The organism is Lientehia hominis (genome assembly GCF_021044755.1).
Taxonomy (GTDB): domain Bacteria; phylum Bacillota; class Clostridia; order Lachnospirales; family Lachnospiraceae; genus Lientehia; species Lientehia hominis.
In genome coordinates, this window is record NZ_JAJNOR010000007.1 from 57672 (window position 1) to 115342 (window position 57671).

Annotated in this window: 51 protein-coding genes (2 of these 51 cut by a window edge); 38 read left to right on the top strand and 13 right to left on the bottom strand. The window is 48.7% G+C overall.

The window, feature by feature from the left end:
• Together LQE92_RS11850 and bioB are read left to right on the top strand one after the other, a co-directional pair.
• Positions 1-1279, top strand: the final stretch of a protein-coding gene (locus LQE92_RS11850; protein ID WP_231063165.1) for a lectin like domain-containing protein. Its footprint begins 2744 nt before the window's first position; only the last 1279 of its 4023 coding nucleotides appear in the window; the start codon falls outside the window, past its left edge; it ends in the stop codon at positions 1277-1279.
• A 160-nt stretch (positions 1280-1439) separates the two neighbouring features.
• A complete protein-coding gene (gene bioB, locus LQE92_RS11855) occupies positions 1440-2408 on the top strand; it encodes a biotin synthase BioB (RefSeq protein ID WP_231063166.1) in 969 nt (322 codons plus the stop codon).
• 4 nt (positions 2409-2412) lie between these two features.
• Here the strand turns inward: bioB and LQE92_RS11860 are convergent, their stop codons facing one another.
• The 3 genes from LQE92_RS11860 to LQE92_RS11870 form a co-directional block, all read right to left on the bottom strand.
• Complete coding sequence (locus LQE92_RS11860; RefSeq protein WP_231063167.1) at positions 2413-3570, bottom strand: PTS transporter subunit EIIC; 1158 nt, start codon at positions 3568-3570, stop codon at positions 2413-2415.
• 134 nt (positions 3571-3704) lie between these two features.
• Complete coding sequence (locus tag LQE92_RS11865) at positions 3705-4079, bottom strand: hypothetical protein (RefSeq protein ID WP_231063168.1); 375 nt, start codon at positions 4077-4079, stop codon at positions 3705-3707.
• Between the two features lie 37 nt (positions 4080-4116).
• On the bottom strand, positions 4117-4500 hold the full coding sequence (locus tag LQE92_RS11870; RefSeq protein WP_231063169.1) for a helix-turn-helix domain-containing protein: 384 nt from the start codon (positions 4498-4500) through the stop codon (positions 4117-4119).
• Between the two features lie 238 nt (positions 4501-4738).
• On the opposite strand from LQE92_RS11870, the gene LQE92_RS11875 reads away from it, so the two are divergent.
• The 14 genes from LQE92_RS11875 (at position 4739) to LQE92_RS11940 (ending at position 18278) form a co-directional block, all read left to right on the top strand.
• Positions 4739-4903 (top strand): hypothetical protein, encoded by a 165-nt coding sequence (locus LQE92_RS11875; protein WP_231063170.1) that lies wholly within the window; start codon positions 4739-4741, stop codon positions 4901-4903.
• A 125-nt stretch (positions 4904-5028) separates the two neighbouring features.
• On the top strand, positions 5029-5367 hold the full coding sequence (locus LQE92_RS11880) for a phage tail protein (RefSeq protein ID WP_231063171.1): 339 nt from the start codon (positions 5029-5031) through the stop codon (positions 5365-5367).
• Positions 5367-5927, top strand: coding sequence for a major tail protein (locus tag LQE92_RS11885; RefSeq protein WP_231063172.1), 561 nt, complete (start codon positions 5367-5369; stop codon positions 5925-5927). Before LQE92_RS11880 ends, LQE92_RS11885 begins: the two co-directional genes overlap by 1 nt.
• 19 nt (positions 5928-5946) lie before the next feature.
• Positions 5947-6504, top strand: a complete 558-nt coding sequence (locus LQE92_RS11890; RefSeq protein WP_231063173.1) for a major tail protein — start codon at positions 5947-5949, stop codon at positions 6502-6504.
• Positions 6505-6559: 55 nt separating this feature from the next.
• Positions 6560-7012, top strand: coding sequence for a hypothetical protein (locus LQE92_RS11895; RefSeq protein WP_231063174.1), 453 nt, complete (start codon positions 6560-6562; stop codon positions 7010-7012).
• Between the two features lie 256 nt (positions 7013-7268).
• A complete protein-coding gene (locus tag LQE92_RS11900) occupies positions 7269-11216 on the top strand; it encodes a phage tail tape measure protein (RefSeq protein ID WP_231063175.1) in 3948 nt (1315 codons plus the stop codon).
• Positions 11209-12045, top strand: a complete 837-nt coding sequence (locus LQE92_RS11905) for a hypothetical protein (RefSeq protein WP_231063176.1) — start codon at positions 11209-11211, stop codon at positions 12043-12045. Before LQE92_RS11900 ends, LQE92_RS11905 begins: the two co-directional genes overlap by 8 nt.
• Complete coding sequence (locus tag LQE92_RS11910) at positions 12036-13019, top strand: siphovirus ReqiPepy6 Gp37-like family protein (protein WP_231063177.1); 984 nt, start codon at positions 12036-12038, stop codon at positions 13017-13019. Before LQE92_RS11905 ends, LQE92_RS11910 begins: the two co-directional genes overlap by 10 nt.
• A 103-nt stretch (positions 13020-13122) precedes the next feature.
• Positions 13123-14223 (top strand): hypothetical protein, encoded by a 1101-nt coding sequence (locus LQE92_RS11915; protein ID WP_231063178.1) that lies wholly within the window; start codon positions 13123-13125, stop codon positions 14221-14223.
• A 66-nt stretch (positions 14224-14289) separates the two neighbouring features.
• Positions 14290-14661, top strand: coding sequence for a hypothetical protein (locus LQE92_RS11920; protein ID WP_231063179.1), 372 nt, complete (start codon positions 14290-14292; stop codon positions 14659-14661).
• A gap of 149 nt (positions 14662-14810) precedes the next feature.
• Positions 14811-15119 carry a CTP synthase gene (locus LQE92_RS11925; RefSeq protein WP_231063180.1) on the top strand — a complete coding sequence of 103 codons (309 nt, stop codon included), beginning with the start codon at positions 14811-14813 and terminating at the stop codon, positions 15117-15119.
• A gap of 207 nt (positions 15120-15326) precedes the next feature.
• A complete protein-coding gene (locus tag LQE92_RS11930) occupies positions 15327-16871 on the top strand; it encodes a hypothetical protein (protein WP_231063181.1) in 1545 nt (514 codons plus the stop codon).
• A gap of 180 nt (positions 16872-17051) precedes the next feature.
• Positions 17052-17594 (top strand): TetR/AcrR family transcriptional regulator, encoded by a 543-nt coding sequence (locus LQE92_RS11935; RefSeq protein ID WP_231063182.1) that lies wholly within the window; start codon positions 17052-17054, stop codon positions 17592-17594.
• 18 nt (positions 17595-17612) lie between these two features.
• Entirely contained in the window at positions 17613-18278 is a 666-nt protein-coding gene (locus tag LQE92_RS11940) for a hypothetical protein (RefSeq protein WP_231063183.1), read from the top strand.
• A gap of 13 nt (positions 18279-18291) precedes the next feature.
• Here the strand turns inward: LQE92_RS11940 and LQE92_RS11945 are convergent, their stop codons facing one another.
• From LQE92_RS11945 to LQE92_RS11985, 9 genes are read right to left on the bottom strand one after another with little or no spacing between them, the layout of a single operon-like run.
• Positions 18292-18936 (bottom strand): V-type ATP synthase subunit D, encoded by a 645-nt coding sequence (locus tag LQE92_RS11945; protein ID WP_231063184.1) that lies wholly within the window; start codon positions 18934-18936, stop codon positions 18292-18294.
• A 4-nt stretch (positions 18937-18940) separates the two neighbouring features.
• Positions 18941-20329, bottom strand: a complete 1389-nt coding sequence (locus LQE92_RS11950; protein WP_231063185.1) for a V-type ATP synthase subunit B — start codon at positions 20327-20329, stop codon at positions 18941-18943.
• Between the two features lie 13 nt (positions 20330-20342).
• Positions 20343-22109 (bottom strand): V-type ATP synthase subunit A, encoded by a 1767-nt coding sequence (locus LQE92_RS11955; protein WP_231063186.1) that lies wholly within the window; start codon positions 22107-22109, stop codon positions 20343-20345.
• Positions 22102-22689 (bottom strand): V-type ATP synthase subunit E, encoded by a 588-nt coding sequence (locus LQE92_RS11960; RefSeq protein ID WP_231063187.1) that lies wholly within the window; start codon positions 22687-22689, stop codon positions 22102-22104. Before LQE92_RS11960 ends, LQE92_RS11955 begins: the two co-directional genes overlap by 8 nt.
• Positions 22690-22704: 15 nt before the next feature.
• Positions 22705-23013, bottom strand: a complete 309-nt coding sequence (locus LQE92_RS11965) for a V-type ATP synthase subunit F (protein ID WP_231063188.1) — start codon at positions 23011-23013, stop codon at positions 22705-22707.
• Complete coding sequence (locus LQE92_RS11970; RefSeq protein ID WP_231063189.1) at positions 23013-23459, bottom strand: ATP synthase subunit C; 447 nt, start codon at positions 23457-23459, stop codon at positions 23013-23015. The genes LQE92_RS11965 and LQE92_RS11970 overlap by 1 nt, the downstream gene beginning before the upstream one ends.
• Positions 23460-23473: 14 nt before the next feature.
• Positions 23474-25420 (bottom strand): V-type ATP synthase subunit I, encoded by a 1947-nt coding sequence (locus tag LQE92_RS11975; RefSeq protein ID WP_231063190.1) that lies wholly within the window; start codon positions 25418-25420, stop codon positions 23474-23476.
• A 16-nt stretch (positions 25421-25436) separates the two neighbouring features.
• Positions 25437-26483, bottom strand: coding sequence for a V0D/AC39 family V-type ATPase subunit (locus LQE92_RS11980; RefSeq protein WP_231063191.1), 1047 nt, complete (start codon positions 26481-26483; stop codon positions 25437-25439).
• 6 nt (positions 26484-26489) lie between these two features.
• Positions 26490-26801 carry a hypothetical protein gene (locus tag LQE92_RS11985; RefSeq protein WP_231063192.1) on the bottom strand — a complete coding sequence of 104 codons (312 nt, stop codon included), beginning with the start codon at positions 26799-26801 and terminating at the stop codon, positions 26490-26492.
• A gap of 226 nt (positions 26802-27027) precedes the next feature.
• Between LQE92_RS11985 and LQE92_RS11990 the strand changes: the two genes are divergently transcribed.
• The 10 genes from LQE92_RS11990 to LQE92_RS12035 all read left to right on the top strand — a co-directional run bounded on the left by LQE92_RS11990 (position 27028) and on the right by LQE92_RS12035 (position 42741).
• Positions 27028-27717, top strand: coding sequence for an HAD family hydrolase (locus tag LQE92_RS11990; RefSeq protein ID WP_231063193.1), 690 nt, complete (start codon positions 27028-27030; stop codon positions 27715-27717).
• A gap of 140 nt (positions 27718-27857) precedes the next feature.
• On the top strand, positions 27858-28559 hold the full coding sequence (locus tag LQE92_RS11995; protein ID WP_231063194.1) for a response regulator transcription factor: 702 nt from the start codon (positions 27858-27860) through the stop codon (positions 28557-28559).
• Between the two features lie 29 nt (positions 28560-28588).
• Entirely contained in the window at positions 28589-31498 is a 2910-nt protein-coding gene (locus LQE92_RS12000; RefSeq protein ID WP_231063195.1) for a sensor histidine kinase, read from the top strand.
• A 75-nt stretch (positions 31499-31573) separates the two neighbouring features.
• On the top strand, positions 31574-33865 hold the full coding sequence (locus tag LQE92_RS12005) for a hydratase (protein WP_231063196.1): 2292 nt from the start codon (positions 31574-31576) through the stop codon (positions 33863-33865).
• A gap of 114 nt (positions 33866-33979) precedes the next feature.
• Positions 33980-35035, top strand: a complete 1056-nt coding sequence (locus LQE92_RS12010) for an NAD(P)-dependent alcohol dehydrogenase (RefSeq protein ID WP_231063197.1) — start codon at positions 33980-33982, stop codon at positions 35033-35035.
• A gap of 197 nt (positions 35036-35232) precedes the next feature.
• Positions 35233-36165 (top strand): AAA family ATPase, encoded by a 933-nt coding sequence (locus tag LQE92_RS12015; protein ID WP_231063198.1) that lies wholly within the window; start codon positions 35233-35235, stop codon positions 36163-36165.
• Positions 36166-36179: 14 nt separating this feature from the next.
• Positions 36180-37427: a DUF58 domain-containing protein gene (locus tag LQE92_RS12020; RefSeq protein WP_231063199.1), complete on the top strand. Its 1248-nt coding sequence runs from the start codon at positions 36180-36182 to the stop codon at positions 37425-37427.
• Between the two features lie 18 nt (positions 37428-37445).
• Complete coding sequence (locus LQE92_RS14560; protein WP_231063200.1) at positions 37446-39932, top strand: transglutaminase-like domain-containing protein; 2487 nt, start codon at positions 37446-37448, stop codon at positions 39930-39932.
• Between the two features lie 89 nt (positions 39933-40021).
• On the top strand, positions 40022-42166 hold the full coding sequence (locus LQE92_RS12030) for a carbohydrate-binding domain-containing protein (protein WP_231063201.1): 2145 nt from the start codon (positions 40022-40024) through the stop codon (positions 42164-42166).
• Between the two features lie 14 nt (positions 42167-42180).
• Entirely contained in the window at positions 42181-42741 is a 561-nt protein-coding gene (locus LQE92_RS12035) for a M48 family metallopeptidase (RefSeq protein ID WP_231063202.1), read from the top strand.
• A gap of 64 nt (positions 42742-42805) precedes the next feature.
• Here the strand turns inward: LQE92_RS12035 and LQE92_RS12040 are convergent, their stop codons facing one another.
• Positions 42806-44641: a DUF885 domain-containing protein gene (locus LQE92_RS12040; RefSeq protein WP_231063203.1), complete on the bottom strand. Its 1836-nt coding sequence runs from the start codon at positions 44639-44641 to the stop codon at positions 42806-42808.
• Positions 44642-44820: 179 nt separating this feature from the next.
• Here LQE92_RS12040 and metG point away from each other — a divergent pair, with 179 nt between their 5' ends.
• From metG to LQE92_RS12100, 12 genes are all read left to right on the top strand, one after another.
• Positions 44821-46767 carry a methionine--tRNA ligase gene (gene metG, locus LQE92_RS12045; protein WP_231063204.1) on the top strand — a complete coding sequence of 649 codons (1947 nt, stop codon included), beginning with the start codon at positions 44821-44823 and terminating at the stop codon, positions 46765-46767.
• 207 nt (positions 46768-46974) lie between these two features.
• Entirely contained in the window at positions 46975-47589 is a 615-nt protein-coding gene (locus LQE92_RS12050) for a DUF4867 family protein (RefSeq protein WP_231063205.1), read from the top strand.
• A gap of 29 nt (positions 47590-47618) precedes the next feature.
• Complete coding sequence (locus LQE92_RS12055) at positions 47619-48392, top strand: TatD family hydrolase (RefSeq protein WP_231063206.1); 774 nt, start codon at positions 47619-47621, stop codon at positions 48390-48392.
• 16 nt (positions 48393-48408) lie between these two features.
• Positions 48409-49290 carry a 16S rRNA (adenine(1518)-N(6)/adenine(1519)-N(6))-dimethyltransferase RsmA gene (rsmA, locus tag LQE92_RS12060; RefSeq protein WP_231063227.1) on the top strand — a complete coding sequence of 294 codons (882 nt, stop codon included), beginning with the start codon at positions 48409-48411 and terminating at the stop codon, positions 49288-49290.
• A gap of 134 nt (positions 49291-49424) precedes the next feature.
• On the top strand, positions 49425-50744 hold the full coding sequence (locus LQE92_RS12065; protein WP_231063207.1) for a hypothetical protein: 1320 nt from the start codon (positions 49425-49427) through the stop codon (positions 50742-50744).
• A 111-nt stretch (positions 50745-50855) separates the two neighbouring features.
• Complete coding sequence (gene yyaC, locus LQE92_RS12070) at positions 50856-51455, top strand: spore protease YyaC (protein ID WP_231063208.1); 600 nt, start codon at positions 50856-50858, stop codon at positions 51453-51455.
• Between the two features lie 37 nt (positions 51456-51492).
• Entirely contained in the window at positions 51493-52701 is a 1209-nt protein-coding gene (locus LQE92_RS14565; RefSeq protein ID WP_231063209.1) for a LysM peptidoglycan-binding domain-containing protein, read from the top strand.
• A gap of 103 nt (positions 52702-52804) precedes the next feature.
• Positions 52805-54031: a DUF5711 family protein gene (locus LQE92_RS12080; protein WP_231063210.1), complete on the top strand. Its 1227-nt coding sequence runs from the start codon at positions 52805-52807 to the stop codon at positions 54029-54031.
• Positions 54032-54071: 40 nt separating this feature from the next.
• Positions 54072-54989 carry a nucleotidyltransferase family protein gene (locus tag LQE92_RS12085; protein WP_231063211.1) on the top strand — a complete coding sequence of 306 codons (918 nt, stop codon included), beginning with the start codon at positions 54072-54074 and terminating at the stop codon, positions 54987-54989.
• A 145-nt stretch (positions 54990-55134) separates the two neighbouring features.
• Positions 55135-56634, top strand: a complete 1500-nt coding sequence (locus LQE92_RS12090) for a sensor histidine kinase (RefSeq protein WP_231063212.1) — start codon at positions 55135-55137, stop codon at positions 56632-56634.
• Positions 56627-57316, top strand: a complete 690-nt coding sequence (locus LQE92_RS12095; protein WP_147597595.1) for a response regulator transcription factor — start codon at positions 56627-56629, stop codon at positions 57314-57316. Before LQE92_RS12090 ends, LQE92_RS12095 begins: the two co-directional genes overlap by 8 nt.
• Before the next feature lie 84 nt (positions 57317-57400).
• Positions 57401-57671: the beginning of an AI-2E family transporter gene (locus LQE92_RS12100; protein ID WP_231063213.1), read on the top strand. It continues 797 nt past the right edge of the window; the window shows 271 of its 1068 coding nt (coding positions 1-271); its start codon is at positions 57401-57403; its stop codon lies off the right edge, out of view.

Here is a 57671-nt window from a genome sequence, read left to right on the forward strand (position 1 = left end):
CCTCCGCCCTGAAGTAAAAGACAGCAATGCGACCGAATATGATATAATATTTACTCCTGGGATGGCGGAGAGTGAAAATTATAATACCGCGGAAGGCAGCCTGAAGGTAACGGAAGTTTTGAAAAAGCAAGTAACCGTGAACATCAAGGATACGGCGAAGGTATATGGCGATAAAAACCCGGCGTTTTCGCTGGAGATTCCAGACGGAGCTTTGGTGGGTGACGACACCGCGGCCGATCTGGCAGTAGAGTTTGACTGCCCGGCAGACAGGTTTACCCCGGCAGGAAGCAGCGTGGCTGTTACTGGAACGTCCAGCTCTGCAAATTACAATGTCAGTGTAGTGAACGGATGGCTGACCGTTAAGAAACGGGCAGTTGATATCAAAGCGAAGGATGTAACATTAAAATATGGAGAAGGGTTTCCGGCGCCATACGAAATTGAAGTATATAATCTTCCGGAAGGCGTGGAGCAGAGCGCCCTGGGTGTGACCGCAGATGTTGAACCACTGGATATGTCAAACGGCAATCTGGCTGGGACCTATACCTTAAAGGTAAAGACGGCGGCCATTGCAGATGGGAATTATGAGAAAGGCAGGCTTCTCAACGGAATACTTACCATTGAGGAAGGAACCGTAAAGAAAGTGGAGAACAGCTCCGGCATTCCGGACTCCGACGCCATAAATTTTGAAGCATCCGGTAATCTTAAAGGTACAGAAATTTTAAAGATTCTGGATCTTACGGATGAGGCTGTGCGAAAAGCTTTCCAGGATAAGCTGGAGAACGGCCAGCTTCTGGGATCGGTCTTTGACATTACTTTGGTAAATGAGGATCGTACGGAGACAGAAATAAAAGGAGCTTTGACAGTGACCATCCCAGTGAGCATGGAGTATAATGGAAAGCAGATTGCTGTCTTTCATTATGTGAAGGAAGGAAAGCGGAATAACGAAGATATCGTATCAGATAAAGATACGATTGATACGTATAAAAACCTGACAGTGGTGGACGGCAAAGTCCAGGTAAAGGTATATTCTTTATCTCCCTTTGCATTGGCTTTCCCAAGGGATGCAGATGCGTCGGAAGAAAATACCAGACCGTCCGGAACGACAGAGATACCTTCTGCGGATAACCACAAAAAACCTGAGCCGGCAAACCGCACTGTAAATAATGTTAAGACAGGAGATTCAGCTCCGGTGACCGCGCTGATAATTTCCGCTATAGCGGCGGCAGTCATCCTGCTTATACTGGCGGTCGTCATGGTCAGGAAACGAAAGAAACGGTAAAATCTTAATACGAGTATGGAAAAGAGAAGCTGTGCAGGAGAAATGTTGAACTGCACAGCTTCTTTATGGTAAACTAAAAAAATAATTGGTTGACAATCTGGGCGCCGAACTTTAGTATTAAGAAAGGAGATTATTTAGATGTGATGAAAGGAATATGGAAATGGATATACAGACGATTAAAAACCGGGTTCTAAAGAAGGAATGGATAGGCAAACCGGAGGCAGTCTGGCTTGCGGAACAGGAGCTGGAAGAACTTTGTGAAGCTGCGGATGAAATCAGGAGCTTTTTCTGCGGAGACAGTTTTGATATTTGTACCATAATAAACGGGAAAAGCGGGAGGTGCTCAGAGGACTGTAAATACTGTGCCCAGTCCGCTTTTTATCATACGAGGGCGGAGAAATATTCTCTTCTCAGCACGGAAGAAATCACGTCTCAGGCGGAATACAATGAACAAAAAGGAGTTTTGCGATATTCCATTGTGACTTCAGGAAGATGTTTGTCTGATACAGAAGTGGACAGGATGTGTGAAAGCATAAAAGAGATAAAGAAAAAGACAAGATTATCGGTCTGCATTTCCTTCGGACTTTTAAATGAAAGTCAGTACCGGAAGCTCAAAGAAGCGGGGACAGAAAGAGTGCACAATAATCTGGAGAGCTCCAGAGCCTATTTTCCGGAGGTCTGTACGACCCATACATACGATGACAAGATCGCCGCTGTCCGAGCGGCTCAGGAGGCGGGGCTGAGCGTGTGCAGCGGGGGCATAATGGGCCTGGGGGAGTCCATGGAAGACAGGATAGATATGGTACTGACGATCAGAGAGCTGGGAATCCGCTCCATACCTGTGAATATGCTGAATCCCATACCCGGCACGCCTTATGAAGGAAATCAGAGACTGACGGAAGAGAAGATGAGAAGAATCACGGCGGTCTTCCGCTTTTTGGTGCCGGACGCGTCAATCCGGCTGGCGGGAGGCAGGGGACTTTTGGAGGACAAAGGAAGAAGCTGCTTCCGGTCCGGAGCCAATGCGGCAATATCGGGGGATATGCTGACCACAGCAGGAATTACAATCAGCCAGGATCTTCAGATGATAAGAGAGCTGGGATATGTGCCCCGTCTGTGGAACAGATGATGCCTTAAATGGTTACGCTGCTGTGGAGAGGCTTGTCATCGAAACCAATGAGCCAGGTGAGTAAAAAGGTAGTAGCAAAGGTCACTGCGACCGTCAGAAGCGCGTATACAAAGGTGCCGCTCAAGAATATGGGCAGGGTGATCAAGCAGGGAGAAGCATAGGCTACAGATTTCACGTCGGTGATGCCTGCAAAAGCGCCTCCGACGGCGGCACCTATGATACTAGCTATGTACGGCCGTTTTAAGGGGAGAAGGACTCCGTAGATGGACGGTTCTGTTATTCCCATATAAGCGACTATCGAGGTCTGAAGGGAAAGACTCTTATTTTCACAGACTTTCGATTTTACAAATACCGCGAGAGCTGCGGAAGCCATGGCGACATTGGCTGCGAGAAAGGCCGGACGGCTGAACGGGTCAAAGCCGGTCGCTGTGATAGAAGAGAGGGCCAGCGGCAGGAAACAGAGTCCAAATCCGGCTGTGACCAGGAACGGTGTCATGGCTGCCAGCAGAGCTACTGCCGGCCAGCCTATTTTTTCATGAATTAAGTTCAGGCCATTGCTCAGGCCGTCCCCGATGAACATCCCGGCGGGGCCCAGAACGATCAGGATGAGCGGCGCCATGAGGAGCGTGGTCAGCAGCGGTACGGCGAAAAAAGCGATGATGCCGGGAACCCATCTGCGCAGAAGCTTTTCCACAGAAGCCACAGACCATCCGATCACAATAGCGGGGACTACGGTTGAACTGTAAGACATCATTGTAATGGGGAGTGAAAGAAAGGTAAGTGAACCGCCTTCCTTAAAAACGGATATAAAATCCGGATGCAGGAGGACCGCGGTCAGGAACAGCGCCAGATACGGATCGCCGCCGAACCGCTTAGCTGTGGAGTGAGCTAAGAGCAGAGGAAGAAAATAGAATCCGGCGCTGGATACAAAAGACAAGACATAATAAGTATTGCTCTCCGCGTTCAGAAGATTTAGAGCAGAAAGCAGCAGCATCAGCGCTTTCAGAATACCGGCGGCTGTGATGACCGGAAGCGTGGGGACAAAAATACCGGAGATTGTGTCCACCACCCGGTCCATCCTGGTTTTCTTTACGGTGCTTCCTGTCTCAGCTTTTCCATTGTCTGCGTTTTTCTTCATTACTGCCTGGTCTTGCTTTTCCATGACGGTGCCCCCTATTGTATCAGAATAGTCATAAATGAATAAAATCTAAAAGCGGCGCGGCAGGCTTGGCCTGCGGGCCGCTTTTATTATAAGTCCATAAGAGGGAAAAAGAAAGAGGATAAGAAGAGGTTCTTTCAAAAATCATTTCCCATGGTCATTGGGTTTTCCAAAATTTCATCATATCCGGGCAAGCAATCGGGATGGTGCGCGTTTAGCCATTTTCTCCGCCTTTCTACATCTTTCCAGCGGGTTTTATTTTTTTTTCGATTCCGGAACAATTTATTGATCTTATTTCCGTGCAGGGATTTAACAGAAGGTACGGCCAACACAGAAGAGGCCGCCCTGGGGATTTCATGTGCCGCCGCTTCTATAGTCTGAACATCTTCTTTTTGAAAGTCATTATCGGAGATGTGCTTCATAGCATGCTCATATGCTCTCAGACGGCCGGCGTCGGACAGGCGCGCATTGATCAGTATAGTATAACTGCCGTCTTCATTTTCTGAAACCATTTCGTTGCCTTTTGCGGGAAAATTAATTAAGACAACGTTAACATCCTTCGTCATTGTTATCACGTTCTTTCCTTTTCAGTGCCAATGCCATGTTATGTAACGCTTTTAAGTCTTCTGCATCTGCGTTGCGGCTCACATCAAACAGCATTTTCAGCTCTTTGTTTTCAAATATTTCTTGTGCGATCGAGGCAGTTTCCTCATTTAAATAATAGGTCTCGCCGCCTTCTTTTTCTTTGCCTGTAACGAGATATTCGAGTGATACTCCAAAATAATCTGCAATTTTCTGCATCTTATCATTTTTTGGTTTGCTGATCCCGCTTTTCCAAGAGCTGAAAACGGATTGGGCGATACCAGTTTCTTTTGATACCCGATAGGTACTTACTCCATATTTTTGTAGTAACTGCTCAAAAATCTCATACATTTTAGTTCACCTTTCACAAAATGGTAAATACTTCAAAAAACATAAGTACAAACTATTGACTTTTAAAAAACAAAAGGGTATAGTATAGCTATGCTTCAAAAAACATAAGTAATTAAAAATATAATTCATAAAAAAGATACTTCAAAAAACTTCACTATTGCTTCTGAAAAAAGTGTATCATGTTTTGAAAGTATATGCAATTAAAATCTAAAAAAATTTGTGCTGAAGGAGAACGGAAGTGGCAAAGACAATAAAAATAAAAGAAAGTATTCCGAAGATGCCGGCCGGAACGAAATGGAATATCCGGCAGACTGGATGGGAGAGGATACGGGCAGCGCCTGTACTGATATGGTGTGACAGTACTTTTCTGCGCGTATTCTCAAAAAAAACGCCAGAACGATAAGATCAGCGGTGAATTTGGGCCAGGGAGGTCAGGTTCTGAATGTAACGGCATTACCGGAGAGTATAAAAATTGCAGAACGAGAATTTCCAGGTGCAGAAAATTATTAGAAAGGGGGTGAGTGAATTGTGACGACATTTGAGAAGATCACTGCTGCCATAGAACCGTTTGGATATCCATATGTGCCGGACTTTTATACGGGATCAGCGGATTGTTGGTTTACATATAATTATGTTTCTGATCTCGGGATGAATTACGGCGACGATGGACCAGAAACAATAATTGTCAAAGTTCAGGTTCACTTGTATTTGCCGATTTCAGAAGATTTTGCAGCATTGAAAAATCAGGTGCGCAGTGCGCTTTTTCAGCAGGAATTCACATTTCCAAAAGTCACGGTCTCCATTGATGAAGGTGGAGAACACCGCCATATTGTGTTTGAGTGTGACACAGAGGAGGAGGTGACATAATGGCATTTATTGGTCTTACAAAACCAACAGTGGCCGTACTGGAAGAAGGGAAAGAAGGAGTAGCATACTCCAAGGGCTTTCGGTTTGGAAAAGCAATAGAAGTAGAGATTTCTCCCAAATATGCAGATACGTCGGTATATAAGGATGTCAATGATCTGGATTATGGACAGCAGCTGGAGTATGCGGATATCAGCCTGAATACTGCCACAATACCGGACCGGGCAGAAGAAATCATATTTGGACATGCTGTATCGGCAGCAGAAGGAAGTACGGTCATCCGGTATCGGACTGGTGACGAAGCAGGATATGTAGGATTCGGAATCAGCGCTGAGGAAAAGGTGGACGGCATGAAAAAATATGTTGCGATCTGGCTGTATAAAGTAAGATTTTATGAGGACAGTCAGTCCTATAAAACAAAGGAAGATTCCATTGACTATATCACACCATCAATTTCTGGAAGAATACTGCCGATCACAAGTGGTGAATGGAAAGAAAAAAGGATTTTTACAACTAAAGAACAGGCACTCGCCTGGCTGGATAAAATGGCCGGGCTGAATTAAAGAAAGAGAGGAAAAAATCATGGCTTATATTGGACTTAGAAAACCTATAATTGGAAAACTGGATGCAGAGACAGGAAAGTATTCTGCGCCGATCACATTTGGAAAGGCAATTGGACTGCAGGTGACACCGAGCTATGCAGAAGGCTCATTAAATGCAGACGATATGCAGGCGGAATATGACAAGGAATTCAACTATGCAGATGTAACTTTAAACACGAGCACAATTCCGCTTCAGGCTCATCAGGATATGTTCGGCCATACGGTAGTGACGGAATCCGAGAAATCAGTGGAATTCAATGCAAATGACCAGAATAATTATGTGGGCATGGGCTGGATCACAGTGGAGAAAGTGGACGGCGTGCGTGCTTTTACTGGAAATTTCTTATATAAAGTGAAATTCTCTGAGCCTGCAGAAGATTATGCAACAAAGGGGGATGCGATTGAGTACAAGACACCTTCTATTGCCGGAAGAGCAGTTGCTCTTGCAGACGGCAAATGGAAATCCGTAGGGGTATTCGATACAGAAGCGGCGGCTCTGGAGTGGATCAATGGAAAATTTGGAGTAGAAAAGGCATAAAAAAACAGGGGCGGTGACACGCCGCCCCTATATTGATCATGTATGGAGGTAAAATATGTTTGACAAATTAAATTACATAGAATTATCCGGAAACAAGTATCCTTTAAAATGCGATATGGTGGTTTTGGAACAAATACAGGAGGAGTTTGGAGATCTGGGGACATTTGAAAATAAATTGATTGGTTTTGTACCGGCAAAAGAGGAAGATGGAAGCTTAAAAAGAAACGATGCGGGAATGCTGGTGGGCCGGTATGAACAGCCTAATCTCAAAATGGTAAATCAGACCTTATTCTGGATGATAAGTGAAGGGCTGGCCATTGAAGCAGAGGAATGCGGAGAGGAAAAACGAAGAGTGGAGAGGGAACATCTTTTAAGAGAGATAGACATACCTCCTTCAGAGATCGGACAAAAGCTTCATGAGGAATTTCTCAGGTGTTTTGTGAGAAAAAACTCGGAGACCACGCAGGGGGAGAAGAATCAGAAAACAGAGAAGAGCCCGAACAAATAAACTTTGCGTGGATCATTTTTACCGGAATGCAATTCGGTTATAGAGAAAAAGAAGTTGCACATATGTACTTTGGAAAATGGTGTGACCTTTCTGAAGAGTATAAATAAATGCATAATTTCCGCACGAAGAAATATCTTTTTGAAGAAAAAAAAGTCACATCTCTCATGGATTTGTAAACTCAAATACGAAGAGGGAGAACTGCATGGCCGCCTGTTTTGCAGGCGGTATTTGTATAGGATCATTAGGAGAATAAATTATGGCAGATAATAATATAAAAACCACCATTACATTGGATGGAGACAAGGAATTTCAATCTGCAGTTCTGGCATGTAATAAGAGTCTGGCATCCCTGAGGGCAGAAATGAAATTAGTAGAGATCCAGGCAATGGGGCAGGCGAACAGTCTGGATACTTTAAAGAAAAAAAACGACGTACTGGCTAATACATTGGATGCCTTGAATAAAAAAGAAGAGGCGATTAATAATGGTCGGAAAGAATCGATAAAACAGTATGATGAGATCAGTAAGGCGCTGGATGAGAACAGAGCAAAATTGGAAAAGATGAGCGGAGGGCTTTCTGAAATGGCTCAGGCTTCCGCCGGCTCTGATGAAGCGGCGGCAAAAAATGCTGAAACGCTGAAAAATCTGACGGCCGAGATCAAACGGCAGGAAGAAGCGTGCCAGACGGCGGAAAATCAGATTCAGGAATGGAATGAACAGCTGTATTTGTCCCAGGAACAGACCATACAGGTCACAAAAGCGCTGGGTGAAAATGCGAAATATATGAAAGAAGCGGAAGCGTCAAATGAAGGCTGTGCAGATTCCATTGATAAGTTGGGACAGAAAACAAAATCCCTTTCAGAACGAATTGAGGAAACGTCAGGAAAGATCAAGTCAGGTTTGCTGGGCACAGCGGCAAAGGCAGTTGCAGGAATGGCCGGCGAGACCGTGACAGCTGCAATGAACATCCAGGACGCACAAAATCAATTACAGGCAAGTACAGGCGCCACTGCACAGGAGATGGAAAAATATGGATCAGTGATGAAGGACATCTATAACGATGATTACGGAAAGTCCATGAATGATGTGGCCAGTGCAATGGCTATGGTGAGACAGTATACCAATGAGACAGATCCGGATAAAATTAAAAGCCTGACAGAAAACGCTATGATATTGAGCGATACGTTTGGTATCAGCATGAGCGACGCACTCAACAGCGTTGACGCGCTGATGATCAACATGGGAGTGGACTCGCAAACTGCCTTTGATTATATCGCAAACGGCGCTCAGAACGGATTGAACAAGTCGGGAGAGTTGACGAATAATATTGAAAAATACAGTGAACTTTGGGGACGAGCAGGGTTCAGCGCAAATGAAATGTTCGGCATTATGCAGAACGGGCTGAATACCGGTACTTACAGCTTGAGCCAGGCTAATGCTTTTGTCCAGGATTTCAGTGATTCATTATCAGACGGAAGAATTGCTGCAAGCCTTGATTCCTTTTCAGGAGGAACACAGAATCTGTTTTTGGAGTGGAAAAACGGCAATGCGACTACAAGGGATGTTTTTGAATCTGTTATTGGTGATCTCTCCAGCATGGCAGACCGGCAGGGCGCTCTGACTCTTGCCAGTAAGACGTGGAGTTCTCTGGGCAAAGAGGATGCGATGAAGATCATTTCATCCATGAACGACGTGAACAGTTCCTATAACGATGCCAAAGGTACGATGGAGAGCCTGAAGGATGTCAAATATGACAGCCTTTCCAGCCAATATGAGGCCCTTGGAAGAACGTTCAAGACAGAAGTGGCGGCACCTATAATTGAACAGTTCCTTCCGATCGCGCAGAGCGGAATAAAGCTTCTGGCGGATAATATAGAAGTGATCGGTCCCATTGCGGCGGGTGTCGGCACTGCGCTTGGAACGATGTATGTGGCTAATAAGGCTGACGAATTCCTAACAAAGGTACATGAAACATCAGACCATATCAAGACACTGATTACAGATGTCGTAGCCCATACGGCGGCCACCACAGCGGAGGCAGGAGCGTTAGGCGCAGCGGCGGGCGCTCAGGAAGTTCTGAATACAGCCATGTCGGCCAATACGATTGGTCTTGTAGTCGCGGGAATATCTGCTCTCGTAGGTATTGTCGGAATATTCGCCGGTAATGTGGACAGCACAGCATTAAAGACAGATGAATTGTCAATTAAAGCAGATGAACTGAATACGAAGATGAAGGACGCGTCACAAAGTCTTTCTGAAGTGAGCGGAGAGTGGGATGGAAAGCTGTCTATTCAGGTTCAGGAGGGAGTAGTCAATGGATTAGTAGAGGAACTTTATTCATTGGAGGCTCAGTCTGGAAAATCCGAAGAAACATTGAAGAGAATGAACTCGATCACCGGAGAACTGAATCAGCTGTTTCCTGAACTGTCGCTGTCTGTCGATCAGAATACAGGGATGCTGTCTCAAAACAGAGAGCAGCTGGAACAGTCCATCGATGCATCCCTCAACTATGCCAAAGCGCAGGCCGCTCAGGAAAGAATGGTGGAGATCGCCAGGGAAATGACGGACGCCGATATGGCGAAGTTCGAAGCAGAACAGAATCTAAACGATATAGGAACGGAATTACTGGCGATAGAGGCAGAAAGAGAGAAAGTCAACGAAGCGTCGATGGAAGCTCTTAAAAATGGAAACGGCTCAATGATTGAATATAATGGTTCTCTTCAAGACACCACAGATGTATTGATGCAGTTGTCCGACAGAGAAGCGGAGCTGGCGGATGCAAAAGAAAAAGAGCAGGAAAATCTGGATAATCTGAACGAGGCGTATTCCGAAGCAAATGATAAATATCAGGAAGCATATAACTATGCATCAGAGCTAAATAAGACGACCGAAGAATCAACAGAAGCGATCGGCGCGAATACCGAGGCTGTCAATGAAAACCTTTCCGCTGTGGAAGCGCATCAGGCGGCCAGGGCGACCAGCATAGAGACGGCCGGACATGAACTGGAAGTATATAACAGCTTGTCAGAGGCACAGCAGCAAATGGCCGTAGATGTGACCAACGGCGTTTTGACCATGAAAGAAAATGTACAGGGCGCTTTGGAATCCCAGATGAATATGTTTGAACATTTCAACAGCGGAACTGAGATTTCAAAGGACACGCTGCTGGAAAATATGCAGAGTCAGGTAGAAGGGGTAGAGCAATGGGAACAAAGCCTTTCAGAAATGGCGACTGCGGTAAAAACGACAAAAGACGGAGTGGAAGTATCCATTGATAAGGGCATACTGCAAAAACTGGCAGCCATGGGCCCGGAGGGTGCCGGTTACGTAAAAGCATTTAGTGAAATGTCCGGAGACGAGCTTGCTGCTGCAAATGAGCTGTGGGGAAAAAGTGTTGACATTAAAAGCATGACCAATACATGGGGTGAAGAACTTCTAACATCCGGAGCTGTCAACATTGCCGGCGGAATGGGTGAATTAAGAGAATTAATGAGCAGCAGTGGGGCTGATACGGTGACAGGGTTTATCACGGGCATGCAGAACGCACAAGGTCAGGCACTGGCCGCGAGCCAGGATCTGGGTGTGAAAATCATAGATTCTATTGATTCCGGACTAGGGTGCGCTTCTCCCTCGAAAAAGACTATGCGTTCTGGACACAACATTGGAGACGGTTTAGTGCTGGGGATAAATGATAAAATGTTTTCGGTCACTTCCGCAGGTTCTCTGCTTGCAAGATTGGCAATAGAGTCGATAGAGAACAGTGCCAGTATTGTAAGGGTACAGTCTTTAGGCTTGAATATAGCGGCAGCCTTTGCCGATGGAATCCGCGCCGGACGTTCTGCAGTTGTAAATGCGATGACGGCAGTGTGCGAATCTGCCATTCAATCTGCCAGGCATAAGCTGCAGATAAATTCTCCGTCCCGTATATTCAGAGGATTTGGCGTCAATTCAATGGATGGCTATGCTCTGGGCATTAAAGACGAGACGTCATATGTCAATAAAACGGTATCTCAGGCTATGGATTTTTCCAGACAGCCATATACGGAACAACAGATATCGTCACAGCAGATACAGAGCGGACCGGACTACAGGACGCTGGTGCGGGCATTTACAGCCGCATTGGGAAATATGGATATGAGCATGAAGCTGAATGGCCGGGAGTTCGGCCGGGTATTGACTAATATGGGGGTGACGATGAATGGTTAAATATGTGAGCGGCAGTACCGGAGAGGAATTCAACCTATCTGGCAATGCCTCCAGGGTCCGTCTGAAAGAAGCAGGATTTTATGATTACAGTTGGGAACCGGATGTAGTTACAAGGCGTTCGGGAAACCAAGTTACAACATTCCGGAAAAAAGAAAAGGAATATAAGCTGGGTATCGACTTTTTTGGAGGGCGGTCAGACAGGGCAGAGACTCTCCGCCGCTTTTTTGAACTTACCGAGAAGGATATCTTGGCCAATGAGCCTGGCAGGCTGTATTTGAATGACCAATACATCGAATGTTTTATTACGGAAGGTGATGTGTCAGATCAGGCGGAGCAATATACATATGTACAAAAGGAAGTGACGGTATTTGCGCCAAATCCTTTTTGGACAGTAGAAAAAGACTTTTCTTATCTTAGAAAATGGTCCGAGACAAGCAGTGTTTATCTGGAATACAAATATGATTTTGATTATGACTATTCGCAGACACAAAAAGGAATCGATTATTTAAATAATGACCATTTTTCTGCCTGTGACTTCCGTATGCGGATATATGGTCCTGTTGTAAATCCTTCCATCATAATTAACGGACATTTGTATGCGGTTTATACAACAATAGAACAAAAAGAATATTTGACGATCAGCAGCCGGGACAACACGGTAATCCGTACAAAGGTTGACGGTACGTTGGTAGATGAATATAACAACAGAGAAAAGGAACAACGGATATTTGAAAAGATACCGTCTGGGAATCTGACTGTCAGCTGGTCCGGAAACTTTGGTTTTGACGTAACAGTATTGCAGGAAAGGAGCGAACCGGAATGGAATTGATTCTTGCTGACATAGATGGGACTGAATTAAAAACAGTGGATGAAAATATTGATATTGATCTGGGGAAGAATAATGATTTTGAAATGCCTGTGCAGTACGCACGATGGCAGGGAGAATACACCTATGGCAGACGGATCTACATCCCGGGGACGGAATATGGAGGTACGATCGGTGAGATAAGCAGCGTGACAGATGATGAGATGATATATGTCAGAGGTTATACTTGGCGGGGCCTGCTGGAGGGAAAAATAATTGAACCAGAGGCAGGAAAGGATTACCAAATTGTTTCCGGTGAACTGAATACCATATTGGGTACGCTGGCCGCAGGACGCTTTGACGGACTCTTCGCTGCAGACGATAAAGATACGGGAATCAAGATAAACGGTTACCGGTTTGAACCTTATTGTAGTCTGCTGGATGGCATCAGAACAATGCTTGGATCAGTTGGATACAGACTGAAAATTTCCTATATACAGACTAAAGAGGCTGGTTATGTAAAATTGGAAGCCGTGCCCATCAAAGATTACAGTAATAAAATAGAGATCAGCCAGGACAGCCGTCTGAATTTTGTATGTACAGACAGCCGCATGGGCATAAATCATTTAATCTGCCTGGGGAAAGGCGAATTAAAGGACCGGACAGTCGTACATCTGTACGCACAAGCAGACAGTACTGTTGGACTCAAGCCATATTATACGGGAATGGATGAGAGAGCGGCAGTCTTTGAAAGCGATAATTCTGAGCGGGAAGACCTGACGGAAAAGGGCACAGAAAAACTTCTTGATCTGATGAATTATGTCGAATTCAGCACAGATACCTCTGATACCGACGATATAAACATGGAAATCGGAGATACCATATCTGGCCGCGACTATATAACCGGTATTTACGTGAAAAAACCAATAATCGGAAAAGTCCTAAAGATTAAAGAACAGGATATTAAAGTAGAATATAAGATAGAAGGAGATAATTAATATGGAGATCGTAACAGGATATCAGGGAAAAACTCATATAACAGCAAATGACACCGGAAGTTTTAATCAGGGTATATTCACCACGGAAAATGGGGTCCTGTCGGTGGGTGAGAAATTTGCCGCCAAACTTGTCAGCAATAACAGACTGGATATTTATGATGGTGAAGGTGTGATGCAGGGGGTACATTTTCGGATTTTACCTGGTACATATGAGAGCCTCACTTTGGAAAACGGTACCCAGGGGAACAAGAGAAAAGACTTGATAATCGTAAAATATGAAAAAGATCCTGAGACAAGTATAGAGAGTGTGAATCTGGAGGTGAGGAAAGGAACAGAAACGACAGGAACGCCGGAGATTCCCCAGATTGTCACCAGCAACATCAGAAATGGCGGCACGGTAAATGAAATGGTTCTTTATATCGTGGAATATAATGGAATCACCGTGACGTCTGTGACAAAACAATTTACAGAGATGCAAAATATAGTAGGATTAGAATCGGAAATTAGAGAACTAAATGATAATTTAGCTATGCACCGGATGCAGTCCTTTTCCGATCCGACTCAGCTTAAATTAGTTAAAAATACCTGCACTTTAATTGACTTATACAATGCGCTGCCGGCATATGGGACGATTGCATATTGGATCACATCCACTTCGTCTAAAATCCAGTCAGAGATTGCAGCGCAGATTGGAACAACGGCAGACCATGTATACGGCATCTTATCGCTTTCAAAATATCTAGGTCCTGTAGGCGTATACACTTTCTATCGGTATGACACGTTTCCCGAATTTACATATATTGCGTCTTATGACGGAATCAATGGAGCAAACCATTGGAAAAACTTTGTAAAACTGTCTACAGCCACGGACATTGCATCCGTAAATACTAGCATAAGCAATACAAATTCTCGCTTAAACAGTGTGAAAAAAATGCACGCTGGAACTCTCGTTGCAACTTGGTCTGGATCATCCACGTCTGTGCGGATGTTTGGTATTGACACGGTAAATAGCTGGTTTAACCAAAAATATAGCTGGGAAGAGGGTAAGGCGCATTACATAATATTTGCTATGAATGGTGATGCAAACACACATTCAGTACATATAACAGGAGTAAATTATATGAGTGGCACTTATTATGCCATTACAGAGAATGCGGCTGCCGCAGGCATGAGCAGAATAAACTATCTGGCAATACATTATTGAAGGTTATATGCCCATTTAGCTAATTACTGTTAAGTGGTAAAATCTTCTTTGAAAGGAGGTTTTACCATGCAGGAAAAAGTAATAAAAGAAGTGCTGCAGCGTATGGGAGCGGAACTGAGCCAGGAACAGATGCAGTCCTTGGAATCCGTTCTGGCCCTTACGCTGCATCAATATCACTTGGAAGAGATGGATCATGAGCTGATTGTGTCCGAAAACGGATGGGAAAGAATTCTCAGAACATCTCTTGCAGCAAAGAGGTTGGAAAACTGTGCACAGGGTACTTTAGAACAGTATAATCGTGCAATCAGAATTATGATGGGGACGATTCAAAAACGGCTGCAGGATTATGTTGGGCATTCAGACCCAAAGACAGCGACTATGTATCGAAATAAAAGAGAGGCGTCTATAAGAGCAAAATTTGACAGACGGATTGCATAATGGTTAGTTGTTATTTATAAAAATTTTGGCCCGCAGAAATGGGGGCCTAAAAGTGTTCAGGAGAGGTAGAAAGAGACAGAGAATTAAAATGAATAAATAATACTCTGGTTTATCAGTAATGAAAGTATATAGAAAGGAGAAATGTTAATTTGAATGGTGAAAATTTATCGATTACTATAAAAACAATTTTGACTGTTATGGGAATCATTACAGCTGCAGGCGGTGCCATAGGCGTGATTATTAAAGTTTTATCTCCTTACAACAGGTTAAAAAAGAGAGTGTCAAAACATGATGATCTGTTGGAGAATGACAATAATCGATTAAAAGAAATTGAAGAGAGCAATAAACATATTTGTAAATCTATGCTTGTACTGTTAGACCACGAAATAACGGGGAACAGTATAGAAAAACTTAAGAATGCTAAATCTGAAATGCAGGAATACCTTATAAATAAATGACGCTTTTGTATATGGACATCAGATATAATAGACTGCCCTCTGCATCATATACAGCAGCCAGAAAATAATAGGCGAAGATGAAATGATATAAAGATAAAATTACATCATCTCAGGATTAAGAAATTTTTAAGTTTACAAACCATATGGAATGTGTTATAAATCAGGCTATACAGCATATGTTATCAGTGAGATTACCAGGAGACGGATATGGAATTAACCTTTGGTGAACAGATTAAGATCATACTGAAAAGAAAAAATATGACTATTCGGCAGCTGGCGGAGACGATCGAAGAGCAGACCGGCCGGCCCATGTCCAGACAGAACCTGACACAGAAGCTGAACAGAGACAATTTCCAAGAGCAGGATATGAGAGAAATCGCTCAGGCCCTGGGATGCGTGATTCAGATTTCCGTGATAGATCCGATGGAGGCAACAGTTGCGTCGCTGCAGTCCATGATGCAGCCGGTCAACGCGCGGGACATGCTTCAAGGTGGAAGCGGTGCAGCAGAAGCATTGCCTCAAAATCCCATATTGTTGGAGGCAGAAGGTGACGGTGAGGCTGCCGAAGCGGAAAGTGGATCTGCCGCGGGAGAGAATGCAGAAAAAGAGGCAGTTGATTCCGATGTGCTAAGAGAGATTGAAAGGGCATTGATGGAGTCCATTCAAAAAGAGCTTTATCCGGTAAAAGATGAAGTGACCACCAGGGTAAATCAGGAATGGCAGGAGCAGGCCAATTCTCATTGGAGCAGAAAACAAAAGGAGCTGGAGGAACAGATTTCCCTGGATATGGAGGAAACCGAAGAGACGGAACAGATAAGGAATGTTCCAGAAGAGACGGCTGTCCCGGAAAATGAAGCGGATGAGGAAGATGCTCTGGCATGGGCGCAGAAAAAGCCTGCGAAATGGCCCAGGCTGATCGTGCCGGGAGAGTCAGAGGAGGAGCAGCAGCCGGAAATCTCTGTTTATGCGGAGGACGAACCGGAATTTGTGGAAACAGAGGATGATCTGGACGGGCTGGAATTCATTGAGATGGAAGAGTTGGAGGGCGGGGATATCTCGGCAGTCTCCGGTCCTTATACCTTGAAAAGAGAGCAGGGAGAGCAGGAGCCTGGGGATGAAGCCCGGCGAGACGGAGCGGCCCAGGAGGAATTGCTGACGGAGGGAACGGCATATACGCCGCTGGCAGATACACCAGGAAAGGATGGGTCTTATGTTTCTGCACCTTACGTTATACCGAGAGCGCCGGAATCAGAAATATCTGCCGCGGACAATGGAGACGGTGAAGCCGGCATGTATTTTGAGATTCCCTTGGAGGAGATACCGGAACCGTCTATTGATGACAGAGAGGAGACAGTACAAGAATACGGAGGCCAGCCGGAGGAACCAGATCTGGAGGAAAAGATCGCGTCCTGGGATGCTGCCGTGAAGCGGAGACTGGAGAGGCCAATACTCATGTCGGCGGAAGAACGGCGGGCAAGGAAAGCGGCAAAAGAGGCGAAATCAGCCAGGCCCGAGGTCACAGCTGCGGAAGGGGCTTCGAAGCTGAGAGTTCCCGATATCAATCCGGCTACCGGAAAAGAATATGAAACGAACACGGTAAGACATCATCCAACCAAACCGGATATGCTTCTGGTGTATGATCAGGATGAACATATGTGGATAGAGCAGGCAGAGCATGCGTTTACTAACTTCCAGATCAGAAAGCGCGCGATGCTGGGACGAGATTATGAACCGCCGCTTTATCTGGACTAACGGAATGAATAGCTGGCTTATAGAGTGAATTTTGGAGCTGCTGCACCAATTTATTGGTGCAGCAGCTTTTTCGCCCACTCAATGGAATGTCAAGAGATATTTATGATTGACAAACTGAATATTTACCCATACAATATAAATGAACATGTTCATTTAAAGAAAAGGAGAAGAACGCAGCCAATGAGAAGAAAAGACGATACCTTACGTGATACGCTTCTTTATTGTGCCCGTGAAACAGCGGATCGGGAAGGCATTGACGCGGTCAGCATCCGTTCCATCGCACAGAAAGCAGGAGTAGCGGCCGGCACAGTTTATAACTATTTTTCCAATAAGGATGAAATTCTGCTCGAACTGACGGAAGAATATTGGAGACAGGCGCTGCACGATATGAGGACTGCGGCCGGCTCTTTCTGTGGGCAATTGGAAGAAATCTTTGCTTTTCTCAAAGAAAGGATAGATTCCTCAGCCGGTAAACTCATGGGAAGTCTTGGAAATGTGGAAACAGCCGGCCAAGAACGTATGGCGTCAATGCAGGCGTCTTTTGAGAAGAATCTCTTGGAACGTATGGCCAAGGATACACAGATTCGCGATGATGTGTGGGATGAAGTGTTTACCAGAGAGCAATTTGCCCGTTTTATTGTGATGAACATGACAATGCTGCTGAAAACGAGAGCATCGGATATCCGATTTTTGACTGTGGTCATAGAACGGACCATTTATTAAAGGAGAGGAAAGACAATTATGGCACAAGCTATAGCTGAAACGGTTTTTGATGTTTTGTATCTTTGTTTTGTGATATTCGCGGGACTTACCATGATGCTGAGGGGACGTGATCCCCTCATAAAAAAAGCAGGGCTGATGGCCGCGCTGCTGGGCGCAGGCGATTCCTTCCATTTGGTCCCGCGTGCTTATGCGTTGTGGACGACCGGATTGGAAGCCAACGCGCCGGCATTGGGGGCCGGAAAGTTTGTCACTTCCATCACGATGACCGTCTTTTATTTGATATTGTATTATATCTGGCGTGATCGTTATCAGATCAGGGACAGGAAAGTCCTTACGGGAACCATGTGGCTGCTTTCCGGCGTGCGCGCTGTGCTTTGTTTGTTCCCCCAAAACCAGTGGCTTGTATACCGTCAGCCGCTTCTGTTCGGAATTTTACGGAATATACCTTTTGCGGTCATGGGTATCATCATTATCGTCATTTTCGCAAAGGAGGCAAAAAAGGCAAATGACAATGTTTTCCGGTTCATGCCTTTAGCTGTTGCTCTCTCCTTTGGCTTTTATCTGCCGGTCGTTTTATTCAGCGGCACGGCTCCGGTCGTCGGTGTATTGATGATCCCGAAGACCTTGGCTTATGTGTGGATCGTCCTGATGGGATGGCGGCTGTATAAACAATCACAAAAATAATCATTTTAATAAGTTAAGCGCCGCTTGATGCGGAGCTTTTCTTTTTATCCGCCTGCCGCTTGATCACCTTCAGACGGGTGAACTCCTCACGCTCCTTTTCCTCCAGAGCATTCTGGATGCTGTGGACCAGAGCCTCATATTTGGGTATGGTGATATTTTTCAGGGCATTTGCCCGTTTCTGAGTCTTTTTAATGTTAAAGGAAAGCCGGTACGCGGAGTTCTCCACAGTGGTCAGGCGAAGGGTCAGCTCCTTTACTTTTTCAAACTGCATCCTGGCGTCGTCCAGGAACTGGTTTGTGCTGTGAAAGGAATAAGCGAGGGAAGGGGACCGTTTATCAAATTCCACAAGAGGGATCTCCGTACCCATGATGCTCCTGGTCTTCACCCGGACAGAGTCCTCCAGGGGAATCGCGGCACTGGCTTCCCGGACCCGGTTCATGCCCATTTCCAGGATAGCGCGCTGAAGAGAAGCATAAGCCTCCGTAAAGGTCTTATCAATCTCACTTTGAATGGAACTCGCCTTTTCAATGAGCTGCATCAGTTCACGGATCAAAATATTCCGTTTTTTGTCCATCAGCTCATAGCCCTGCTTGGACAGGGCCAGAGAATTTTTTATGATGATCAGGTTGCCTTTTGTTGCACATGTATTCAAATCCATAAAATCACCTGCCGTCTTGATGGAGATCGTAATACTTATCCAGGAGCTTTGTATCTACACGGTCCAGCTCCGTTTTCGGTAAGATGCGGAGAAGCTTCCAGCCCAGATCCAAGGTTTCCTCAATGGTCCGGTTCTCTTCTTCCCCCTGTCCTACAAACTGCCCTTCGAACTGGCGCCCGAATTCCAGATACTTTTTATCAATGGGTGATAATTCATCCTCGCCGATCACAGATGCCAGAGCTCTGGCGTCAGACACCTTGGCGTAAGCAGAGAAAAGCTGGTTGGCAAGATCCTGGTGGTCCTCACGGGTGTAGCCCGCGCCGATTCCGTCCTTCATCAGACGGGACAGGGACGGGAGCACACTGATGGGAGGGTAGACCGACTGTCCGTGGAGATAACGGTCCAATACAATCTGTCCTTCGGTGATGTATCCGGTCAAGTCGGGAATCGGATGAGTGATATCGTCGTTTGGCATGGTAAGAATGGGAATCTGGGTGACGGAGCCGTCCACGCCGGCCACGATTCCGGCTCTTTCATAAATGGATGCCAGATCGCTGTACAGATATCCGGGAAATCCTTTTCTGGAAGGGATCTCTCCCTTGGATGAGGAGACCTCCCGGAGCGCTTCCGCATAGGAAGTCATATCCGTCAGAATGACCAGGATGTGCATATTCAGTTCAAACGCCAGGTATTCAGCCGTGGTCAGAGCCACTTTAGGAGTGATGAGACGCTCCACTACAGGATCGTTCGCCAGGTTCAGGAACGTTACCACATGGTCTGAAACGCCGCTCTCTTCAAAGGTCCTGGTGAAGAATTGGGATACGTCATGGGTGACGCCCATGGCGGCGAAGACAATGGCAAAGTTTTCGCCGGAGCCTTCACCCAGGGAAGCCTGCCTTACGATCTGGGCAGCCAGCCTGTCATGGGGGAGGCCGTTTCCGGAGAATATGGGCAGCTTCTGGCCGCGAATCAGAGTGGTCAGACAGTCTATGGCCGAAATACCAGTGCGGATATAGTTTCTGGGGTATTCACGGGTGACGGGATTCAAAGGAAGGCCGTTCACATTTCTTCTCAGGTCGCTGTGAATCTCCTCCAGTCCGTCCACGGGTTTTCCTATTCCATTAAAGGTACGCCCGAGCATCTTAGGAGAAAGTCCGATCTCCATAGGATGACCGGTCAGAACCGTGTGTGTATTGTCCAGGGATACGTTTTCCATGCCTTCAAAAACCTGGATGATGGCCTTGTCTCCGTAAAGCTCGATGATACGTCCGATCTTCTTATCTCTTCCGTTTACAGTAATCTCTACGATCTCTTCAAAAGAAGCGTCTTCGACGCCCTCCAGAACGACCAGGGGGCCATTGATCTCACTTAAACCTAAATATTCAATTGACATATCCTCTGCCTCCTTATGCGTTCTTTTCCATGATGCGGTCATAGAACTGGTCGATGGCTTTCTTGTAATCGTCGAACAGCTCAAGCTTGTCGTTGGGCACATCATATTTAATTGCAATTATTTTTTCAAAAATGTCTTCTGTCTTCAGAATGGATACCGGCATGTTCATGGAAATCAGGGATTTACACCGGGAATACAGGTACAAAATGGTTTCCATCATTTTAAACTGCTTTTGCAGAGGGACACAGGTATCCTCCTGGTGGAATGCGTTCTGCTGGAGAAATCCAAGACGGATGACCCGCGAGATTTCCATGACCAGCTTCTGATCGTCGGGGAGAACGTCGCTGCCGATGAGCTTTACGATTTCCATAAGGCTGCTTTCCTGGTTTAAAAGGGAAACGATCTGGTTCCGGTAATTGATAAAATTTTTATCCACGTTCTTAGTGTACCAGGCGCTCAGATCGGACATATACTCACTGTAGCTGGTCAGCCAGTGAATGGCAGGAAAATGTCTCGCATAAGCAAGTGATTTATCCAGACCCCAGAAGCAGCGTACAAACCGTTTGGTATTCTGCGTGACAGGTTCGGAGAAATCGCCCCCCTGGGGAGAAACGGCGCCGATGATGGAGACAGAACCCTCATTTCCATTCAGAGTCTGCATGATGCCGGCCCGCTCATAAAAGGCGGACAGCCGGGAAGCCAGGTAAGCCGGAAAGCCTTCCTCGGCGGGCATTTCTTCCAGACGGCCGGACAGCTCTCGGAGAGCCTCTGCCCATCGGGAAGTGGAATCGGCCATGATGGCCACATGATATCCCATATCCCGGTAGTATTCTGCCAGTGTCACACCAGTATAGATGCTTGCTTCACGGGCGGCGACAGGCATGTTGGAAGTGTTGGCGATCAAAGCGGTCCTGGCCATCAGGGGCTGGCCCGTCTTAGGATCTGTCAGCTTTGAAAAGTCTTCCAGGACCTGGGTCATTTCGTTTCCACGCTCTCCGCATCCGATATAAATAATGATATTGGCGTCAGACCATTTCGCGATCTGGTGCTGGGTCATGGTCTTTCCGGTGCCGAAGCCCCCGGGTATTGCCGCCGTGCCGCCCTTGGCAATGGGAAACAGAGTATCCAGGATCCTCTGGCCTGTTACAAGCGGCATGGTGCAGGGATAGCGCTTTGCCGTAGGGCGGGGAACCCGGATGGGCCATTTCTGGGTCATGGTCAGATCCCTCTGAGTACCGTCAGGGCAGTTGAGAGTGACCAGGACATCATTGATCGTGTAACTTCCGTCCGGCACCACGGAGATGACCTGGCCGGAAACATCCGGAGGCACCATGACCTTGTGGACGATGGAGGGGGTCTCCGGCACTTCAGCGATTATGGTGCCGCCGTATACCTGTTCTCCTTCCTTTACGGTAATGTGAGCGTCCCAGCGCTTTTCTGTGTCCAGGGCGTCCACATTGACGCCGCGGCCGATATAAGCGCCGGAGCGTTCGGCAATCTGGCCGAGAGGCCGTTCGATGCCGTCAAAGATGTTGTTCAGGATGCCGGGCGCCAGAGTGACGGACAGAGAAGCACCGGAGCCTTCCACCAGCTCGCCTGGGCGGAGGCCGGTGGTCTCTTCAAATACCTGGATGGTCGTGGTGTCGGAGGTGAGGCGGATGACTTCGCCCACCAGACGTTCCTTCCCCACGTATACCATCTCAGACATGGCAAATCCGGGGTTTCCCTTCAGATAAATAACTGGGCCGTTGATTCCATGGATGGTGCCGGTCTTATTCATAGGATATCCCTCCTTCAAATGAGAAATTCTCCTTTTCTTTTTCCAATAAGGTCTTGAAGGAGTAATCAAGCAGTATGCGGCGGTCCGGCAGGACTGCGCGGATCCCGCCTCCAAAGAGTTCCTGGCTCATGGTCAGATGCACGCCGGTGGCGGCTTCCAGGGCACGGCTCCTATGGGAATCGGCAGGATCGATATAGACGATCAGGTTTTGGTCACCCGCGTATTTTTTAGCACGGATGATCTTCCGAATCAGAAAATCTTCATATTCCGGAGTATCCATAAATCGTTCCAGCGCGCCGGAAACCTCCGAAAAGAGCTGAGCTCTCAGGTCAGCCTCCACCTGGCTCAGTTCCCGTTTGATATCCATCTGTGCCTGGAACAATTCTTTGTTGGCTTCCCGCTTCAGCTGTTCCGTCTCCGTCCGGATCTGGGCTTCCGTCTGGGCGTTGACGTCAGCAACGTGCTCTTCATATATTTTATCTAAAGCGTCCGCATAATCATGGAAAATGGCGTTCCCTCGGGCCCGGGCATCCTCCATGGAGCGGTTTCTGAACTGTTGTAGCTTTTCTTCCGTCGTCAAGTCGTTCACCCCTCTTTATAGCTTTAATCCGATGGCTTCGTTTACATAGGAAGTGATAAAATCAGGGCTTCGCCCGGTGCCGTGGCGGTCGGGGATTTCCTCGAAGAGAGGAATCTTAGCCGACAGCTTCAGATCATCCACGATCTCCGGGAACCTTCTGCCGAAGTATTCGGTCAGCAGGACAATCCCTATGTCCTTGTCGGACCTGACTTTATCAAGGGCATTCTTAAACTCCTGCTTTTCATGGACAACGACGCCCTCGATTCCGGCCAGCCTCATGCCGGTCAGAGTGTCAATGTTGTCACTGATCAAAAACAGTTTCATCAGCCTAATTTGCCAAGGATCATGATGGATACGATCAGGCCGTACAGAGCAACACCTTCTGCCAGGGCGACGAAGATGAGGGATTTGCCGAGGACGGAGGAATCTTCGCTGATAGCTCCAAGAGCCGCGCTGGCAGCGGATGCCACGGCGATACCGGCGCCGATACAGGAAAGACCGGTGGAGAGTGCGGCGGCTACGTAGCCGAGGCCCGCGGCGGAGCTGGAAGCGGCAGCAGCTGTTTCGGAAGCGGCGCCGGCTGCCTCAGCACTGCCGCTGAACAGCATGATATCAGCGATCACCAGGGTACCGAAAAAGAAAAAAACGTTGACAGCCAAAGATTTTTTGAAGCGTCCCTTCCTTCTTTCTCCCATGAGATATACGCCGAAGGGAAGAATGATGCTGAGCACAAGTGCTGCGATCAAAAGAAATTTTGTAACCATAGTCATGACAAAAGTCCTCCTTATTTGTTGGTAATCGTCTTAAAAGGTTTAAATTCCCGGCCGGAGCCTGAGAAATATCTGCTGAACATTTCATAATACTCCAGACGGAGTACGTGGATGCCGACAATCAGGCCTTCCATGCCGGCCACGAAGATATTGCCGATGATGACCACAGGCCAGTTGGGGCTTCCCCCGTTTTCCGCACCCGCCAGCATCAGCACGACCTGCATCATCCCCGCGTGGCTCAGGGCAAACGCTCCGATACGTACAAAGGAAATGGTGTTGGTGAGATAGCTTAGTACTACTTCAAACAGTTCAAATATGGACTGCACCAGGTACATGACCGGGCCTCCGGGAAGAGTTTCCTTTTTCCGCTCCAGAAGATTAATGATGGGTTCCTTGAACAAAAGAAGGATAAGCGGAACAATGAAGGCGATCATCAGGATGATGGTCGCGGGCAGCGCATGGCCGCTCATGTACAGGACAATGGTCGCCACGGCGGAACCGTAGAAAATGATGCCCAGAACCCCGTTGGTATCAAATACAATTTTTCCAATGTCTCGGGATTTGATGCCGTTATAGATGTTGAACAGCATGGAGACCAGGATGAGGCCCATGCCCAGAGCGACACTGACTACCAGGACTACATTCAGGTTTCCCACCACAGGGAGAGTCATGGTAGCTTTCATGGGTGTCAGCCAAAGAGGCTCTATGACGTTTTCAAATCCAAAGAAGCTGCCGTACAAGACGCCGAATATGGCGGAGAAAATGCCGGCCATTGAGATGACGGCGGCCAGGTTGGATTTTTTAAAGCGGTAGATCAGGAATCCGCCGACGATCAGGCAGAGGCCCTGTCCAGCGTCTCCGAACATGGCTCCGAATATGAACGCGTAAGTCAGCGCCACAAAAATAGTGGGATCAAATTCATTGTAAGCAGGCATGCCGTACATCCGGATGAACATCTCAAACGGACGGAACAGCTTTGGATTCTTAAGCTTCGTAGGCGGCGTTCGGAAATGCTCGCTTTCCTTAGGCTGTTCGTCTTCCAGGACACAGTAGAGATCCGGGTCATGCTCACGGACTTCCTTCAGAAAGGCAAGAGCGTCCCTGTTCGTCATCCATCCGCAGAGGATGAAGAACATATTGTGGCCGGCCCGGGTACACGCCGCCATTTTCCGGATATCAAAGGTGGAGATCAGGGAATCCATTTTTTCCTTTGCGGAGATCAGCTCCTGGTAATGAGAATCCAGAAGAGAGGCCAATTCCTTTTTGCAGGCGGCGGCCGCCTCTTCATTTTCTTTTATCAGACGTTCATAGTCCGAACAGATCTCCTGAGGAGTCCCGGTGTATTTCTCGGACAAGAAGGTGCTTTCAAAATGAAGAGAAGAATAAATGGTGTCAATCTTGTCAAATTCTGACTGGGGCACAAAGAAAATACCCCATACATACGCGCTGTCGCTGTAGCAGGGATAGAAAATCGTATCCAGGTCATCGTAGACGAACTGCTTGAACGTACGGTAATCGGCCATCGCAAACCGGCCGAAGCGGAACTTGGTAAAGCTGAACTTTAAGATATCCTCGATATTGAAATCCAATCCGCGGAAAGGCAGGACCGTCTCGTATTGGGTCTTTAGATCCTTTCCCTCCTTTTCCAGCTGGATCTTCCGGTCCCGGATGGAAGAAGCTTCCGCATCCAGATTCTCAATGATGCAGACGGCCTTTTCCCTGGACAGGGAGACTGGAGCGGCGGATCCTTTTTCCGGAATCTCCAGGAGCAGGGCGTGCGCCTTGTCGCGCAGGCTCTTGTAGGGATTGGGTTCAATGAAAGGAGTCAGCTCTTTTACCGTTTTCAGCTCCGAGAGGGCGTTTTCCAGGTGCATTTCATATTTTGACAGATATTGTTCTGTCACCCGGTCAATCTGCTCTTTCGGGCCGGTGATACTCAGAAATTTCATTTTTTCTATCATTTCTGTGTGCCCCTCCTTAAAGTTGATTGATTTGCTGTAGTATGATATCAGGATCCAGATGATACCTGATGCCTTCAATGGCGGTGGTTATGTTTTCCACTTCCTGTTCCTTATTGTAGAGATAAGCGTTTAATGTGGCGATGGAATAAGGATCCTTCTGGCTCTGGCGTTTGTAGATTTTGTCCAGGATCAAACGGAAGCTGTCTTCCAATGATATGTTGTCACGGGTCCAGTATTCCTCCATGGTCTTATATCTCGTTTCCCGGAGCGCCGAAAAGAACAAATCCAGACTCTCTGCGTCCACCAGCGCTTTCAGCTGTTCTGTCTTCAGCTTGTAGGTAATAGGAATCAAAAGCCCATAGACCTCTGCGCTGCTCAAGCTGTAATATTTCTTGGAACGGTATATCCACTGGATATTCAGCATATCCAGGCGGCTGCCGAAAGAGAGCAGCACTTCCTTCTGCTCATCGGATTTCAGATATTTCTTCAGGTTGCTCCAGGACTTGCGGAAATAGTATAAATCCAGATGGTTCTCATAGTCGAACAGAGCTGCGCTCCCCGTGCGTTCCACTTCCGAAAACACCTTGTAATATTCGGAATCCTTCAGGCAGGAAAGAAAATCAGCCATGGAATTGGCGTGGGCGGCCGCTTCAATGTCGAACTTGGAATGTTTGTCAAAGAAGGGCTTGAACAGAGATACGTCGTAGAATAAATGTGTATCGGAGAATACGGACCGGAGGCAGGTCTTCAGCACGGAGATTTCATAGTTCAGGAAGTACAGGTCCAGGAACTTCCTCTGCCTCAGGTTGGAGAAGCCATAGAGCTTTCCATAATCTTCATACAGAGAATAATGTAGGAGCCCTTCCAGCTCTGTCCGGTGCAGGTCCTCGGTACCCACGCTGATGAACAGCTTCTCGTAGGTGGGGCACCGGCGCAGATAGGCATCGGCCTCATAGACGCTCCGGAGGCTGCATAGATTCTGATAGTCTTCCTTTTTCAGAAGTCTGCTTTGCATGGCCCGTATCTTGGTGGTAATGCCACTGTAGGCAAATAGGTTTCCCATGCAGAATCACTCCTTGGTCATATTGATGATGATTTGTTTTACATAAGCTGCATGATGCTCCCGGTAGGATTCACGGAGGTCCGCAATATGTTTTTTTGTCTGCGCTTCCAGGGCCTTTACGTCAGCCTCTGTCTGGGCATTGAATTCCGCCCGCTTTTTCTCCAGGATATCTTTGGTACGGATGTCTGTATTCCGGTCAAATTTATCGGCCTTTTGCTTCATCGCCCCCGCGTAAGCCGCTTTTTTCTGAGCGGCCTCTTCCAGTATGGCGGAGGCTGTCGCTTCGATATCCGCGATCTTAGTTAATATTGGATTCATAGTTTCCCTCCTTTGCTGCATGGAGAATTAGTTTGCATCTATTATGGCACCGGGCACTGAAAAATACCATAGTAATATCGGCGAAAAATGTATTGCTGGCGGGACGCAATTTTGTATAATCACACAAGAGCCCTGAAGAAATCCCGGTAGTGAAAGAAAACAGAATATGCTATAATATTCTGGAAGACGGAGACATGCTGAACAGGAAAGGCATAAGGTGGAAGAAATGGGACAAAATGGGAGATACTATAAAGGGGTCATTTTTGATCTGGACGGGACCCTTATCAATACGCTGGATGATCTGGCAGACAGTGTCAATGAGGCGCTGGCCGGGATGGGATATCCTGTCTGGCCTGCAGAAGCTTACCGCCTGAAAGTGGGAAGGGGTTTTAGGAATCTTATGGAGAACAGTGTACCGGAAGAGGTGAAGGCAGAGGATGCCGTCATCGATGAGATGCTGAGGAGATTCCTGGAAGCGTATGACAGAAGGTATCTGGAAAAAAGCAGGCCTTACGAAGGAATTGACGGGCTTCTTGATCGTCTGGTATCGGAGGGTGTTCAGGTAGCGGTCAATTCCAATAAACGTACCGATTATACGGAAAAGCTCATACAAAAGTTTTTTCCGCGGATTCCTTTTGCCGGAGTTTTTGGAGAACGGAAGGGGGTACCGAAGAAGCCGGACCCGGCTTCGGCCCTGGAACTCTGCGGGATCATGGGACTGGCTCCCGGAGACGTACTCTATATAGGAGACTCGAAAACGGATATCCAGACGGGAAAGAATGCGTCCATGGATACCGTCGGAGTGACCTGGGGATTCCGTGGATACGAAGAACTTCATGAGAACGGAGCCGTTTATATTGCCTGGACAGCAGAGGATATCCATAAAGCCGTACAGGGATTATTTAGGAAAAATTAAGAAAATCTCCTGCGGATATTTGGATTATCCTGCTATGATGATTAAGATATGGAGTTTTATGGCGCGGAGGGTTTTGCGGATATCCGGCGGATACAGACAGATAAGGAAAAAGACAGATAAAAAAACAGGAGGAGTATGAAATGGATGAAACGACAGTGTTGGTGTGTGATGACGACAGGGAAATAGTGGAAGCAATAGATATTTATCTGAGGCAGGAAGGGTACCGGGTGCTGAAAGCCTATGACGGTGAGGAAGCCATACGCCTGTTGTCGGAAAACAAAGTCGAGCTGCTTTTGATCGACGTGATGATGCCGAAGCTGGACGGCATCCGGGCGACGCTTAAGGTCCGGGAGACAAGCAGCGTGCCGATCATCATCCTGTCGGCGAAATCGGAGGATGTGGATAAGATTCTGGGCCTTAATATCGGCGCAGACGATTATATCACCAAGCCGTTCAATCCCCTGGAGCTGGTGGCCAGGGTGAAGTCCCATATCCGGCGTTATACGAAGCTGGGGACTATGGCCATGGAGGCTGGGGATACCATTCATAAGACCGGCGGGCTCTGCATCAACGATGATACAAAGGAAGTGACATTGGACGGAGAACTGGTGAAGCTCACCCCGATGGAATATAATATCCTTCGTTTTTTGGTGATGAATGCCGGAAAGGTGTTCTCCATAGAGCAGATTTATGAGAATATCTGGAATGAAGAGGCCATCGGAGTGGACAATACTGTGGCTGTGCATATCAGGCATATCAGGGAGAAAATAGAGATCAATCCGAAAAACCCTACCTATTTAAAGGTAGTATGGGGAGTAGGATATAAAGTAGAAAAGCTATAACAACCGGGAAATTCAGGAGGAGGTCCGCCGTGAAGATCAGGAAATATACGCGGAAAAAGAAAGTATGGGCATTGTTTTTGTTTATTTTATTCATAAGCATTACGCTGGCGGGCGGCCTGGGCCTTTACTATGTGAATAATTTCGGGAATTTCCTGTACAGCAAAACGGAGCTTTTGAAAAACGGAAGATTCGAAGACACGGAAACTCTGGAGCGGAAGATTCTGGACGATACGGAAGCCATTTTTCAATATGTGGTGCTGGCGCGCCTGTTTGGAGATGAGGATGAACTCAACCGGACGACGCCTCTTTACGTGGTCAGCATCAATGGTACCCAATATAACCTGTGCCTGGAAGATTTGGACACGATCAACCAGGTTCTGGAGGGGGGCGGTACCGGCGCTGCTGAATCGGTGAAGATACGGTCCTATTCCGTGGGAGAGGAAAATTCGGAGACAGCAGACGCATATCAGAATCTGGAAGAGGGCTCCTGGTCTGATACGGAGCGGGCCGGTTATCTGAACCAGTTTGCGGAGCTTTATGGGATAACCTATGAAACCGATCCGGGAGACTGGTATGATATTTCCGATGAAGGAAAAGAAGCCATTATCAAAGAAAACAACTGGGAAGATGAATATAAGCAAAGTACGTGGCCGGTGCGGGTAGAGCTGGTGAGTTCGGCGGAGATCCTGATCTATGAGGGGCAGAGATGTGAGCTGGTTCATGACTACATGCAGCAGAAAGAGGTAAATGAAACCGTGGATCTGCAGTCCTTGTATGACGGGGGCGAGCAGCTTCTGGGCAATTATTATGATCTGAAAAACCGGCTGGATGGAGAAGAGACTAACCTCCGCTATATCGTATATGAGACGAGCTCCGGCCTTATGGAGACCAACGATTCCTCCATGAGGGAAGAGACCATCCGGGGACTTGAAAAGTATATTTCCTATGATAACAGCACTCACAGGATCCGGAGTAATTTTACCAAAACGGATATTAAATACTGGAATCTGGACGACATGGCGTCGGCTCTGGTTGGAGTGGATTCCGGCGCGTCCTTTACCGTAGGGCTGGACACCCGTTATCTGGTACAGGATGAATACAAGCAGATATCGGATGGATTCCGCCAGTGCCGTCCTATCCTGATGGCGTCTTTGCCGGCGATTATCGCAGGCATGCTGGGGAGCATACTGGCCTTTATTTACCTGTTGGCGTCGGTGGGGCACAGAGAGGACTATGATGAGATCTGGCTGGATAAGTTTGACAGGTGGGCCACGGAACCGGCGGCGGTCACGATCTTAGGCGGAATTCTCGTCTTTATTGTCCTGTGTGCGTTCCTGGCGGACTTTTTTGCTAAGAATTTTTTTACCTCCAGTTTGATATATACGGTCATGCAGGTGATTTCTGTCATCGTCTCAGCTATCATAGCTCTGATAGGCTTTTTCAGTCTGGTGAAACGACTGAAAGCGGGGGTGCTGTGGAAAAACAGTCTGCTCCGGAAACTGTTCGTGAAACTGGGAATCTGGATCATGGCCATGGTGAGGGGCTGGCCGGCCAGCGGGAAAGCGGCGGCAGTCATATTTATATACTGGGTCGTAACGATTCCGCTGTGCATGTTTATTACGATCAATCGGTTCTGGGGGTCTCTGTTTTTGTATATGCTGGGAATCATTGTGTTTGTGGGGGTGCAGCTGACGGCAGCCGGCATTATTCTCTGGGCGGTGATAAAGAGGAAGAAGATTCTGGAAGGCGTGGAGATGATCTCCGCTGGAGATCTGGAATACGCCATTGACGATGAGGGAATGTTCGCAGACGACAAGAAGCTGGTGAACTGCATCAACCATATCGGAGCGGGACTTCAGGACGCGGTGAGCACTGCGGTACAAAGCGAGCGCATGAAGGCGGATCTGATCACGAATGTGTCCCATGATATCAAGACACCTCTGACCTCCATCATTAATTATGTGGATTTGATGAAACGGGAGAACATCGAGAATGAGACGGTGAAACGGTACCTGGAGGTGCTGGAGCAGAAATCTCAGAGACTTAAGAACCTCACGGAGGATCTGGTGGAAGCGTCCAGGGCCAGTTCCGGGAACATTAATCTGCAGATGGAGAGGATTAACTTTGTGGAGCTGGTAAAACAGGCCTGCGGAGAGTTTTCCGAGAAGTTTGAAGAGAGGGAGCTGATTCCTGTTGTCATGCTTCCGGAGCATTCTGTTCACGTGATCGCCGACGGGCGGAGACTATGGCGGATTTTAGAGAATCTGTTTCAGAATACGAAGAAGTATGCGATGCCCCATACCAGAGTATATGTGAGCGTAGAGGAGCAGGATGGCTTTGCCTGCTTTACGATAAAGAATATTTCGGAGTCGCCTCTGAACATCACCGCGGAGGAGCTGACGGAACGCTTTACAAGAGGGGATACGTCCCGTACTACGGAAGGCAGCGGCCTGGGTCTTTCCATTGCCAAAAGCCTCACGGAGGTCCAGGGGGGCATTTTTGACATCTACCTGAACGGGGATCTGTTCCAGGCGACGGTACAGTTTGAGATCTCGGAAGAAGAACCGGAGGAAGATGTCTTGGCTGAAGAAAACGAGGGAAATGATCAGCTTCCGGAAGCGGGAGAGGAACGCGGGGAGGACGGAGCTGCCGCCAAAGGGGCCCGCCAGGAAGAAAAAACGAGAAAGCTCCGGCTTAAAAGAAAGATTCGGGGGAAGGGCCGGAAACGGGCAGAGAACCTTCCAGAAGAAAATACAGAGGAAAATGTCCGGATGCAGGATACGCCGGCCCAGGAGACGGGGACGGCTGAAATGCCGGAGGAAATAACAGGAAAAAGTTCGGAAGCTGAAAAGGAGACAGAAGAGGCGCTGGTAAAGGAAGCTCTGGAGGAACTGCGAAAGAGCGGCCTTTTAAAAGAAGAAGAATTCACCAGGCACTGAAGACGATTACACTTGACTTGAAGTGAAAATTCCACGATAATGGGGGAGAAAGACAGCGAGTAAGGAGGATGAACCATGGTTACTTTATGGAAACACGGCGCCTACCTCATTGATGGTACGGAGCTGATCGAAGATGATATAGACTGTGCGGCACGGCTGAGCGCCCGCCTGGGGGCATGCCCAGACAAAAAAGAGGCGGTCCGGAATACAATGGCATATGGGATTCTGGAAGCGCATAATACCTCTGGCAGCATGGAGAAATTGAAGATAAAATTTGATAAGCTGACATCCCATGACATTACATTTGTAGGGATTATCCAGACGGCACGGGCCAGCGGGCTGGAAAAATTTCCGGTGCCGTATGTACTTACCAACTGCCATAACAGCCTGTGTGCTGTAGGCGGAACTATCAATGAAGACGATCACATGTTTGGTCTCACCTGTGCGAAAAAATATGGTGGAGTATATGTGCCGCCCCATCAGGCGGTCATCCATCAGTTTGCAAGAGAGATGCTTGCGGGCTGCGGCAGGATGATTTTGGGCTCCGACAGCCATACCCGCTATGGGGCGCTGGGAACCATGGCCATGGGCGAGGGCGGACCGGAGCTGGTGAAGCAGCTTCTGGATAAAACGTATGATATCAATATGCCCGGTGTGGTCGGCATCTATCTGGAAGGAAAACCGGAAAAGGGAGTGGGCCCTCAGGATGTGGCATTGGCCATCATCGGGGCGGTATTCGCCAACGGATATGTGAACAATAAAGTGATGGAATTCGTAGGCCCCGGAGTAGCAGGGCTGAGTGCTGATTTCCGGATTGGCGTGGATGTCATGACCACTGAGACTACATGCCTTTCTTCCATCTGGACAACGGATGATAAGATCAGGGAATTTTATGAGATTCACGGACGTTCTGAGGAATATAAGGAACTTGCGCCGGGGAAGGTGGCTTATTACGATGGGATCGTCAAGGTGGACCTCAGTTCAGTGAAGCCGATGATAGCCATGCCGTTCCATCCCAGCAATACTTATACCATTGAAGAAGTAAACGCTGATCTGACTGATGTTCTGGCGGATGTGGAAGAGCGGGCCAGGGTGAGTCTGGGAGGCGCCGTGGACTTTACGCTTAAGGACAAGGTAAAGGACGGGAAGTTCTATGTGGACCAGGGAATCATCGCCGGATGTGCCGGCGGCGGATTTGAGAATATCTGTGATGCAGCGGACATTTTGGACGGTGCGAGCATTGGAAATGACGCGTTTACGCTGAGCGTATATCCGGCCAGTATGCCAATCTATATGGAACTGATCAAGAACGGTGCGGCAGCCAGACTCCTTCAGACAGGTGCTGTGATGAAGACAGCATTCTGCGGGCCCTGCTTCGGAGCAGGTGATACTCCGGCCAATCAAGCTTTCAGTATCCGTCACTCCACCAGAAATTTCCCTAACCGCGAGGGCTCTAAGCTTCAGAGCGGACAGATTGCGTCGGTGGCACTAATGGACGCACGTTCCATAGCGGCAACGGCCGTCAACAAGGGCCGTTTGACGCCTGCGACTGATATCGATGTAAACTATACAAAGCCCAAATACTTTTTTGATAAAGAAATCTATGAAAACCGGGTATTTGACAGCAAAGGAATCGCGGACCCTTCTGCAGAGATCCAATTTGGGCCGAATATCAAAGACTGGCCCGCCATGGCGGCGCTGACGGATAATCTTTTGCTGAAGCTAGTGTCAGAGATCCATGATCCTGTCACAACGACCGATGAATTGATTCCTTCCGGAGAAACATCTTCCTATCGTTCCAATCCTTTGGGACTGGCGGAGTTCACATTATCCAGGAAAGATCCAGAGTATGTGGGCAGGGCCAAAGCGGTTCAGGCGGCGGAAAAGGCCAGGATGAACGGTGAGGATCCCTGCGAAGCTTCGGCAGAGGTTAAAGAGGCCATGAAAGCAGTCCGGTCCGAATTTAAGGACGCGGACCGGAACAATACGGGAATCGGCAGCACGATCTTTGCGGTAAAACCGGGCGACGGATCCGCCAGAGAGCAGGCAGCGTCCTGTCAGAAGGTGCTGGGGGGCTGGGCGAATATCGCCAACGGTTATGCGACTAAGCGGTATCGCTCCAATCTGATCAACTGGGGAATGCTCCCGTTCTTGATAGAAGGAGAAGGACTGCCGTTCCAAAACGGAGACTGGATCTTTGTGCCGGGCATTCGGGAAGCGGTGCTCCAGAAGAAAGACCACGTCAAGGCTTATGTAACAGGCAGAGGCATGAAGGAGTTTGAGCTGAAGCTGGGTGAGATGACCGATGACGAACGCCAGATTATTCTGGACGGGTGTCTGATCAACTATTACAGAGCGTCAAAATAGAGGATAATATTAGGGAGGATACGGGCAAAACCCGTATCCTTTTTTTGTATGATTTGTTCTTTTCCGGTCAAACTATTTAAGAGTAATAAACAGAATCTGGAAAGGAGCATGTAAATGAAAGGTTATGCAATGCTGGGAATAGGAATGACGGGATGGATAACAAAGAATGTGCCGGAATGCGGGCCGCTGGATGCCATCGTAAAGCCTATCGCCCTTTCTCCATGTACTTCCGATATACACACAGTCTGGGAAGGCGCGATCGGGGAGCGGACAGATATGATACTCGGCCATGAAGCCGTGGGAGAGGTCGTGGAAACCGGCGGAATGGTAAAAGACTTTAAAGCGGGCGATAAGGTGATAGTACCGGCCATTACTCCGGATTGGGGCTCTTTGGAAGCTCAGGCCGGATTTTCCATGCACTCCGGAGGAATGCTGGCAGGCTGGAAGTTTTCAAATTTTAAGGACGGTGTCTTTGCGGAGTACTTTCATGTGAACGAAGCAGATGCTAATTTGGCGCGCCTTCCGGAGGGCGTAAAGGCGGAGGATGCAGTAATGCTCTGTGATATGGTGCCCACCGGATTCCACGGCGTGGAGCTGGCGGATGTTCAGTATGGGGACACTGTCTGCGTGATCGGCATTGGGCCTGTGGGCCTTATGGCGGTAGCTGGCGCTTCCTTGAGAGGAGCATCTCATCTCTACGCGGTGGGGTCCAGACAGAACTGCGTTCAGGCGGCAAAGGAATACGGAGCGACGGATATCATCAATTACAGAGAAGGCGATATCGTAAAACAGATCATGGAAAAGACACACGGAAAAGGGGTGGATAAGGTCGTGATCGCCGGAGGGGATGTGGACACCTTTGCCCAGGCGGTCGCCATCCTGAAACCGGGCGGACGGATTGGGAATGTCAACTATCTGGGAGACGGGGCATATGTGAAAATTCCGAGGGTAGAATGGGGAGTGGGAATGGGCCATAAGACCATTGCCGGCGGATTGATGCCGGGAGGCCGCCTCAGAATGGAGAAACTGGCGTCTCTTCTGGAAACAGGGCGCCTGGATACCAGCCGGCTCCTCACCCATCATTTCCAGGGTTTTGAACATTTGGAGGAAGCCCTGCTTCTGATGAAGGATAAACCGGCAGATTTGATCAAACCGGTGGTATTAATATAAAATGAGAGGAACCGCTTTTTTATATGGCGGTTCCTTTTTTTGGATAAACAGACGGGACATATCTGCTCTTTCCGGGAACTTCAGAAAGGATTAAGAATTTTTGGAGTCATATCCCTTGACTGGAGCCGGCTCCAGTACGATATAATGGAAACCATAAACAGATATTACGGGCATATACGGTGTGAGGAGAATAGATTATGTATCAGAAAGCGGCGGCGATCATAAATGAGGTAAAGAAAGCGGTCATCGGCAAGGATGTGGTAATAGGAAAGGTATTGATGGCAGTCCTGTCGGGAGGCCATATTCTGCTGGAGGACAGGCCAGGAGTCGGCAAAACGACCATGGCCCTGGCTTTTTCCAGAGCTATGGATCTGGAGTATAAAAGGATTCAGTTTACGCCGGAGGTGATGCCTGCGGACGTAGTGGGTTTTACAATCTATAACCAGGCGGCGGGCCGGCTGGAATATCAGCCGGGACCGGCACTTTGCAATTTGTTTCTGGCGGATGAGATAAACCGCACCAGCTCCAAGACACAGAGCGCTCTTCTTGAGGCAATGGAGGAAGGAAAGGTCACGGTAGACGGCGTGACCCATGAAATACCGAAGCCATTCACAGTGATTGCCACACAGAACCCGGCTGGCTCGGCGGGGACTCAGCTTCTTCCGGAATCCCAGCTGGACCGGTTTATAGTAAGGCTGTCCATGGGATATCCGACGCTGGAAGAGGAGATTGCTATTTTAAAGACTAAACAGGGGAGAAATCCGCTGGAGGAGGTCTGTCAGGCTGTGACTGGTACAGAGATCCTTCGGATGCAGGCGCAGGCGGAGAGTGTTTATATTGCAGATGAGATTTACCTATATATTGCCAGGCTGACTGGGGCGACCAGGAGCCACGCCATGATCCGGACAGGCATCAGCCCCAGAGGGACCATCGCTCTGGCTAAAATGAGCCGCGCAGCGGCGTGGATATCCGGACGTGATTACGTGGTGCCGGCGGATGTCCGGTCTGTATTCTTCGACGTGCTGGAGCACCGCCTTGTCACGGGACCACAGGCCAGACTGAACAACGCTACAGCCCATGGAATCCTGGGACAGGTCCTGAAGACAGTGCCTGTTCCGAGACTGATTTAGGATTAGGAGGACCTATGGCCGTTAAGCGTTTGGAATATGGTTTGATTTTGGCTGGCTTGCTGGTCTTTCATATTTTCTTTGTGGATTATCTCTCCTTCTATCTTCTTTTGTTTTTTTGCTTTCTTCCCATCTTATCCCTTGTGCTGACCCTCCTTTCCGGAACCAGGTTGCAAGTGAGACTACAGGCAGGGGCGGACGGAGGAAGTGAAAACTATACGGTGAAAAAGAGGGAGCCCTTTGCTGTCCGGATGTATTTCACCGGAAATTCACGGCTGGGAGGAAAACGGATCCGTGTCTGGATGTCGGTGAAAAATGAGCTGCTGCGGACGGAGGAAACAAAAACATTGGCTCTTGTGATGGGAAAAAAGGAACAGCTCGTTTCTTTTCCGGTCTCTTCGGAATACTGCGGAAATCTGACCTGCAGGATCCGGCAGGTAAAGCTATACGATTATCTCTGGTTGTTTGCGTTTCCAATAAAGGAAGCCGCGGGAAGATGCGCGGCGGTCTCGGTGAAGCCCGATATCCGGCCCTATCAGATGGATCTGCGGGAGCAGTCGGTCCGGGACTGGGAGAGCGGCGAATATTCAGCGGAAAAGCCGGGGGACGATCCGGCTGAGCTTTTCGATATCCGGGAATATCGGGAAGGAGACCGAATCTCCAGAATTCACTGGAAGCTTTCCAGCAAACGAAATGAGCTGATGATGAAGGAAGGGAGCCTGCCGGTGAGCAGCCGGATACTGCTGGTGCTCGATATGGTGGGGACGGCAGATAGGGGAGGCCTGGCGGACAGCCTGATGGAAACGGCCGCTTCGGTATCCTGGTTCCTGACGGAAAAGGGAATCTGCCACAGAGTGGGATGGTGGCAGGAAGCAGATATGGGAGGACAATTCCTGGTGCGTAAAATAGAGGATGAGGAAGCGTTTCACCAGATGCTGCATGAAATCCTCTCATCAGGGAGATGTACTGACAGCACAAATGTGATAGCCGGTTGTCTGGAAGAGGAACATATATCCAGGATTCTTTATTTCTGCACAGGACTCACGGAAAAAGAGGCCGCTGTTTTATGCGGGGAGAAGGAAGCTGCTTCCGTCAGTATCTTTCAGATGAAGAAAGCGGAGGCTTCAGACAGAAGATCTGGCGGAGAGAAAAATGGCCCTGAGCCGAGAGGAGCAGGCAGAGCCGCGGCGGAGAGCCTGGGGGCGGAATGGAGAGTCCTGAAAGAAGGACGGCAGGCAGAAGGAATGAAGGGTTTTGAGATCTGATCTACAGGAGGACCGCTTGTGAGGAACAGGAAAAAGAAACAGAAGGCCGCGGGTCTTACCATAGGAGAGGCCAGAATCGCTTCGGGAAAACGGACGCAGATCGTCCGTTATTTTTCCTGTTTATTTTTAGTGATGCTGGGAAGCCTGGGAGCTTTCGGGAGCTTTTATTCTGGATTTTCCTTTTCCTTTCCGCTGGCGTATGCAGCAGGCACCGTGACGGCAGTGTCTGTGATTTTCACCTTTTTCTTTTTTGCCAGAAAGAACCGGCTGGCCTGCCTGGCCGCTGTGCTGGCTGTATTTGTGTGGACAGGGTATCTGCTGAAGGACAGCTTGCGGCAGGGGATTCTCTTTATTGTCAACGATATCATACAGGTATATGTGGATAATTCCAACTTTGACATGCTGCCGGTCATGACTGGCTTGGCTTCAGAAGCAGATACTGCCCGGATGTGCGCTATAGCGGCGTCCTATGTCATGGCGGTGCTCGTCTTCCTTCTGGTGCTCTTCCTCACTGCCAGAAGGAAACGTTACCTTCTCTGCATCACTGCGACGATTCCTTTTTTTGGAGCATCTCTGGTGGTCGGCAAAATACCGGATTATAGGTGGATGGCTCTGCTTTTCATCTTCTGGGCGCTTCTGGTCTGTGACGGAGTATCTCTCAGAGGGGCCGCGCCTGCTGTGCTGACGGCGGTGTTTGCCGCGGCGCTTTTATGTATCGGCCTTTTATTCCCCGAGAAAAACTATGAGCGATTTGGGATGGTCGAAAATCTGAGACTGGGGATATTGGACGGAGCTGATATCTCAGCCATATTCAGAGGCGGGGGAATCGCCGGGATGACAAGCAGGGTGAATCTGCAGTCGTCGGGAGATCTGAGCTTTACGGGAAAGACCATGCTTAAGGTGAAAACGGCGAAGAAAGACATTGATTATCTGAAAGGATTTGTCGGCAGTGTCTATACCGGTCAGACATGGGAGGAGCTTCCCGCTGAAAAATACGAGGAGCTGGCGGAAATACTGGGGGATAAAAAGGTTCAGAATTTCCCATATTGGTTCAGCCGGTTATTGGACTGCGGGGAAGACTACGAGGTATATGCGTACGACCTTACAGTCCATAACGTAGGAACGAATCCCCGGTGTATCTATGTTCCATATGGACTCATCAATCTGCCGGACGAGCTTCCCTCGATGGAGTTTATCGGAGACACGGGACTGCGCTCGGGAAATTCTCTTTTCGGCACACAGTATTACAGGATGCAGGCCCATACCTTCAGCGGACAGCATTTATATATGAGCCTGTATAACAGAATTTTGAGCCGGTATCTTCAGAGTGAAATGAGAAACGGGGTGGAATTTAACGAGCTGGGTCTTGGAATCATGCAGGAGAGCCTGGAAGGGAGCCCGGAGGAGGAGGGCGAGAACTGGCCTTTGGAAAAATGGGATGTCACAGAGCCAATCCTTTCCATAATGACGCCGGAACAGCAGGGATTCGTATGGTCCGCCCAGAAATACAGGGATTTTGTCTATGACACTTATACAGAGGTGCCGGAGGAACTGGAAGCTTTCCTGGATGAATATCGGGAAGTCAATGGCCTGACGGCTGAAAATTATCCTTATCCAAGAGCTTTTGCAGATGCGGTAGTATATCAGGTGCAGAGCGTGAACACGTATACGCTGACCCCAGGACTCACCCCGGAAGGAAAAGACTTTGTGCAGTATTTCCTGACAGAGAACCATCAGGGCTACTGCAGACATTTCGCCTCTGCTGCGGCTCTTCTTCTGCGTTCGGCGGGAGTGCCGGCCAGATATGTGGAGGGTTATGCGGTATCGCCGGAGGCGGAAACAGATGAAGACGGATGGGTTCGGCTTCCCGATTCCAGCGCCCACGCCTGGGTGGAAATCTATGTGAGCGGTATGGGCTGGATACCGGTGGAGACTACCGGGGCGGTGAGAGAAGACATCCGGTTTCTCACAGGAATCGGGGAAGCAGCGGAGGAGACAGAACCAGAGACGGAGGCGCCGGAAGAGACTGAGACATCGGAAGAGACCACATCTGCTCAGGCCGTCCGGGACCAGCAGACAGAGAATGAAAAAGACAAGGATGATCCGATTGGAGGCGGAGGAGCCAGGCTGGCAGTTATGGGTGCAGCAGGGACAGTCTTGGCGGTAATAGTGGCGGCTGCAGGTCTGGTGCTGAACCGGAGACTGCGGTTCAGCATGCGGGCGAAGCGTTTCCGTCAGAAAAACCGTAATAAGGCAGCGCTGTCCGTGTATGCTTATATCATTGGACTGGCTTCGCTGGGCAGCGGGTCTGGGAAGGAAGAATCGCCTTCCATACCGGATGAGATCCACGGTCTGGCGGCGAAAGCACGGTTCAGCCAGCACAGGATAACGGAAGAAGAGCTGCAGGAGCTGCTCAAGTACGCGGAGACTATGAGGACAGAACCGGAAGAGAGACTGTCCGGTATAAGGCGTATCCACGCGAAATATATCAGGGGCCTGTTTTGATTTCAGTTAGATTTAAGGTTATTGTATTATAATCCTCCCAAGAAAGAAGAAACAGCATCAGCCGTTTTAGAACGGAAAAGGAGGATTAGATGACTGACGGATATAAACGTAAAGGGAAAAAGAAGGGGAGACTGGCTGTATTTATGATCCTTCTGCTTTTGACAGGGATTCTCTTTGGATGTAGCCAGACCGCAGGCACTTCCGGCGCCGATATAACTTCTGACAGTGCACAGGAAGGAGATGGGAGCAGTTCAGAGGCAGCGGCGGCAGATGAAGACGCTATACGCGCCGCCATGGCGGAAGCTTATGATGACGAGGACCTGGATTCTTCCTGGAGCGATGAGGACCTGACAGCGGCGGTGTCCTTAAATGGGAATAGTGCGGATGCAGTCGGCGAGGGAGTTCAGGTGGACGGTAGTACGGTGACGATTGTAAAGGGCGGAGTCTATCTGATAAGCGGAACTTTAGACGACGGCCAGCTGGTGGTGGATACGGACAAAAAAACGGATGTGCGGCTTATACTTAACGGCGTGGAAATCACCTGCGGCGACAGTGCGCCGCTCAATGGCAGACTGGTAGGCAGAATAACTGTCACCCTTGCCGAAGGTACGGAAAATGTTCTTACTGACGGAAGCTCTTATACATATGACGATCAGGAGAAGGAGGAGCCGAATGCAGCGCTTTTTTGCAAGAACGACCTGGTCATCAACGGAGCTGGGAGCCTTACGGTAAATGCAAATTTTAATCATGGCATTAACAGCAAGGACAGTCTTGTCCTGGTCAGTGGGATCTATGTGATCAACAGCGCCAATGATGCCATACGGGGAAAGGATTCTCTGACTGTCATCGGAGGCAGCTATACGGTCAACTCTTCATCTGACGGTTTTAAGTCCAGCAACGATACAGACAGCGGCTGCGGATGGATTCACATAATAGACGGAGAATTTCATATCACTGCGGAGGAAGATGGATTCCAGGCAGAAACAATGCTGGTGGCAGACGGAGGTACGTATCAGATCAAATGTGGGGGCGGAAGTGAAAACGGGGCTGTCCATACAAGTATCGGAGACATCGGCGGCCAGATGGGACCCGGAGGGCAGATGCCCGGCGGCTCAGGCGGCAAGAGGCCGGAGGACGGTGATATGACTTTTCCGGAAGGGGAAAGTATGGAATTACCGGATGGAGAAAGTATGCCCAGACCTGGCGGAGAGGATATGACATTTCCGGAAGGAGAAAACAGGAGCCTTCCGGATGAACAGGATACAGCTTCGTACGAGAACGGGGAAACGGAACCGGCGGCAGACCAGTCTGCAGATGCGGCTGCTGCAGACAGTGCCAAGGGCCTGAAAGCCGGAAGCCGCCTGGAGATCAGCGGAGGAACTTATACTATCGACAGCGCCGATGATGCCTTTCATTCCAATGGCGATCTTATGGTCAGCGGAGGAACTTTTGTAATAGCTACTGGTGACGATGGAATGCACGCCGACGGGACGCTTATGGTCAGCGGAGGCGGTATTATGATCACAGAGTGCTACGAGGGCCTGGAAGGAGCTAACGTCATAGTAAGCGGAGGCGATATTGAACTGACTGCCAGCGATGACGGCGTCAACGCCGCCGGAGGCAATGATTCCTCCGGTACATCCGCCGGGAACTTTGGCCGGGACAGTTTTGAGAATGAAAGCAGTTATCTGATATCTGTCACAGGAGGAGTGTTGAAAGTAAATGCCGGCGGAGACGGTCTGGATTCCAACGGGTCCATAGAGATGAGCGGCGGAGAAGTATATGTCAGCGGTCCGGTCAGCAACGGAGACGGCGCCCTGGATTATGATTCCAGCTTCCTGATAAGCGGAGGCAGGCTGGTCTTAGCCGGCAGCACCGGCATGCTCCAGACTCCGGGGGCGGAATCCTCTCAGAATACGATTGTGGTAATATACTCGGAGACCCAGGCCGCGGGAACACGGGCGGCTCTGACAAACAGTGCCGGTGATATTCTGGCGGAGTTTGAACCGGATAAGGATTATGCAAGCATCCAGTTCAGCACAGAATCCATCACCGAGGGGGAGACGTTTACTTTGTACAGCGGAGATACAAAGCTATGTGATATTACATTAAACGGCTCTGTTACCACAGTGGATGACAGTGGGGCTTATGCAAGCGCCGGAGTTATGGGAGGCATGGGAGGCCGCGGAAACGAAAAACGGCAGAGCAGCAAGAGCACAGAGGAACAGTCATAGACGGAGGAACTTTCATGAAGGCGCCCTTTCCCTGTAAAGTGGTATATAGTAAAAGAAAAACAGTTTCACTTCAAGTTACTGCGGATGGAAGCGTGATACTTCGGGCGCCGGAAGGCTGCCCGGAAGATATCCTGGAAAATTTCCTGAAGAAAAAATCTGCATGGGTTCTCAGTAAACTAGAAGAGACGGAACAATACAGAAAGCTGTCCGATCAGAAAATCAATAAATTCACGGACGGTGAAAAACAAACCATCAGGGAGAAAGCGGAACTTTATTTCCGCAGAAAGACAGAGGAATATGCGGAGATCATGCAGGTCACTTATGGGAGGATCACCATCCGGGAGCAGAAGACACGGTGGGGAAGCTGTAGTTTGGCAGGAAATCTGAATTTTAACTGGAGGCTTATGCTGGCGCCGGAGTTCATACGGGAGTATGTCATTGTCCATGAATTGGCCCACAGAAAGGAAATGAATCATTCAAGCCGGTTCTATCATGAGGTCTCCAGGATTTTTCCGGATTATAAAACAGCCGTAAAATGGCTGAAGAAGCATGGACCGGAGCTTTGGATCAGATGAAAGGAAATAAATGATCCCCGCGGGTTCTGCAGGAGGCAGAATCCGCGGGGATTTTGTGCCAGGTTCAGGATGCCAGCTGACTCTCCATCCACTTTTCCATATAGTCGTCTATGGTAGTGAAGGAGCAGGGGCCGATATCCAGCAGGAATTTGTGGAATTCCCTGAGGCTGAACTGACTTTCCAGACGAGCCTCTGCTTTTTCTCTCAGGAGAAGAATCTCCAGATATCCCACATAATATTTCAGATAATAAGCGGGCTCGCTCACAATGGTGTTATAGATAGTTTCCAAGGTACTGGAATCTTGTTTCCCAAAATAGGTCTGGATATATTCTCCGGCCTGCTCCTGATTCCAGCCTTCATAGTTGATCTTCAGATCCAACATCGCGTGAACGCCCAGAGAAACGGAAGAGTTAAGAGAATACAAGGCTGCCAGGTCTTCGGATTCGGAAGTCAACGCATCGTTCAGCGCATAGGATTCATGCTCCACATACAGGCCCCATCCTTCGGAATATCCCTGATAATTCAGAATGTGCCTGAGCGGATCGGTCAATACAGTGGAAGCGTATACTGTCTGATACAGGTGGCCGGGATATCCTTCATGGGCAAGGGTTGAAAAAAGGGAGCCGCCGTTTGTGCTGCTCTTATTGATATAGATGGTGTTTTCCTTCAGGTCATCGATGGGCGGTATCATATAAAATGCCGGACTCGAACTCGCTTCCATGGATTCGTGGACATATTTGATCTGATATTGTACATCGGCCGGCAGGGCGGGATAATCTTCGGAAATCTTCCCTTTCAGAGTATCCAGGATTTCTTCCGGCGTCCTGTTTTCCTCTGTATAATTACCGAAGCTCTCCGACAGCTCAGGAGACTTTGACAGGAGGAGAAACATGGTGGTCATCTGAGTATCCAGACGTTCTTCTATAAGGGACACAAGCTCTTCCGGCGTATGGCCTGAGCCTACAAGACTTTTTAGAAGATAGCTGTAATACTTTTTACCTTCCGGATAGTAGCAGATTCCCTGCAAATTGTTTCCGGTGCCTTTAATTTCTTTCAGACAGAGGATGATCTTTTCATAGGCGGGAAAGATCTGGGAGCTGACTGTGGCCGCGTTTTGTTCTTTATACTTCGCTTTCTGTGAATCTGTCAGACCTTCAAATGAATCAATGCGGTCATTGAAAGTGGATATCATCACATTGTCCTCTGTGCTGCCGATAAAATCCTGGCATGCACTTATGACCTCGTCTATGGAGGAAGGAGGCATGACCATTCCTTTTTTAGCCCTTGTCTTTTCGTAGGAGATGACCTCGTCCAGATAAGAAGGGATGAGTTCCAGAAGCTTCAGGTAATCCTCAATATCCCGCTCTGTGCGGAAGGTATATTCTGCCATGACGGTGGGAAGATTGCCGTGCAGACCCATTATGGGAGTCAGATAATCTTCATAATAAGGATAATTCTTACCCTCTAAAGAGGTCTCCAGGTAATCCTTCAGCACATCGTAGGTGAGCTGGTCTTCCGCCGGAAGCGCCGCGTAGTTGAAGGATGTAAGCTCTGACAGGACAGCTTTCATGTCCTGATAACTTTCTTCAATGGATTCTTTATTCAGAGAGCCGAGAGAGACTTCATATTCCGTGATCCCATAAGCTTTCGGATCAGCCAGAGTATAGTGAAGATTTACCGTGTCGGAAACGACAGAATCCAGGAACTGCCGTTTAGTGAAATCCAGGAATTTTTTATGCTCCGGCTCGTCATATGTTTGGGAACCGGAAGGGTCGCTGTTTTCAGATGTGTTTTCATAACTGCTTTGAGTGGTGTTTTTTTCTGCTCCTGACGCACAGCCGCTCAGCATCAGGACGACGGCCAGCAAAAGGGCGAGCAGGCGGGTAAGCCGTTTCTTCATATATTACCTCCCCACGGATGTGGTATCTTCTTTAAGATATTCATCTGGTGTCCAAATTAGTATTGTACTTTCCAGTATATAGGCTGTACAGCCAAATGTCCAATTATTCCCTTTACTTTGGGATTTAAATATACTATAATCGAATTTCAGAACAGTTTTATTTTGATGGAGGGACAAAGATGGCAAAAACACCTTATTATATGACTACGGCCATTGCCTATACCTCGGGCAAGCCGCACATCGGCAATACCTATGAGATCGTCCTGGCGGACAGCATCGCCCGGTATAAAAGGGAACAGGGATATGATGTGTTCTTCCAGACCGGGACGGACGAGCACGGGCAGAAGATTGAGCTGAAAGCTCAGGAAGCCGGCATCACTCCGAAGGAATTTGTGGACAATGTGGCGGGCGAGATAAAGAGGATCTGGGATCTGATGGATACCTCCTATGATAAATTTATCCGTACCACAGACGCGGACCATGAGGCGCAGGTACAGAAAATATTCAGGAAATTATATGAGCAGGGCGATATTTATAAAGGATATTATGAGGGATTATACTGCACTCCCTGTGAATCCTTCTTTACGGAATCTCAGCTGGTGGACGGGAAGTGCCCTGACTGCGGAAGAGAGGTGCAGCCAGCTAAGGAAGAGGCATACTTTTTCAAAATGAGTAAGTATGCTCCCAGGCTGATCGAATATATCAACGAACATCCAGAGTTCATCCAGCCGGTTTCCAGAAAAAATGAGATGATGAACAACTTCCTGCTTCCGGGTCTCCAGGATCTGTGCGTTTCCAGGACCTCCTTTAAATGGGGCATCCCGGTCGACTTTGACCCAAAGCATGTGATCTACGTATGGCTTGATGCGCTGACCAACTATATCACAGGAATCGGCTATGAGTGTGACGGAAAAAGCAGCGGACAGTTTGACAAATGCTGGCCCGCGGATCTGCACCTTATCGGCAAGGATATCATCCGGTTCCATACCATCTACTGGCCCATATTCCTGATGGCTTTGGACCTGCCCCTTCCCAAGCAGATATTTGGTCATCCCTGGCTGCTTCAGGGCGACGGAAAAATGAGCAAGTCCAAAGGCAACGTTCTCTATGCCGATGATCTGGCGGATTATTTCGGGGTGGATGCGGTACGGTATTTCGTACTTCATGAGATGCCCTTTGACAATGACGGCGTGATTTCCTGGGAGCTGATGGTCGAGCGGCTGAATTCTGACCTGGCCAATACGCTGGGCAATTTGGTGAACAGGACGATTTCCATGTCCAACAAATATTTCGGCGGAGTGGTAAAGGATTCCGGGACCTCTGAGCCGGTGGATGGGGAATTAAAAGCGGCAGTTCTTGAAACGGCAGAAAAAGTAGAAGCGAAGATGAACGAGCTGCGGGTGGCGGATGCGATCAGTGAGATTTTTTCCATGTTCAAACGCTGCAATAAATATATAGATGAGACCATGCCTTGGGCTTTGGCTAAGGATGAGTCCAAAAAGCTCAGGCTGGAGACCGTGCTCTACAATCTGGTGGAGAGCATCTGCATCGGGGCAAGCCTTTTAGAATCCTTCATGCCTTCCACCTCAAAGAAGATACTGGCGCAGGTGAACGGAAGCAAACGCAGCTTGGAGGATATGAAGAAATTCGGTCAGTATCCTTCCGGAAATAAGGTGGCGGAGAAGCCGGAGATACTCTTTGCCCGTCTGGATGTGAATGAGGTGCTGGCAGATGTGGCTGAGAGGTTTGGGAAAACAGCCGGCAAGGAAGAAGAAACCGGTATAGATATGGAAGCAAAGCCGGAGGTGACCATTGACGATTTTGGAAAGCTTCAGTTCCAGGTGGGAGAGATCATTGCCTGCGAAGCAGTGAAAAAGTCTAAGAAGCTCCTTTGTTCCCAGGTAAAGGTTGGCAGCCAGGTGCGTCAGATCGTATCCGGCATAAAGGGTTTTTATACCCCGGAAGAGATGGTGGGCAAAAAGGTCATGGTGGTGACTAACCTGAAGCCAGCGAAACTGGCGGGCATCCTTTCGGAAGGGATGCTGCTCTGTGCGGAGGATGCGGAAGGCAATCTGGCGCTGATGACGCCGGAGAAGGATATGCCCTCCGGAGCAGAGATCTGTTAAGAGCACAGGTTCACCCTTAAATAAACCCCTTCGGGTGGGCGCGCTTCGTGCGTCAAGGTATAAGAATGCCGGGCATCGCTGGGAAGAAGGGTGCCCGGTGTTTTTCGTCCCGGCAGCGGGAAAAAATTGGGGGAAAACGCGCAGGCGTTTCAGGAAGGCGGCAAAACTCCTTCCGGGATAAAAAATGAGAAAAAGGAGAGGGTATTTATGGAAGTTAAAAAAGTAACAGACAAGGAATTTAAAAAGTATGGCGCGATAGTGGAAGGAATGGATTTCTCCGGATTGGTGGACTGGGCGAAAACAACGCCGGCTCCTGATGAGGTGATTTATGAGCCTTCTGTGAAAGAGGCCGAGGAAATGGAGATCTGTGAGGCCATCAGCCGTCAGATTTATGGAGAAATGCCGATTCAGATTGGTTACTGCAACGGAAAGAATCATAAAGCGGATACGATGGAATATCACAGAGGTGAAGAACTGGATATTGCGGTGACGGATATGATCGTGGTCGTGGGAAGCCGCGGAGATATGGACACCATGACAACGTTTGACCTGTCCAATGCAGAGGCATTTTTGGTGCCTGCTGGAACCGCCGTCCTTCTTTACAGCAGCACGCTTCATTATGCGCCCTGCAGCGCCGGCGCCGGCGTATTCCAGTGCATCATTGTGCTGCCGGAAGGAACTAACGTGTCCAGTGAAAAGAAGAACCAGATGCAGACAGAAGAGGATAAGCTGCTCTGCATGAAAAATAAATGGGTCCTGACCCATCCGGACAGCGGAGAAGATTTTTATCCGGGCTTAAAAGGAGATATTATCCGGGTGTGACAAGGGAAGCCGGGGAAATGGAGTAAACCATGATTTTTGACAGCCATGCTCATTACGATGATGAGGCTTTTGACGAAGACCGGGATGAGATACTTTCTTCTCTGAGAGCAGGGGGAATCGGCCGGGTGGTCAATATAGGGGCGAGCCTGGAGACGACGAAGAACGCCATAGCGCTTGCGGAGCGGTATCCATTTCTTTTCGCCGCGGCCGGAGTCCATCCCAGCGATACCGGCGAGCTGACAGAGGACAATTTTTCTTATATTGAAAAAGCGCTTCAGATGCCGAAGGTGGTGGCGCTGGGAGAAATCGGACTGGATTACCATTGGGATGAGCCAGGACGGCCAGTACAGAAAAAATGGTTTGAACGCCAGCTTCTTCTTGCCGGAGAAATGAAGATGCCGGTAGTTATCCACAGTAGGGAAGCGGCTCAGGATACCTATGATATCATGAAGGCGTCGGGAGCGGCACAGATGCAGGGGGTGATTCACTGCTTTTCCTACGGACCGGAAATGGCCGAAAAATTTCTGGAATGGGGTTATTATCTGGGAATCGGCGGCGTTATCACCTTTTCCAACGGAAAAAAGCTGAAAGAGGTGGTGAAGCATATGCCTCTGGACAAGATGCTTTTGGAGACAGACTGCCCGTATCTTTCGCCGGTGCCGAACCGGGGGAAGCGGAACAATTCGCTAAATCTTCACTACGTGGTAAAAGCAGTCGCGGAGCTTAAGGGGATTTCAGAAGAGACCGTGGAAAGAGTCACCTATGAGAACGCCTGCCGGTTCTACCGCCTGGACACTGAATGAGAAAGGAAAAAATCCCATGGCGAATCTGGGGAATCCCAAGAATACCATAGAAATCATCCAGAAATACGAGTTTGCATTTCAGAAAAGGTTTGGACAAAATTTTCTTATAGATACCCATGTGCTGGATAAGATCATCCGGGCCTCGGGAGTCACGAAAGAGGATTTTGTGCTGGAGATCGGGCCGGGAATCGGCACCATGACTCAGTACCTGGCGGAGGCAGCCAGAGCTGTCTGCGCGGTGGAGATAGACCGGAACCTGATACCGATTCTGGAGGAGACACTGGCCGGCTATGAAAATGTAGCGGTCATCAATGAGGATATCCTGAAGGTAGATGTGGCAAAGCTGGCGGAGGAAAAAAACGGGGGACGGCCCATCAAGGTAGTGGCCAACCTGCCCTATTATATCACGACGCCGATCATCATGGGGCTGTTCGAAAGCCATGTGCCGGTCGATAATATCACGATCATGGTGCAGAAAGAGGTTGCCGACCGGATGCAGACAGGGCCGGGGAGCAAGGATTACGGCGCGCTGTCCTTGGCGGTCCAGTATTATGCGGAGCCGTACATTGTGGCCAACGTACCGCCGAACTGCTTTATGCCCAGACCAAAGGTGGGGTCCGCGGTCATCCGCCTGACACGCCACCGGGAGCCGGCTGTGCAGGTAAAGGATGAGAAGCTACTGTTCCGTCTGATCCGCGCTTCTTTTAACCAGAGGAGAAAAACTCTTCAGAATGGATGGAGCAATTCATCGGAACTTTCCTTTTCGAAGGAAGAGATCGCGGAGGTCATAAGGGCGATGGGGCTTTCCTCCACAGTGCGGGGAGAGACGCTCACGCTGGAGCAGTTTGCCGGACTCAGCAATCTTTTATCGGAGCTTGGCGGGGGAGAAACTGAATAAACAGGAATATGAAGAGCCGTACCGGGGAGAAACCGGTACGGTTTTTCATTGGGCAGGATTCTTTCAAGTTTTTTTCTTAAAATGGTCATATCTCCCGGATTCCCCGCATAAAATAGAGAGGAAGGAGTGGTAGTGTGGCAGAATATAGACGTTTTATCTCATATATATATGCCTATGAAGGCGATATGAAGACAAAGAATGTGGGCTTTGCCAAAATTGAGGCAAGGGGCGGACAATGCAGGATCAGCGTCAGTATTAAAGGAGCTTATGAATGCAGCGGCCGGGAATTGAATCTGTATGGTTATGGGAATCTGTCCGATAGCTTGCTGTTGGTGCCATTGGGACGGATCCCGGTGAGAAATGGAGTCGGAGAAGCTGTATTCGGGAAGCAGGAAGACGACCTGAGCGGAAGCGGCTTCGGACTTGATTTTGTCAGAGGCTTGTATCTGAGGAGCCAGGCCAGCGCAAGGAAATCCTATCTGACCACCTGGGACGACGCCATTATACATATATCCAGCCTGCGGGAAGCACCTGTGGCGGGAGAAAACTGGAGAGGCGGACAAGGACTGCTGCTGAAAGCTGCGGAAGCCGCGGGAAGGCTGCAGGACGATCAGACGGATGGCCATAGGCTGGAGGAGGAAGAGACAGACCTTCTTTTTGGCATGGACACGGAATCTCCGGAAGAAAAAGAACAGGCTGAAGCGGAGCTGGAAAATCTGAAGCCAGAAGAGCCGAAATTGGAAGAGCCGGAACCGAAAGAACCAGAGCTGGAAGAAACGGAGCTGGAAGAAACGGAGCTGGATGAAGCGAGACCGAAGACGGCAGATTCTGCGGAATCAGAGCCGGAAAATGAGGTGGAAATGACCGCGGTGGCGGAAGCCGAGACGGAAGCGGCTGTTTCCGCGGAGGTATCCGAGATTTTGGAGACGTATACCGGCGGCTCGCCTGTATTGGAACGAGAGGACGGAAAAGAAGCGTTCAATCAGACGGAAAACGAGTCCAAGGCGCCGGATCAGGATGAGGAACAGAGCGATACGTTCAGCGGACGGATGCCGGATGATTTTTATTACAGGGAAGGTTTTATGGAGCTGCCTCTGTGGGACTGCCTGAAAAAGGTGCTTCCGAGAAAACGGATCCTGGCAGAAGAGGGCTGGGAAGTGCTTCAGATCCATCTTCAGGATATCGGGAGGCTGCCTAAGGAAAACTGGCCTTACGGCAACAATAGTTTTGTACTTCACGGATATTACCAGTACCGGTATCTGATTCTGGCCAGAAGAAAAAGGGTGAGACGGGAAAAATTCCAGACAGAATATCAATACATTTTGGGCGTACCTGGAATCTTTAAGCCTCAGGAAAAGTTCATGGCATCCATGTTCGGGCTTCCGGACTTTAAAAAGGCCACAGGCCGCCGGGAAGAAAACTTCGGATTCTGGTGCGGCTCCATACAGTTATAATATCGGCCGATTTATATTTAGTTAAATATCTGGTTTATATTCCAGAAATTGGGCAATAATCCAGACAAAACTAAAAGTCCCTTTTGAAGGGATAAAAGAAACGGTGATATTATGAACAGACAAATTTATTACCATAAAGCCGGAAAGTGGTTTTCTCCGGACTTATTTGGAGGACAGTTACAAAAATTAGTGTCAGAAGTAAAGAAAAATACGAAAAAAGAAAATATTTTGTTTCTTTGTATAGGGAGCGACCGCTCTACAGGAGACAGCCTTGGACCTTTAGTGGGTTACAAGCTGAAAAAGACGAAGGGAGAAGAATACCGGGTATTTGGAACGTTGACACAGCCCATCCACGCAATCAATTTGAGTGAGACCATGGAGATGATACGGCAGTATTATCAGGATTCCATCATTGTGGCGGTGGATGCCTCGGTAGGAAAATATGAACATGTGGGATATATTACGCTGGGGCGCGGCGCCATTCGGCCGGGGCTGGGGGTGAGTAAGAACCTGATGTCCGTTGGTGACATTTTCATCACGGGAATCGTGGGATATGGCGGAAATTTTGAACCGCTTTTGCAAAACACCCGCCTTTCTATAGTAATGGAGCTGGCAGACTGCATTTGTGCAGGAATCGGATGCGCCGGGCCCACGGATACAGAAAGGGACATGGAATATGGAAATACCCAGAAATATCAGGCAAATTGGTGATATAGAGCATGACCTCCACCTATATATGGAGGATTATGTGGCGACCTTTATTGAAAAGATGAAAAAGCGGAACGACACCTGCATCGGCGTCTTTTTGGGACAGCAGGCAAAGGAGCAGGACATCCCCTGCCTGTTTGTCCGGGGAGCCGTGCTGGTGAAGGACTATGAAATAGAGGATGACCGGATCGTCATGACGGCTTCGGCATGGAACGGAGTGTATGAGCAGGCTGAGACCTGCTTTAAAGATGTGGAGATCTGCGGCTGGTTTCTGTGCAGCGGGGACAGTGGTCTGACGGATCTTTATAATCTGCAGAAGAGTCATAATGAGAACTTCAAAAGTCAGAATCAGGTGCTTTTCCTGTACGACGGGAGCAGGGAGGAAGAAGCAGCCTACCGGTTTGATTTTCACGGAGCGCACCGACTGAAGGGCTACTACATATATTATGAGCGTAACGAACAGATGCAGGAATATATGATTTCCCTGGAACCGTCCAGAAAGACGGAATTCTCGCTGACACCGGCGTCCAGGGGAGTCTCTGACCAGGCGGCCAGACAGTTCCGCACGATCATGGAGACTAAGCAGGGAAAAGAGGGACAAGCAGTTAAAATGGCTGCCGGCTCCCAGGAAAAAGAAACTGCCGGTCAGAATAAAAAACAGGTGCCGGGGACGGGTGTTTCCCGGTTTTTAAGGACGGTCAGCGTGGCGGCCCTTTTGTGCGGCGCAGGATTTGGCATGGCAGCCTGGTATAAGTATGATAAAATGCAGGGTGTGAAAGATGTTTTGGCCGTATTTGCCGGAAAAGACAGTATTGTGGAGGAGACGACTTCGGCTGCCGGGGCCTCGGTGGGAAAGGAAGAGAGCGGACAGGCAGTGGTGAGCGAGGTGCCGGGCAACGTATACCCTTCTGAAGCGGCGTCCGGCAGTGAGACCGTGCCGGGATCTTCCACGGCCGGGACAGATGCACAGACCTCCCAGACTCCTGCTGAGTCCGGAAGCGCGGAGACGACCGCCGAAGAAACGACGGCCGCAGAGACAACGTCTGCCGAGTCGGAAGGACAAGCAGCGGAGGCGCCTGTTTACCGGGAATATGTGGTACAGAGCGGGGATACCCTGAACAAGATCTGTGTGGAAATCTATGGTAATACCAATGCGTCTCTCGTTTCGGAAATCTGTTCACTCAACGGCATGGATAACGCAGACTTTATATTCGAAGGACAAACGCTCAAGCTTCCCGAAAAAGAATAGAGGGATATAAAATGAAAAATACCAGGAATCTGATTTTAAGTAGTGCTATTATGGATTGTTTATTGTATAATTAAAATCTAGAAAACAGGTAAGGAAGCTTGGAATGGAAAACAAAAGAGACAGAGAAAAAAGAAAACGGCAGCTTCGCGAGGGTATCATTGACAGTGAGAACCTGGAACAGGACGAGGATCTCCGGGAAGATATAAAAAAACATAGGCAATTCCGGGTAGTGATCACGGTTTTATTGATTGTCGTGATCGCAGCCGGACTTTTTGGGTATCACTATTACCAGACGCATCACCAATACCAGAAATTCAGCGCCAAGTGGGAAAAGGAGCTGAGTGAGGGAAGCTTTTCCGGTTATGAGGCGTATGGAGAAAATGTGGTGAAGTATACTCGGGACGGAGCCTCTTATATCGACCGGCGCGGAGAAGAACTGTGGAACCAGGCATTTGAAATGAAATCTCCGTTCGCCCGAACCAGCGGGGACTATGTGGCGATTGCGGACAAGAACGGATATTCCATATACATCTGTGATAAAAGCGGGTGCCAGGGAGTGGTGACGACTACGCTGCCCATTTCCAAGGTGGCGGTTTCTTCCACTGGCGTGACCGTGGCAATCCTGGAAGACAGCAAAAGTAATTTTATCGCATTTTATGATAAATCGGGCACGAAGCTGAAAATAGAAGTGCAGACGACGCTGGCAGGAAACGGATATCCCATCGATCTGAGTATTTCGCCTAACGGGATGCTTTTGATGGTTTCTTACGTTTACCTGGATCAGGGAATCATGCAGAATCAGGTGGTATTTTACAATTTTGACGAGGAAGGCCAGAATGTAAAGGACCGGCTGGTAGGGGGCTTTAAGGAATACGGCTCGAATATGGTGGCAAAGGTGCAGTTTCTGGACGACCGGTATGCCTGCGCGTTTGCTCAGGACCGTCTGTGCTTTTATTCTCTTGAAAACACGGTAAAGCCGGAGCTTTTGCAGCAGGTTGATGTGGAAGGAGAGATCTCCAGTATCTTTTATTCGGACAAGTATGCCGGCATGATCGTTAAAAATGAGAATGGAGATAAAGAACTGATGGTCTATGGGAGCTCGGGCAGGCTGGTATTCCGGAAGGATGTTGACATGGAATATGAAACCGCGGAAATCTCAGGAAACCATGTGCTCTTATACCGGGAAGCGGAGTGCTCAATCTATAATATGTCAGGAATCCTGAAATATCACGGGACTTTGGACGGCAGTATTGAGAAGCTCATTTGTCTCGGAGATAATAAATATATCCAGATCGGCCCCCGGTTCATGAAAGAGCTGGAGCTGCAGTAAAAACGGCGTACTGCCGATGCGAAAGAGGGAAAATATGACAATGAAGAAACCAGTACTTGTAATTATGGCCGCGGGCATGGGCAGCCGTTACGGCGGACTGAAGCAGATCGATCCGGTGGATGAGTATGGAAATATCATCATGGATTTTTCTATATATGATGCGAAACAGGCCGGATTTGAAAAAGTGGTATTTATTATAAAAAAGGAAAACGAGGCGGATTTCCGGGCGGCAGTGGGGAACAGGATCGGAAGCCAGATGGAGACCGCTTATGTCTATCAGGACCTGCATGACATTCCCGCGGGATTTGAAGTGCCGGCCGGCCGGGTGAAGCCCTGGGGGACCGGCCATGCGATCTTGAGCTGCAGAAATGAAGTGGACGGTCCTTTTGCTGTGATCAATGCGGATGACTACTATGGGAGAGAAGCGTTCCAGGTGATCTTTGATTATCTGGTGACTTATGAGGATGATTCCAGATACCGCTTTGCCATGGTGGGATACCAGGTGGAAAATACGCTTACAGATCATGGCAGTGTGGCAAGAGGCGTCTGTGAGACGGACGGAGACGGCATGCTCACGGCTATAACGGAGAGGACGCGCATTGAACGGAGAGGTGCTGATATTGTTTTTGCGGAGGATAATGGAGAAACGGTGAAGATTCCAGAGGGGACTCTGGTATCCATGAATCTGTGGGGGTTCAGCAAAAGTATTTTGAAAGAGATGGAGCTCCGTTTTCCTGCATTCCTGAATCGGACATTACGGGAGAACCCCATGAAGGGCGAATTCTTTATCCCTACGGTAGTAGGAGCCCTAATCGAGGAAGAGAGAGCCTGCGTCCAGGTACTCCATTCTCATGACAGGTGGTTTGGAGTCACCTATAAGGAAGACAAGGAAGCGGTGGTCAGAGCGGTCCGGGATTTAAAGGAAAAGGGACTTTATCCGGAACGGCTTTGGAGCTGAACACCGCATAAACAGGCAGTTTTATGAAAAATTAAGAATGTTTATATTAGTTTATGAGCGCCGGGCGGCAGAATGTGTTATGATGTACCATAGGCGGAGAGGGTATTCCTGACTGCCATTTGGATAAAAGGGAGATGCAGGATACGTGAAGCTGAGAACAAAATTGATGATCACCTTTTTTACTATCGTTCTCGTACCCATTGCGATGGTATATATTTGTATTTTTGCGTTGGGAAGCTTTCAGGCGCGCACCTTGAAATCGGATTACGATATCACCGGAGTCGGAGACATGTATTCCGGAGCTTCTGTTCAGGTGTTTAATTCTCTGACCATGAATGTACAGCATGATATCTATGAGATCGCCAACAAAGATCCGGACCAGTTTGAAGATGCCGGGTACCAGCAGGAGCTGAACCAGAGGCTTGCCGGCAAATATTCCTTTCTGGTCATCCGAAAGGGTGAGGAAATCATTTTCAGCGGGAACACAGACGGAGACGAGGCAGAACTAAAAACAGAACTGCCCGATTACAGGAGCAGCGATGAGAGGAACGACAACAAGTCTGGAAGTGTGTTCAGCAGTGACAGCAAAAGACTGATCAAGCAGCAGGACCTGACCTTTTCGGACGGGACCCGCGGAAGCGTGTTCATCGTGACCTCCGTTGGTGAACTGATTCCTCAGATTAAGAGTATGTTCCGGGATATGACGCTGGCGGTGCTGATTCTGCTGATCATGATATCGGCGCTTCTTACCATGTGGGTCTACCGGGCGATTCTCCGGCCTCTCGGGGAGCTTAAAAAAGCCACGAAGGAGATCAAAGAAGGCAATCTGGATTACGAGCTGAAGATCAAGGAGAAGGATGAGATCGGGCAGCTCTGCCTGGACTTTGAGGAAATGCGCCAAAGGCTTAAAGACAACGCAGAGGAGAAGCTGGAGTACGATAAGGAAAATAAAGAGCTAATAAGCAATATCTCCCATGATCTTAAGACCCCTATTACAGCGATCAAGGGATATGTGGAGGGTATTATGGACGGGGTGGCATCCTCCCCGGAGAAGCTGGATAAATATATCCGCACCATATATAACAAGGCAAACGATATGGATAAGCTGATTGATGAGCTCACGTTTTATTCCAAGATCGACACCAATAAGATTCCGTACACCTTTTCCAAGATTGATGTAAACGCCTATTTTGAGGACTGTGTGGAAGAGATAGGACTGGAGCTGGAGTCCAGGAATATCGATCTGGGGTTCTTTGACTATACGGAAGGGCCGGTGATGATCATTGCCGACGCGGAGCAGTTAAAACGTGTCATCAACAATATTGTCAGCAATTCCGTTAAATATTTGGATAAAAAGAAAGGTATCATCAATATCCGTCTTAAAGATGACGGAGATTTTATACAAATAGAGATTGAGGATAACGGCAAGGGCATCGCAGCCAGGGACCTGCCCAATATTTTTGACCGGTTTTACCGGACGGATTCTTCCAGGAACTCTTCCAAGGGCGGAAGCGGCATCGGCCTGTCCATCGTGAGGAAGATCATAGAGGATCATGGCGGGCGTATCTGGGCCACCAGCAAGGAGTCCATAGGAACTGTGATGCACATTGTGCTGAGAAAATACCAGGAGGTAGTACATGAGTAGGATTTTGATCGTAGAAGATGAAGAAAGCATCGCGGAGCTGGAAAAAGATTATCTGGAGCTCAGTGGTTTTGACGTGGACATAGAGACAGACGGCAGCCAGGGGCTTGACCGCGCCCTGAAGGAGGATTTTGATCTGCTGATCCTGGATCTAATGCTTCCCGGTACGGATGGATTCGAGATCTGCAAACAGGTGAGGGCGGTGAAGAATACTCCTATACTTATGGTTTCGGCCAAAAAGGATGATATCGATAAGATCCGGGGGCTTGGCCTTGGCGCAGACGACTATATTACGAAGCCATTCAGCCCCAGTGAGATGGTGGCCAGGGTGAAGGCGCATCTGGCCAGATATGAAAGGCTTATCGGGAGCGGGATGCCTGAAAATGAGATTGTGGAAATCCGCGGCCTGAAGATAGACAAGACCGCGAGACGAGTATATATAAACGGAGAAGAAAAGAATTTTACCACGAAGGAATTTGACCTGCTCACTTTCCTCGCGCAGAACCCGAACCATGTATTCACCAAGGAGGAGCTGTTCCGGGAAATCTGGGATATGGAATCCGTGGGAGATATCGCGACCGTGACGGTGCATATCAAGAAGATTCGTGAAAAGATTGAGTTTAATACGGCCAAGCCTCAGTATATCGAGACCATATGGGGTGTGGGCTACCGGTTTAAAATGTAATACAGCGTATAAATCCCGTGCTTCTGCCTATACTAAGCCCAGTATAATAAATGCCCTCGGGCATCTAAAAGGGCGGAAATTTGGATGGGACAGGACGGCAAAGGGCGAAAATTAAGTGAAAAACAGAAAAAGGCCCTGTTGGTAACAGGAATCACCGCGGCAGTATATATTTCTTTCAAATATCTACTGCCTCTTGTGATTCCTTTTTTAACGGCCTACTGGGTCGCGCTTCTGGTGCGGCCGGGCTCCAGATGGCTCCATAAAAAACTGCGTTTGAAGGAGGGGATATGGGCATCTCTTCTGGTGACCGCATTTTCAGCGCTGCTTCTGACGGCTGTGTATTTTCTGGGACGTC

Bases quoted from the DNA above. Each gene is read 5' to 3' on its own strand.
- bioB (WP_231063166.1), top strand. From the start codon at position 1,440: ATGGATATACAGACGATTAAAAACCGGGTTCTAAAGAAGGAATGGATA.
- LQE92_RS11860 (WP_231063167.1), bottom strand. From the start codon at position 3,570: ATGGAAAAGCAAGACCAGGCAGTAATGAAGAAAAACGCAGACAATGGA.
- LQE92_RS11865 (WP_231063168.1), bottom strand. From the start codon at position 4,079: ATGGTTTCAGAAAATGAAGACGGCAGTTATACTATACTGATCAATGCG.
- LQE92_RS11870 (WP_231063169.1), bottom strand. From the start codon at position 4,500: ATGTATGAGATTTTTGAGCAGTTACTACAAAAATATGGAGTAAGTACC.
- LQE92_RS11885 (WP_231063172.1), top strand. From the start codon at position 5,367: ATGGCATTTATTGGTCTTACAAAACCAACAGTGGCCGTACTGGAAGAA.
- LQE92_RS11890 (WP_231063173.1), top strand. From the start codon at position 5,947: ATGGCTTATATTGGACTTAGAAAACCTATAATTGGAAAACTGGATGCA.
- LQE92_RS11895 (WP_231063174.1), top strand. From the start codon at position 6,560: ATGTTTGACAAATTAAATTACATAGAATTATCCGGAAACAAGTATCCT.
- LQE92_RS11900 (WP_231063175.1), top strand. From the start codon at position 7,269: ATGGCAGATAATAATATAAAAACCACCATTACATTGGATGGAGACAAG.
- LQE92_RS11905 (WP_231063176.1), top strand. From the start codon at position 11,209: ATGGTTAAATATGTGAGCGGCAGTACCGGAGAGGAATTCAACCTATCT.
- LQE92_RS11910 (WP_231063177.1), top strand. From the start codon at position 12,036: ATGGAATTGATTCTTGCTGACATAGATGGGACTGAATTAAAAACAGTG.
- LQE92_RS11920 (WP_231063179.1), top strand. From the start codon at position 14,290: ATGCAGGAAAAAGTAATAAAAGAAGTGCTGCAGCGTATGGGAGCGGAA.
- LQE92_RS11930 (WP_231063181.1), top strand. From the start codon at position 15,327: ATGGAATTAACCTTTGGTGAACAGATTAAGATCATACTGAAAAGAAAA.
- LQE92_RS11935 (WP_231063182.1), top strand. From the start codon at position 17,052: ATGAGAAGAAAAGACGATACCTTACGTGATACGCTTCTTTATTGTGCC.
- LQE92_RS11940 (WP_231063183.1), top strand. From the start codon at position 17,613: ATGGCACAAGCTATAGCTGAAACGGTTTTTGATGTTTTGTATCTTTGT.
- LQE92_RS11945 (WP_231063184.1), bottom strand. From the start codon at position 18,936: ATGGATTTGAATACATGTGCAACAAAAGGCAACCTGATCATCATAAAA.
- LQE92_RS11950 (WP_231063185.1), bottom strand. From the start codon at position 20,329: ATGTCAATTGAATATTTAGGTTTAAGTGAGATCAATGGCCCCCTGGTC.
- LQE92_RS11955 (WP_231063186.1), bottom strand. From the start codon at position 22,109: ATGAATAAGACCGGCACCATCCATGGAATCAACGGCCCAGTTATTTAT.
- LQE92_RS11965 (WP_231063188.1), bottom strand. From the start codon at position 23,013: ATGAAACTGTTTTTGATCAGTGACAACATTGACACTCTGACCGGCATG.
- LQE92_RS11970 (WP_231063189.1), bottom strand. From the start codon at position 23,459: ATGACTATGGTTACAAAATTTCTTTTGATCGCAGCACTTGTGCTCAGC.
- LQE92_RS11975 (WP_231063190.1), bottom strand. From the start codon at position 25,420: ATGATAGAAAAAATGAAATTTCTGAGTATCACCGGCCCGAAAGAGCAG.
- LQE92_RS11980 (WP_231063191.1), bottom strand. From the start codon at position 26,483: ATGGGAAACCTATTTGCCTACAGTGGCATTACCACCAAGATACGGGCC.
- LQE92_RS11985 (WP_231063192.1), bottom strand. From the start codon at position 26,801: ATGAATCCAATATTAACTAAGATCGCGGATATCGAAGCGACAGCCTCC.
- LQE92_RS11990 (WP_231063193.1), top strand. From the start codon at position 27,028: ATGGGACAAAATGGGAGATACTATAAAGGGGTCATTTTTGATCTGGAC.
- LQE92_RS11995 (WP_231063194.1), top strand. From the start codon at position 27,858: ATGGATGAAACGACAGTGTTGGTGTGTGATGACGACAGGGAAATAGTG.
- LQE92_RS12005 (WP_231063196.1), top strand. From the start codon at position 31,574: ATGGTTACTTTATGGAAACACGGCGCCTACCTCATTGATGGTACGGAG.
- LQE92_RS12010 (WP_231063197.1), top strand. From the start codon at position 33,980: ATGAAAGGTTATGCAATGCTGGGAATAGGAATGACGGGATGGATAACA.
- LQE92_RS12015 (WP_231063198.1), top strand. From the start codon at position 35,233: ATGTATCAGAAAGCGGCGGCGATCATAAATGAGGTAAAGAAAGCGGTC.
- LQE92_RS12020 (WP_231063199.1), top strand. From the start codon at position 36,180: ATGGCCGTTAAGCGTTTGGAATATGGTTTGATTTTGGCTGGCTTGCTG.
- LQE92_RS12030 (WP_231063201.1), top strand. From the start codon at position 40,022: ATGACTGACGGATATAAACGTAAAGGGAAAAAGAAGGGGAGACTGGCT.
- LQE92_RS12035 (WP_231063202.1), top strand. From the start codon at position 42,181: ATGAAGGCGCCCTTTCCCTGTAAAGTGGTATATAGTAAAAGAAAAACA.
- LQE92_RS12040 (WP_231063203.1), bottom strand. From the start codon at position 44,641: ATGAAGAAACGGCTTACCCGCCTGCTCGCCCTTTTGCTGGCCGTCGTC.
- metG (WP_231063204.1), top strand. From the start codon at position 44,821: ATGGCAAAAACACCTTATTATATGACTACGGCCATTGCCTATACCTCG.
- LQE92_RS12050 (WP_231063205.1), top strand. From the start codon at position 46,975: ATGGAAGTTAAAAAAGTAACAGACAAGGAATTTAAAAAGTATGGCGCG.
- LQE92_RS12055 (WP_231063206.1), top strand. From the start codon at position 47,619: ATGATTTTTGACAGCCATGCTCATTACGATGATGAGGCTTTTGACGAA.
- rsmA (WP_231063227.1), top strand. From the start codon at position 48,409: ATGGCGAATCTGGGGAATCCCAAGAATACCATAGAAATCATCCAGAAA.
- yyaC (WP_231063208.1), top strand. From the start codon at position 50,856: ATGAACAGACAAATTTATTACCATAAAGCCGGAAAGTGGTTTTCTCCG.
- LQE92_RS12080 (WP_231063210.1), top strand. From the start codon at position 52,805: ATGGAAAACAAAAGAGACAGAGAAAAAAGAAAACGGCAGCTTCGCGAG.
- LQE92_RS12085 (WP_231063211.1), top strand. From the start codon at position 54,072: ATGAAGAAACCAGTACTTGTAATTATGGCCGCGGGCATGGGCAGCCGT.
- LQE92_RS12095 (WP_147597595.1), top strand. From the start codon at position 56,627: ATGAGTAGGATTTTGATCGTAGAAGATGAAGAAAGCATCGCGGAGCTG.